This is a genomic window from Rubripirellula reticaptiva (assembly GCF_007860175.1).
GTDB lineage: Bacteria > Planctomycetota > Planctomycetia > Pirellulales > Pirellulaceae > Rubripirellula > Rubripirellula reticaptiva.
Genome location: NZ_SJPX01000001.1, coordinates 1,441,786 through 1,499,456 on the forward strand (window position 1 = coordinate 1,441,786; position 57,671 = coordinate 1,499,456).

Below are 57,671 nucleotides of genomic sequence, written 5' to 3' on the forward strand. Positions count from 1 at the left end.
TGACCGGCCACATTGCGATCGGCCAAATTGCCCATCCGTTTCATCACGATTTTTCCATCGCGGTCCTCGCAGTTGCGATACCAGGTCGCATTTTCCGAGTTGACCAGAATGTCTAAACGCGAATCGCCGTCCCAATCAACGACCGACAACTTCACTCGCCCGGATCGGCCACACGAACCTGCATTCAACCTCAACGGCAGGTTGTCTTCGTCGGTGAAGATTCGCTGTGCCTCGCCACCACCCCGCCGCAGTGTCAGGAAACCATCTTGATCCAGCATCACCAAATCAAGAAGGTTGTCGGCATCGAAATCGATCGCTACCGGCGTCGTTCGCCACTGAGTCAGCGCCGATGACGACTCTGTCTGCCACCAATACCAAACCGGCGGCGCCTCGTTCAAGCCAGTGTCAAATTCCTTTTCGACCAACGTGCCACCTTCGTTAATCAGCAAGCCAACACGCGACAAAATCGAGTTGTAAATGATGTCGCCATCGCCATCGTTGTCCCAATCGGCGACCGTCAGGGTTGTGTAGCCCCATTTAGCTTCGCATGGGCCTTGGATCGAACCGCTCGGGCCGGCCATCACACGAAACGGTTCCGTTTTTCCATCAGGCGATTTCACATTCAACAGTCGCGGCGCGTCCCATTTCGGTAACCCATTTTCGGAGTTGCCGAGATTCTCGAAAAAGCCGATCGATCCTGCCGTGTTGCCGCAAAGAATGTCTTCGTCGCCGTCGTTGTCCCAGTCATAGGCAAACGGCGTGGCCAGAGCGCCGAACTTGAGCGTGTCGGCTTGTTGGCGAAAGTACTTTGGCGAATCAAACACAGGTGCTTCGTCATGCATACGGCCGACGTTTTCGACCAACGCGACGCGGCCGTCTTCGTCACCGACGATCAAGTCAATGTCACCATCTTTGTCCCAGTCCACTGCGGTCGGCGTGATCATCTGCAAGTGCATGACCAGCGGGCTTCCGTCGGAACCTACGAGTTTTTGGCCAGCAGCATAGACTGGCTGCTGTCGTGATCCGATGTTCTGAAAGTAGGTAAAGCCGTCCATGAATTCGCCGCACAACAGGTCCAGGTCGCCGTCATTGTCGAAGTCCGCAAAGTTCGGACTCGGCCAACCGTAGACATCCACGTCACCGCCGCCGGCTTGCAATCGCTGGGGCGAATCAGAGTACTTTGGCGCCGCGTCAGTGCCCTCGTTCATTATCAAATAGACGTATCCGTGCAGGGGCCCGTTTCGCCATCGCCCGCTGCTGTCGTAGGCATGGTCCCAAGCAAGTTCGGTCCAGTCGCCGGACCCAACCGCAATGTCATGGTCGCCATCGCCGTCAAAGTCGACGTATCGCCACATGTTGCCGCGAGTCCGGCCGCCTGTTTGATGGTTTGGGTTGGCGATCGCATCGATTTTCGTCGGTTTGGCGAAATCGAATTTGCCGGTACTGGCGTTGAGGCGGTACTCTTTGGCCGGTTCCAAGATCACCGGTTCGTCATCGACCAGACTCATCATCATGTAATGCGACGCCTTGCCAAGTCGAACCGATGGTTTGAATACCGGCATTTTGTTCGATGGATCCTGTGATGTGTTTTCGAAGAAATACACTCCATTGGTTGGCTTGTCGGGACAAGCCACCAACAGGTCCATGTCGCCATCACCGTCATAGTCAAGCGGCGACGGATAGGCCCACAGCCCGACCCCCAAATCGACTTCGAGCCCGGGGTGGTTGTACGCCAGGGGTTGAAGTTTCCAATCGTTATCGGCGGCAATCAGTGACGAGATCATCAGGCCCGTGATCCCAATCGAAAGTAGACGGCTATTCAAAGGTGGCTCCGGTTCAATGGATTGATTTTTTTTGGATCTATCGCCAACGAGTCAACGACTCAGCGGGCTATCGACGCTGTGGATCGGATCGCTGGACTCTACAGCAACCCAATGCTGCGCAGAATCTCGGCGACCCGTTGTCGCTCGGGTTCGCGGAACGCGTGGAAGGGATCTGCCGGTAAGTCATTGCACAGCCCGATCAACGATGCGGCCGTCTTGGTGGCTTTGATGTGCCGCGATGCGTACTTGCCAATGTCGTAAATGTCTTGGAAGCGATTGATCTTTTGCATCACCGCGTCGAGCTTGGCCGCGTCGCCGTCTTGCAGTGCGCGATAGCAATCGACGAACAACTGGGGCGCGATATTCGCTCCGCCGCTGACGCCGCCATCGCCACCGAGCGCATGGGCTTGGGGAAGTAACGCTTCGGGGCCTAGCAAAATCGACCAATCCGGACGCACGCTCTTCATTTTGCAAAGGCGACCGAAGTATTCCATGTCGCCACTGCTGTCTTTGACGCCCACGATGCCGTCGATACTGGCAAGCTTAGCAAGCGTTTCAATCTCGAACCAAACCTTCGTTAGCTGAGGCATGTTGTAGAGCATCAGCGGCAACGGGATCAGCGGCTGGATGTTCTGCACATACGAAGTCAGTTCAGTTTGTCCCGCTGGAAAGTAATAGGGAGTGGTCAGCACGGCGGCACTCGCGCCGCTGTCGGCAGCATGTTTCGCCAGATTGACGGTTTCGGTGAAGGCGGTATCGGCGATTCCGACTAAGACCGGGACGCGGTCGCGAACCAATCGAGTCGTTTCGGTGATCATTTGTCGCCGCAATCGATAACTCAAGCTGGGCGCCTCGCCGGTGGTGCCCAAAATGAAGACGCCCGATACTCCGCCATCGATCACGTGGTCGAGTAATCGCTGCAGACCGTCGCAATCGAGTTCGTCGCGCGCAGCAAGGGGCGTGATCAGCGGCGGGACGATTCCACGCAGCGCAAAAGCAGATGGTGACATGGAGGGAGTCAAGGAAGGCGATGGTGGGGTGGGAAAGCTCATCGACTTTAGCCTTGCCGGATTTCGAATGCAACCTTCGCCTATGCAATCGCGCCCAGTCGTCTCGCGTCAGTTAGAATGTCGGGCGGTCCGCGTCAGTTAGAATGCGTCGCCCAGCACTTGCGTGCTCGCCCTCCCCCTTGCCCTGCTACTTGCCCACCTCAATTGAAAGGCTGACTTCGATGAAGCTGTCTCTTGTTTCGCGAATTCTTCAGGTTGCCGTTGTACTGATTTGCATCGGTGCTGCGGATGTTCAAGCCGACGTTCGCTTGCCCGGTTTCTTTGCCGATCACATGGTGATTCAACAGCAGAAACCCATTCGGATTTGGGGCTGGGACAACGCCGGCCAGCGCGTGACCGTTTCGATCGGCGAATCATCGGTCACCGCTACCGCAGGTGATTCTGGTAAATGGAGCGCCGAGTTGCCAGCGATGACGGCAAGCAACCAGCCACAAGCGCTGACCGTCCAAGGTTCGAGTACGGTTGAAATCAAGGATGCGTTGGTGGGCGAAGTTTGGCTGTGCAGCGGCCAGTCCAACATGGAATGGACCGTGGCAAGCAGCACCAATGCCAAGGAAGAAATCGCGGCAGCCAACTATCCCACTATTCGCCAGTTTCAAGTCAGCAAGCGACCGTCCAACGTGCCGCTCGATGACATCCAGTCGAGCTGGCAAATTTGTTCGCCCCAAACGGCAGGCGGGTTCACGGCCTGCGGATACTTCATGGCTCTCAACTTGCAAAAAGAGCTTGGTGTGCCCATCGGTCTTTTGAATTCCTCGTGGGGCGGGACTCGGATCGAACCGTGGACACCACCGGTCGGGTTCGAAAAGGTTGACGCACTTGGGGATATCTACGATTCGGTTCTCAGTCGTACACCGGGGACCGATCGCAATCGCGACTTGAATCAACAACATGTCACCAGCATCGAAACGTGGCTCGATTCGGCCAAGCAGGCGTTGGCCACTGGCGGCGTCGTTTCAGCCAGCCCAGCCTATCCGTCAACCTTGACGCCATTCGAATCGCACCAAGATCCGACCATGCTTTACAACGGCATGATCCATGCGATGGTCGGTTTCCCGATTCGCGGCGCGATTTGGTATCAAGGCGAATCTAATCATGGTGAAGGGATGCTGTACACCGAAAAAATGAAAGCTCTGATTGCCGGTTGGCGAGAGCTTTGGGATCAAGGCGAATTTCCGTTTTACTTTGTTCAGATCGCACCCTTTCAATATGGTACCGAAAATCCCGAAGTGTTGGCGACGTTCTGGGAAGCTCAGGCTGCCGCCACAAAAATTCCCAATACTGGCATGGTCGTGATCAACGACATCGCAACGCTTGATAATATCCACCCACCGAACAAGCAGGACGTTGGGCACCGTTTGGCACTGCTGGCACTGAAACATGACTACGAACGCGATGTCGTCGCCGAAAGCCCAACGATGGCTTCGATGGAGACGCTCGACGGGATTCTAAAGATAACGTTCGACAACACAGGCGGCGGACTGAAGACGCGAGACGGCGGGCCAGTCACGCATTTCGAAGTGATCGGTGTAGGGTCCAGCGGTTATCAACCCGCACAGGTCGCGATCGAAGGCGACACGATCGTTCTGTCATCGCCAAAGTGCCAGCATCCAGTTGCGTTCCGATTTGCATGGAACAAGTTGGCCGAGCCCAACTTGGTTGGCGGAACGGGCTTGCCCGTCGGTGCGTTTCGTGGCGGTGAAGTACCGAGTTTTGCGGATCAGTTGCCGATCGGAAAAGACTTTCGATTGGTCTATGACGTTGACTTAGCCAAGTTAGGAAAAACGATCTCGTACACCACCGACGAAAGTGAAACGGCCGGACCGTTTTCAAAGATCGGTTACCTGTTGGAATTGCAGTCTGGCGGCGATGTCGAGCAAGGAATCTTTGTGGTCGTCGACGCGTTCACGGACGATGCAAAAAAAATTGGCATTCCCACGGCCGCTTCCAAAGCAACGTTTCAACAGCCGTTGTCGTCAGTTGACATCTATTCCAATGTTGAGGGCATCGTGACGGGAACAAATATCGGAACGGCCAACATTGAATTTTGGCCCAACAACTACGGACAGGGAAACGACGCCAAGGTTCAGGGTGCATCCAGTACCAAGTACGACTTCGGTGACGTGGTCAGCCAACCTGTCGATGGTTATGGCAGCATGCAAATTCACAACTTCGGCGCGAAGCAAACTCTGTTCGCTATCAACCACTGGTCCAGCGGCCCATCAGCCGATATCGGAATCGGAAACAATTCCGGCGACAACGCCGACTGGACCTTCAGTGGAAACGCAGCAAGCTATTTACAAAAACGACTTCGAGTTTTTGTGAAGTAGACAGTCGAATCAGGGATTGCTCAGTTTCTGGGAACCGGGTGTTTCCAGGCGAACAACGCCGACGTCGTTTTCTTCGCCTGGCGTGATTTCCCACACGAGTTTTGAATCACTGGTCGATGCGTATCGCCCGACCAACCGGTCTCCGGTCATTTGCCGAGACATGGGATCAAAAGTGCCCCACGTGCATGTCACTTGATAGCTTCCCGGCACCACGCCGTCGCCATTGGTGTAGGTCGAGATCGAAAGATGGCCTTCTTTGTCGCTGACGCCTGTGGCGGGAACTCCGTCTTGCGTTAGTGGATGAAGTTGCAAGATCACGCCTTCGGCCGGCGCGGCGTCGACTTCGACCGTTCCACGCACGATTGCCACGCGAGGATCGGCAGTTTTGCCGCTGCATCCAAGCAACAGTATCGTCGACAATCCAAGTGTGGCTAATGCAAAAGACCTGCGGCTTTTTTTGCCGCATCGTTCAATACGCTTCATGGTCCACTACTTCGCCCGCACGACGAGTGATCATGGATGCGAATGCGTGGGCATCGACGCTTGCGGAAATGAACCGAACTGCTCCATCGGCAAAGATGAATTGGGATCCGCCGGTATGAAAACTGTGGAAGCCAAACCCGCGTGCATTGGTGCAGTTGATTGCACAAGGGCCGCCCAGCGGTGGCCACGATAGTCCGCCTTGCAGTGATCCTTGTAACCAGTGTTCTCCGCCGAGAAGGTCGCCCCAACCGCCGCCTTCCAGTCCGATCAAGTTCGCCGTCGCAACGGGATCTTCTCGGCCACCACTGAATACGACGGGGCCGCCGGTCCGCTCGCCAATCAGGATTGTGTTGGATAAACCATCAAGGATGCCTGCGAAGGTTCCGTCTTCTGAACCGCCGAAGATTGGACTGACGACCTGCAATGCTCCTTCGCGATTGCTTAACAAATTTGGACCAAAGGCGTGCTTGGCGTACAGGCCGCTGACACCAGTGGCGGGCGAGTAGTCGCAGGCCGCAATATTAGTGGCTGTAAACGGAAGTCCGGCCGGCGCCGCGTTGAAGGTGTACCGTCGCCCTTCTGGCGCACCGGGCGATGACGGGCATAGGTACGTCGTGATTGATTTTTGAATCACGCTGACGTTGCTAGGGCTTAGCTGGTCGACCGCCAAAGTGTTTTGGTCAATCTCGGAGAAGACAGCCTGTTCTTCGAGGAACGGAAGGACGTCGATTGTCCAAACACGGCCGTTGAAAGGTCGCGGTGTGGTCTCGAGCCACCAAGCACGCGGCAGTTGGCGGAACGCCGAATGGTAATTGTGGATTGCAAGTCCGGTTTGTTTCATTCGGTTGCTGCACTGCATCCGCCGGGCGGCTTCCCTCGCGGCCTGAACCGCCGGCAGTAGCAATCCAACGAGCATGCCGATGATCGCGATCACGACCAATAATTCAACAAGCGTGAAGCCACGACTTTTTCGAGCCAGCGAATTTGCCAGCACTCCGAGGCGTTCACTGCCGTGTACAGTGTTTGAATTCAATGTCATTTGCCTTGCCCTCCTTCAGTCGCCATTGTTAGCGGCAGATTGAACGAGGAATATTTCCCGGTATTGTTTGTTGACGAATCCAATCGCATGAATTGCAATTTACCATTGTTCGTGGGGCCGAGCACTGGGAATTCTCGCTGGTGAACGAATAGCAGGTCGCCGCCCTCCGCCGATTCATTACTTGAAACTCGAATTCGTTGGATTTCGCCCGCCGAGTCGCCCTGCCAGATCTCACCGAGGTAACGCAGCGATGCAGCATCCCAAATCGCAACGTCGCCAAGGTTACTGCCTGTCAGTACACTTAATCCGTCAGGCGATAGTGTAATCGCTGTGATTCGGCGGGTCGTTTGCGGTTGGGTGACAATTGGCGCCCAGCGAGAACTTGTTGACAAAACAACGCCCCCATCGCTGATTTTACGGATTCGTCCATCGCCGCAACCCGCGTAAATCCATCGTTTATCGATGTCGGAACACTGGCACCGAACATAGCCAATCCCAGCTTGCGAGGTCGGAATCGATGTCGCTTTTCCGTTCCAGATGCGGACGGTGTCTCCTAGCGTAATGATGGTCTGGTCATCGAGAACGGAAATCGAGTCGATTGACGTCGGCGCGTGAAACGAGGTCACCGGTTGCAGCGAAACGGTGCCATTCGGCGATGGGCTGTCCGTTATTTCTATTAACTCGAATCGTGACGCACCACGGCAGACGCAAACCTTGTTGGATGAGGGATTGAAATCAATGTGGTTGACGGACTGGATCACGTGGTCAGGCAGCGGTTCAGGTTGCCGCATGAGCCATGTTGGTGTCGAATCGAGCGAAGGGTCAATCTTTGCGATTGCCAACGAACCGTCTAACCAGCCTACTGCGATGTAGCGTCCGTCGGGTGAAATTTTCACGGCGCTGGCGAGATAGCGGGTTGGCATACGAAGTTGTTGGCGTCTGCCTGATGACAGTTCAACTCGCCAGACCGATCCGTCCAGGTACCCGGCGATCGCAATTTTTCCGTCGGGTGAAACGTCTGCATGGTTGGACTGGCTGTCCAGACTGATCACCTGTCGAACATCAGCGACACCTTGTGTTGCCCAAGCAGTCACGTGCCCGCGATTACTACCGCTGATGACGACTCCATCGCTGCTGATACCAATGGCCGTGACCCGATCACCGTGGATCGAACGGTGCATCGCGACGGGGATGGATGTTCGCTTGCCGTCGACGGGAAGTTCATTGTTTTGGCTTTCGTCGCTTTTCGAAAGGATGTTTTTCGATGGGATGTTTGATTGGTCGCCAAGATGCCATACCACAACACCGCCTCCAGTTGTTCCACCGGCGACGTAGTTTCCGTTTGGCGAGAAAGAAATCGTTGATAATTCGCCATGCGAATTTTCAAGAACCGTGGGTTCTTTGTCGTCACGATCCAGATCGTACAAGTAGCCTCGACTATCAAATCGCACTGTTGCCACAATTTGTTTGCCATCCGACGAACGGCTCATTCGATCAAAGCAACTGGGGCCTGGAATCTTCAGTGAACGAGCGCTGGATTTGTCACCGGGCTTCTGAATTCGTATCGCATTGGACTCTGCGATCCACGCGATTTTGTCATTCGGAGCGAACGCCAAATCTTCGTTGCGACGGACCGAAGCGACTGTGATCGGTTCGCTGTCTGAGCCGATTGTGAAAATCTGAATCGGTTCGTACCGTGTTCCGGCCGCCAAACGTTTCCCGTCACTGCTAAATGCGAGCGATTCCAATGTTGTGGCGAATTGCTGAATCGGTTTAGGAACCTTGCGACCGCCGAGCGAAAAGAACTGGATGCGATCGTTATTTAGTCCTAACCAGTTCAATGCGGATGGCGCGCCCGAGATTCCCAATGCCAAAAAATCTTCGTCGGGGGCGACGGCTAAGGCATGGAGGATCTCGCCTTCCGCCAGTTGAATCTCGCGAACGGGTTGGCGTTGATCGCTACGATAGAAACGTACCTGGTTTCCGCCCGCGATCGCATGCAAGTTTGCGTTCGGCATTGGTACGACCTCTTCCACCATCGTTTCAAGACCCGCCAGTTCGGTCCATCCATCCCGTGCGAGTGTCCCGAGTAATCGGAAGTCAAATCGGTCATGGTACTGGTCGCCCGAGTAACGCTTGATATCGTTGACAAACGACATCGCCGTTGCCGGGTCCTGCCGAGCGACGGCCAGATAGGCTTGGTTCATGTCGGACCGATAAGCAATCTCGATCGCGTCTTTGCGGCTCAGCGAAGCTTCCGTTACCGCTAGCCCCAGTTCAGCCTGCTTTTTCCGTAAAAGCCGATTGCTCCAAGCGAAAACCAGAATGCTAGTGATCGCCAAAGTTACCAGAGCGATGAACAATCCCAACAACACCGGCGCTCGACGCGCCGACAGCCAAGTACGTTCAAGACTTGATTGGCGTCGTGCTGTTACCTCTCGACCGTCCTGCCACCGAAGCAAGTCGTCGACCAGAGCCTGCGCCGATTCGTACCGTTGTGATGGTTGTTTGTGAATCGCTTTGTAGCAGATCGCCAGTAGATCTTGAGAGATCGGTTTTGTGTCGACCGCGATAGGCTTGATTGGTTCGGTGCAAATTTGAGTCAACAGTTCAAGCGGCTTGCTTGACCGAAAGGGAAGCTCGCCCGCGATCATTTGATATAGCAATAGTCCGAGTGAGTAGACGTCGCTGCTGCGTGCGTCCCAGCGTTCGTCGCCCATGATCTGTTCCGGCGACATGTACATCACGGTACCGGCGAAACCACTTTGGGTCTGGCCTGTCGAATCGCTGTCAATTTCAAGCACGAGCCCAAAGTCGGTCAACCGCGGCGTGAAGGGTAATATGTCGCCATCGGCTCGTTCCGGAGACAGCAGCACGTTGCCTGGCTTGATATCTCGGTGCACAAGTCCGCGTCCATGCGCGTGCGCGACCGCTTGTCCCAGTTTTAATGTCACTTCGGCCGCCCAGCGTGGGCTGACCCGACCAGGGTGCTCCTGCAGGTACTGGTATAATGTTGGGCCGTTACAAAACTCCGAGACCAAATAGACGCACTGCTCGTCTTCGACGACTTCGTAAAGTGGCACTAAGTATGGGTGATTCAGTCGGGCCGAGGCTCGTGCTTCACGCAATCGATACTCTTCGCTTGCCGAATGTATGCCCGCTCGTCTCGGCACAGCTTTAAGTGCAACGTCGCGCCTTAGCACTTCGTCAAAAGCTTTGTAGACGACGCCAAACCCACCTTCCCCCACACGCTGTCCGACCTTAAATCTTCCCACTTGCTTTGGAATTGAAAACGTTTCGTCCAAACCGCCTGACTGGCTCATCGATTGAGTGCTGTTTGGACTGAGCGTCGCATGAAGCAATCTCAGGACCGATGCAATGCGCGAATGCTGGGCTTCGCTCGGCCAGTCCGCGCCTTGCTGAGCTTGCAACTGGTTGCCAAACCGTTTTGCTGCTTCGGCCAAGCGGTCTCTCGAATCTGCGCTGTCCAACAAAGAATCGTTCATTTCAGTAATCCGCCTATGCGATCATCTAACGTTTCCGTGCCTTCAAGCCACCGACGTGGGTATGTTGTCGCAAAAACACTCGGCTCCCTGGCAACCTCGTCACTTGTCAAATCACAAAAATCGCAAGTACAAAATCGAGCAAATTTCTTTGGGCAAACCGCCGACCGCCTGAAACTGCACCTCAAGCCGGTTCCGTCAATCGGCCGCGAAACACAATTGCTGCGGCGCCCCGAAACTTAGCCTGATATTCTTTTCGTCGAAAAACACACGGTTTGAATTCTATCCGAAATCGTCCAATACGGGCGGGTCCACTACGGGAAACAAAACCTTACCAATACCGCCAAATACGATGGCCGTTTTTCCAAGTTTCATTGCCCCATGTTTTAAACTTGCGAATTAACTGTCCAACTGGTTTTGCAAAAGCACGCGTAGGGCACCCGCCCGGCAAAACCCCGAGATCGTCGTCACCGATTCAGGCTGACTTTCTACATCGCCGTCGTTGGCGCAAAGCAACTCAATAAGAAGTCGAGAACCTGCTGCGGATTGAAACGTGTCGACGGCATTCCGGGTTCGTAACACTGGCTCGATAACATTTTCCGGTCGATGGTGGAATCGTCTTTTAGAGCCATCCATTCCGATGGGAACAGCAACTCGGACGTTGACTCTTTGATCCGAAGCTCTAGCTCGCAGTGGCGATCGTCGGCCGCAATGCGTTTGTATCGTTCGTCGACGGCATAGGGAGCACCTTCGAGAACTTGGATGAAGAAACCATCAAGGAAAAGCAAGGCGCCGGTCAGCCCACTATCGCTATTGCGATTGTGCGAAACGCGGATTACGTCATAGACGTTCCGCAATGTGATGCCATCGGTGGCGCGACTTGTGTAAAGGATTCGTTGATACATCGACTATTTCCCTTCGCTCGTTTCTATAGCCGGGCTTTCTTTTTGGGATCGCAACAGTGCCTGAACATCGCTTGCGGTAAGGGGGCGACTCAGCAAGTAGCCTTGGATCTCACTGCAACCGGCTTCCCGAACGGATCGCATTTCGTCGTTCGTCTCGACTCCTTCTGCCGTTGTCTTGGCGCCCAGGCACGTTCCTAAAGCGGCAATCATTTTCACCAGTGCGCCCGAGTCGCCGGATGTGTCGCCGCCAGAAACGAATGAGCGGTCGATTTTAATTTTGTCAAACGGGAACTGACGCAGATAGCTGATCGATGAATAGCCCGTTCCAAAATCATCCATAGCAATTCGAACGCCAAGATCACGCAGTTGATGGAGCAGCCCCAACGTCAAATCGGCATTCGATATGAGTGAACGCTCGGTGATCTCTAGTTCAAGGCGATGGGCATTGAGCCCTGATTGGTTCAGCGCGTCCATCACGGTGCTGATGAACGCTCGATTACGCAATTGGATCGGCGCGACATTGACCGCGACGCCAATCTGAGCATCCCACGTAACAGCTTCCATGCAGGCTTGACGTAAAACCCACTCTCCCAATGAACAAATGAGCCCAGTTTCTTCTGCGATTGGAATAAAGGCGTCCGGCGGGATGCGGCCTCGAGTCGGATGGTTCCAGCGAACGAGAGCCTCAAGCGATACGATTTCGTTGGTGCTGAGGTCCAAGACCGGTTGGTAGTGCAGCTCGAATTCTTCGTTTTGGACCGCGCTGCGCAACTCGATCTCGAGCGTTCGACGCGCTTGCATCTTTGCATCCATCTCTGGCTCAAAGTACCGCAGGATATTTCGTCCATCTTGCTTGGCGCGATACAAGGCGAGGTCCGCGTTCTTCGTCAACTCCTCTGCGGTCTCACCATCATAGGGGCCAAGCGCGACCCCTATGCTGATGCCGATGTGAACAAACTGTTCATCAATGATGATCGGTTCTCGCAGTGAGTCGATGATGCGCTTCGATAATGCACGTGAACCATTTGGTTGAGACGTTCCCAACTGCAGAACAGTAAACTCATCGCCCCCCATTCGACCAACAAGGTCGATTTCGCTCACCGCATTTCGCAATCGATCGGCAACGATTTTTAGCACTTGGTCGCCCACCGGATGACCGAGCGTGTCGTTGACTGGCTTAAAGTGGTCAAGGTCCAAGTACAGAAGTGCGAGCTCATTCCCTTCGCCGTTCGCCGTCAAACGTCGAGCAAAATCGCTTGTGAACGCAGAGCGATTGAGCAGCCCTGTTAAGGGATCTTCGCGAATGATCTGGGAGAGTCGCGTCTGTTCGATCTGTAGTAAACCCATTGCGCTATCTAGCGAAGCTAACGAATGGTTTTGAGTGGATTCCTTTTGGCAAGAAATTTCCGGTGTCGCGGAAACACTTGAAAGTGAATGTCCGGAATCGATGATTGTCATTCAACAAGAGTTCCCAATACTGCTGCCCCAATACCGCATCGTTTGCACGATGGATAAACGTTCCTTATTCACTTAGGACACAGAAAAAGTCGATGTCCGGCGATTCCGGGGAAGCCATCAACACCATCCGAGAAACTGAACGTGAAAGCGGCTTTCTTTGCATAATCGGTACAACCGCAAACGAAGAAAGCGAGGGTAGCTTGCCCACCGAGCGTTTAACGCGACCGAAAAATTTCGCTGGTCAACACTTCGGTCACCATCGTTTGTAGTCCGTAGCCATCAGCTTTGACACGGGCGAGAATTTCATCGATCTCATATTGATCGGTCCGTTCCATGTGTCGTCCGGTCGTGTAGCTGAGCATCTTTTCGATCAGATTGCGTGCGAAAGGTTCACTGCGAGTTTCCAGAAGCACCTGTTTGAAGTTTGCGAAGTTGTCGTACGTTTCGCCGGAGGGCAACTTTCCAGACGGATCAATCTTTGCCGAAGTACCTTTGTCGCTGGGTTTGGGATACTTGTCTCGCCAGCGTCCGATGGGATCAAACGTTTCTAACGCAAAGCCAAGCGGATCAATGTTGCGGTGGCAGACGTAACACGTTTTGTCTTCGCGGTGCTTGGCCAATCTCTGGCGGATTGTGGTCGCTCCGCTGACGTCCGCGTCGATCGCTGGCACTTCGTCCGGCGGCGGTGGCGGTGTGATGCCAAGAATGTTTTCCAGCACCCACACACCGCGAGTCACTGGTGATGTGTCAACGCCATTGGCACTGACCGTCAACACGCCAGCCATGCCCAGTACGCCGCCTCGTTGAATGTTCTTCCCTAGGCTGACTCTCTGGAACCCATCCGCCAAGCGAAGCGTGTCCTGTTCGGGCAATCGATAGAGCTTGGCCAGTCGCTTGTCGGCGAACGTGTAATCGGCATTCAAGAAATCCATGACGGATCCGTTCTCGTCAAGCAAGCTGCGAAAGAACAGACGTGCTTCTTGTTTCATGGGTTCCGGAAGGTTTTCGGCATAGTATTCCGGCATCGTGTTGCGAGGTGGCGGCAGATTGCCAATGTCTCGTAGGTTCAGCCAACTGTCCAAAAATCCGTTGACGAATTCATCGCAGCGATTATCGGCAACCATTCTGGTGATCTGATTTTTTAGTTCATCCGATTCAGCAAGTTTTCCCGACTCGGCAACCTTGAAGAGTTGGTCATCCGGCGGTGCAGCCCAAATCGCATAGGAAAGCCGCGAAGCAAGGTCCATGGGCCGCAGCAGGGTTTCGGCCTCGGGCGTTATTTCGCTGAGGTACAAAAACGAGGGCGAGCAGAGGATCAGTTTTAACGCGTCGAGCGCCGACTGACGTGGTGTTGCCTCTTGGGACAATCGTTTTTTGTATATCGCCTTGATCCGATCGCGATCGGATTTGTCCAAGGGGCGACGGAACGCTTTTTGAGCAAATGCAAACAGTTGTGGAAGTGCTTCGTCTGGCTGAAAACCTTGCTCGCCAAAGACGGCTAGTTCTTCGTTGCCACCACCGGGTTCTTCGACGGGGCCATGAACTTTGATTTCGCCGATCTTGATGTGAGGCAGCGCGCCTTCGCGAAGCAGGGTTGATCGCGAGACACCTTCCTTGGGATTTTTAAATTCCTTCTTGTAACGTTTGTTGATCGCGATTACTGACGCACGTGATTCGTAAGGACCGTTGGGGAAAATGAATCGCGGCGTTTGGCCGGCTTCCAACCAGACACGAAACTTCAACCATTCGGGTTCTTCGTCTGGCACAATCGCCGACGCGAGTATCGGCTCGATCGCTTGCGGGTAATGAATGTGGCCTTTCGTTGCGTCGCCCGGGACGACGGCCAATTGGAAAGGCTCAGAAAAGTCGATGCGGAAAATTTTTGGATCGTAGTGCGTGTCGCGGTGCATTGCTTGGGCGTGGACCTCGATGTCGTAGAGTCCAGACACGGGAACGCCTTCGAGGAAGTCTTCGATGTGGCCGTAGCCGCCTTGTCGAGTGTCCGTGTTGGGCTGCTCGTAGAGGCATAGATATTCGAAGTTAAAGACGCTTTTGTGAGAGCCTGTCAGTTCTTCGTACTGTTGGAAGTTGTCGGTAAAGTGCCAAGACTTGGGCTCGATCGCAGGTTTGCCCAGACGCGTTTCAATCAACCGTGTTGCCGCTTGGAAATACTGATCCAGCAAGAATCCCGATGTCACCAGGGACTCGCCGATCGTGTCGATGTGGTGGCTGGTGTTGTCTTTGGGGAAATCAGCCGTCAAGCCAAGCGTGTCGACGCGGCGATTCATCAGCGTCGCCAAAGTCGTTTCGTACTCGCGATTGGAAAGCCGACGCATGACGGTGCGCCCACCCGAGCTTTTGAACTGGTCGCGCGCCTGTTGAATGCTGTCTCGCAATTCGCCAACAAGCTTCAAGCGTTCGTCATCGCTGGGTTGGTCCGCGTCTTCAGGCGGCATCAACTTTAATGTCACTTGATCGATGATTTCATCGGCCGTGATCAGATGTTGTTCCGACTGGATAGGCAGCGAAAACGATTCGAACTCGCGATCACCTTCGCTCAGATCGGCGTTATGGCAATCGGCGCAATACTTGGTCAAGAGAGCAGCAGAAACCGACACTTGATCGGTGTTTGCTTCCGCCGCAGTGCTGGTGTGCAAAGCCGTGGTCGAAACGGCGAACATCCAGGCGGCAAGCATGATCGCTTGCCCGCCACATTGACTCGATCGCATGGTTACCACGTTATGAGAACGTGCCTGTGCTGGTTCCGAACGAGTCCTGCAGCACGCCCATTTTTTGAGCGATGTCGACGTACAGGTTGCACAGCGGTATTTTCGCCACGCCTTTGTCGGCAACCTTCTTAAATTCGCCGCGGCCGTAACCACCCCCGGCCAGCACAATCGGAAGATCGTTGTTGGTGTGCGAGCTGCCGTTGCCCATTCCGCTGCCGAACAGCACCGTGGTCGAGTCGAGTAAGGTTTGTTGGCCATCTTGGATGTCGGCGAGGCGAGTTAAAAACTTGCCAAATTGTTCCAGTTGATAAGTTTCCAAAGTGATCAGATTGGCAACCGCTTCCTCATCGTTGCCGTGATGCGAAAGGCTATGGTACGACTTGTCGATACCCAGGTTCTGAGGCAAGAAGCTGCCGCCAATTTCCAGCGTCGCGATCCGGGTCGAATCGGTCTGCAGTGCTAAAGCGATCAGTTCGTACAACATCGGTAGGTCGTCGACTGTATTGGCATCGGCTGGTTTTTCGAAGGGAGCGTCAGGCTTGGGCTGGTCGGCCCAACGCCGGCGAATGTCCAAGCGTTTTTCGACATCACGGATCGAGCTGAAGTACTCGTCTAGCTTGGACTTGTCTTCTTGGTTGACTCGCTTGGAAAGCGAACTTGCCTCTTCTTGGATCGAATCCAGAACCGACGCTTGCAGCTTATTCGCCTTCACCTGCTGAGCCCGTCTTTCTTTTGATTCGGTCACGAACAGTCTTTCGAACAGTTCGGCAGGTCCGGTGATTGGCGGCACGCGCACACCCGATTTGGTCCACGACATTTGGCAACCGCCGTGAATGCCTCCTTCGGATCCCACCGTCAACGATGGGAAACGCGTTTCGTTGCCGACTTCGTCGGCGATGAACTGATCGATCGTGACGTTGCCATCGCGACGATTCTTTGACTCGTGATGCAGCACGCCGGAGAGGAACGTGTGAACGGCAAAGTGCCCGCCGCGAATTCCGTGGTCGAGTCCACGGTAGACCGTGATCTGTTCGCGGTTGGCGGCCAGCGGTTTCAGCAGCGTGGTTTCTTCGAATTCCTTGCCGGTTGTTTCCGGGAAGAAATGCTTCTGCTGAAAGCCAAGCAGGTTGCCCACGGCAACGAACCGCCGGGCCCCGACGCCCGCACCGCGGGTTTCGCGAATCGCCGAGTTAGCGCCAACAGAATCGGCCATCAGCGAGGGCAACCCAGGTAGTGCCATCGACCCGGCAAGAGACCGAAGCACAAAACGTCGACGATTAAGATTGGTTGGTTTTGACATGCCCCCATTGTACTGTCGAACGAATCCGGTGTCAGTCAGCGTAAATCCGGCAAACTTTGGCCACTACGCTTTGATTTCGACGTCGGTTTCTGGCCTTGCGACGCACATCACGACTTCGCCGTCTTCGAAGTCGCATTCGGGTTGTTCGTCGTAGCGAACGTTGCCCTTGATGAGTCGGTGTACGCAGGCGCCGCACTGGCCCGCGCGGCAGGATGCGTCGACGTTGACGCCTGCGTCGTCGGCGACATCCAGCAGTGATACGCTGGGATCGTTCCAGGTCGTGTGACAGCTGCTTTGGGTGAAAGTGATTTTCAGTTCGTCAGTTTCGCTGGCACCAGAATTCTTGACTGCGATCGCGCCTGGCCCCTTGGCTTTGCCGCCAAAAGACTCGTACTGGACTGACGCTTCGTCGATGCCGTGCTGGATCAGTTCGGTGGCCATCAATTCCATGAACACGCTGGGGCCACAGATGCGATAGTCCCCTTCACCGCTGCCGGTTCGTTCGATGATCTGCGCGGCGCTGATTCGACCCGTTGTGATGCGATCAAGTGCTGAATCGGTTAGGCTGTCGGCATCTTCGATCGGTCGGCTGAACCAAACGTGCAGCTGGAATTTGCCGGTTTGGGCAAGCGTGTTGCCCAAGTAACGAAGTGGCTTCAGGAACGGTGCATTGGTTTGGTCGCGAAGTTGGTAGTACAAATGAACTTCGCGATTCGGCGTTTCTTCTAAACTTTGCAACAGCATCGACAGCATCGGCGTGATGCCGATTCCAGCAGCGATCAAGTGCAAAGGTCGCTCGGGATAGTCGGGGTTGATGTGGAAGTGACCGCGGGGCGATTGGATTTGGATCACGTCGCCGGCTTGAATGGTGTCGTGCAGTTGCCGGCTCATTCGTCCATCGGGAACGCGTTTTACCGTGATTCGGTAACGCGGTTCGCCCGGGCCGCTGGACAAGCTATAGCAGCGAACGACGGGCTTGGGCGAGTCTGCTTCTTCGCTCGGCTTGCAGCGAACGCTGATTGATTGGCCACCTTTGAAGCGTGGCATCAATTCGCCGTCGGCGGGTCGCAGCGAGAACGATCGGCAATCGGGCGACTCGTCTTGAATTGCATCGACCACCATGTCTCGCCATCCCTTCCACGAAAGGTTGTTGGGGTTTGATGCGGTCGTTTGCGATGATTGTGTCGACTCACTCGACGACGGTGTACTCGACGACAGGGTCGGCAGGTCGCTGATGATGTCAGTTCGGTACCGTCGTTCTTCCCGACGCGATATAAACTCGGCAAAGACGAGATACGCGATGATTGGAATAATCAGGACAATCCCTAAGATTCCTGTCATGGGAACTCAAGCGTGATAATGGGTGGACGGGAAGGTTTTTGAAACCTAGCTTCCCGATCACGATGGGCGATCAAAACTCGCAGTTCTGGCCCGAGAAGTTGGCCAAAAATTGTGGTTGCCTGTTGATTTGGAGGCTTTTTCGACATCGAACCAGCCTCGAGTGTCTCGGCTAGTCACATCGGTCGTTGTCTCGTCTGTGTCAGTTTGATTGCTTGTGGCGGATTCTACGTCTGCCGAATACGCTTAGAGTTGAATTCTTCCTCCGCACATCGGCCCCCGAGAGTTTGTTGCCAACGCCATCTCCCTTTCGCTCGCTAAGGCTTCGAATTCTTGCTCCCTTGATTGCAACAGCGGTCTTGGCGGCGGGCTTGGTGTCGATCGCGTCGTACCGATTGGGGACTCATTGGGCGACCGTTGAATTGCAGGCTCGTTTCGCCGGGATCGAGCGTTCGCTATCCGTCGCCAACTTTCCGCTCAATTCGATGGTGTTGGGTTCGCTTGCCGAATTGACCCAGACCGAGCTGATCGGACTTGATGCTAACGGCAAGGTTCGCGCCAGCACGATCGAAGTCACAAGCACATCGATCACTGCGATGCGACCACTCGCTAGCGATCTGGAAAGCCTATCGCCGGTCTCGGTCACTTTGGCCGGTCGTCGTTACCGTGTGTTTTCGTTTTCGGTCAACGGTTCGCCTGATCGTCAAGATTGGGTTGCCGAAGTGGTGGTGTTGTTCGACGAGCAACGGTTTTCCGACAGCCGTCGTCGCACAGCGATGTTACCATTGTTGACCGGGCTTTCCACGATCGCCGCGTTAACGTCGATCACGTTGTGGTTATCGTCTCGTTTGGTGCGCCGCATCGGCAACTTGCAAGAGCGAGTCGAAGGAGTCGCGGCGGGTGATTTCGAATCGGTGGTATCCGATGATGTCGACGACGAAATCGGCCGACTCGGTGGCGCGGTCGATTCGATGGCGTCGCAATTGAGTCAGTTGTGGAAACAAGTTCATCGCCAGGAAAGTCAAAAGTTGTTGCACCAAGTTGCCAGCGGGATGGCGCATCAATTGCGAAACAGTTTGACAGGGGCACGTATGGCGATCGAGCTGCATGCGATGTCTTGTACCGATGATGATGACGAAGGCATTCAAGTCGCGATCCAACAATTGGAGCGATCCGAAGACTACGTTCGTCGTTTGTTGTTGGTCGCATCGGGGCGGCAAGACGAAGACCGGCCCACTGACGTGCGAGTCTGTTTTGAAGATGTACAGTCGAGTCTTGCGCCGATGGCAAAGCACTTGAACGTGACCGTGCAATGGCAGTCCAACGAATCGATAACGCTGGGGCAAGTGAAAGACGGTCCGGCGTGGGTTGCCGCGGCCACCAATCTTGTTCACAACGCGATCCAAGCTGGCGATGAGGTTGTCGTTCGCCTGGATCATGTCGATCCGAGCAACGTGCGGCTGACGGTCACGGACAACGGGCCGGGGGTCGAGCCGTCGATTGCTGACGAGCTGTTCGAGCCGTTCGTGACGTCCAAGCCCGAAGGCATGGGGTTGGGATTGCCACTGGTTCGCCGCGCCGCCGAGCATCTTGGTGGCGAAGTCAAATGGTGGCGCATCGACCAGCAAACCACTTTTCAATTTGAAGTACCCGTCACGCGTGCAGACGTGGGCTCCCACACGATCGGATCGGAATCATGAGCACGTCATCGTTGGTATTGGTTGTCGACGACGAGCCGTCGATTTGTTGGGCGCTGGAAAAAATGCTCGTTGGCGAAGGCCATCGCGTGATTACGGCTTCGTCGGCCGAAGAGGGGCTGCGTTTGGCGGCCGAGCATCAGCCGGCGATGGTTATTTTGGATGTAAGATTGCCAAAGGAAGATGGCATTTCGGCGCTGCCAAAGTTCTTGGCCGCGACCCCTCATTGCTCCGTTGTCATCATCACAGCCTTCGGTGATTTGGAAACCGCCGTGGCTGCGGTCAAAAACGGTGCGACCGATTACTTGACCAAGCCGTTCAAGTTAGAGGACGCGCTGCGAACGTGCCGATCAGCTCTGCGGAAATCGCTAACGCAAAACGCAGTCTCACTCACTGCGTCATCGACTCATGTGTCACCGCCGACAGGACCTATGGTGATCGATCAAAGTGTCTTGATCGGTGTCTCGCCAGCGATGCAGCAGGTGTTTCGTCAGATCGCGCTTGTCGCCGACAGTGACCTGTCTGTACTGGTTACCGGCGAAACGGGAACCGGCAAAGAATTGGTCGCCGCGGCAATCCATCGGCACAGTCGACGATCCGAACAAACTTACATCCCGATTGCGCCGGTGACGTTGAATCCCGAGTTGATCGAGAGCGAGTTGTTTGGACATGTCAAAGGTGCGTTTACAGGTGCCAACGAAGATCGCGCGGGGTTGTTCGAACGTGCCGAGGGCGGAACAATTTTGTTGGATGAAATCGGCGAGTTGCCACTCGGGACGCAAGTGAAGTTGCTGCGCGTTCTGGAGCAGGGCCAGTATTGCCGCGTGGGTGAAGTCGTGCCGCGCACAGCGGATGTTCGCATCATCGCCGCGACCAACTGTGACCTTCATGATTCGGTGGGATCGGGAGAGTTTCGCGAAGACTTGTTTCATCGGCTGACGGGTGTCCAGATCCATTTGCCCCCGCTTCGCGATCGGACCGAGGACATTGAACCGTTGTGTCGACATTTCCTCGCCGCGATGAACTATGGTTTTGACGGTGACCCGCTGGATAAATCGTTGTTGGCTGAACTGAGAGTTCGACCCTGGCATGGCAACATTCGCGAACTGAAAAACGCGGTCGGACACGCTGCAGTGGTCGCCCGCGGTCGCTCGCTGTTGGTCGAGGACTTTCCGTCGCCCAAGCCGGGCCGCGATCACGGGGGCGCATCGCCACCGACTCATTTGGACCGGGCGACTCGATCATGGACGCAGCAAACGATCGACAATTGCGACGGCGATCTTACGGATCTGCATGCCAAATTCTTGGCCGCCGCCGAGCCATCACTATTGGCTGTTGTGCTGCAAGTGACGGGTGGAAATCGCGCGAAAGCCGCCGAGATCCTGGGTATTCACCGCGGCACCTTGCGCGATCGACTTCGCGTTTACGGGATGGACGAAACGAACGCGTAGAACGTGATTCCATGTCCTGGCAGAAACGTATCTGCTGGAAATCTGAATAGGGTTCTGCTACGGTCCACGGCTCTCAATTCTCCCTCGATGAAGGTGACTCGAATGAAATCTATGTTTGTTGCTGTAGCGCCGCTGGCCGCGTCATTGTGTTTGGTTGCTTCGACTTTTGGACAAGGTGCCGCCCTGCAGGGGATCGCCAACACGGCTGATAAGTTAAAACAGAGCATTCAAGAACCGATCACTGCCGGCCCCAAGGACAAACTTGAGCGAGTCGCACCGGGCAAGATTGACGCGGACGCACCCCGTAAGTTCACCAAGACAGCATCCGGGCTTCAGTACCGAATCCTTCGTAAGAGCGACAAGAAAAAACCGGCCGCTTCGAATTCGGTCGTTGCGCACTACAAGGGCTGGTTTGACAACAAGGAGATCTTTGACAGCTCTTATCGCAAGGGACGCCCGATTCCGTTCCCGCTAAGTGGCGTGATCAAAGGTTGGACCGAAGGCATGCAGTTTATCGGCGAAGGTGGCATGATTGAATTGGATATTCCTTATCAGCTTGGTTACGGCGAGCGAGGCATGCCCGGAGCGGTTCCTCCGCGTGCTCGGTTGCACTTCGTCGTCGAACTTGTGGAAATCAAGTAGCGATGTTCCAACTCCGCTGCACGGTTCGCAATTGTCCTGCGGTCTTGAATCTTCAGGACGGTGGTTTGTCGTGCAGTGGCGGACACCATTTTGATCGCGCTCGCGAAGGCTACTTCAGCCTGTTGCAGCCCCAAGATCGCAAGTCCAAAAATCCGGGCGATGCAGAAACAGCGGTGTTGGCTCGGCATCGCTGGTTGGCTCGCGGTCATGCCGCTGGGTTGATCGAGACACTGCGGCCTTGGATTGTTGATTCGGCAAAGACGGGTCTTCCCCGCACGCTTGATCTGGGTTGTGGCGAAGGGTCCTTTGGGCCGGCGTTGTTCGCTGACGAACCAAGTGGCTATTGCGGAATCGATTTGTCGCGACGAGCGATCAAGTTGGCGGCGCGAGGATGGCCGGCTGGGACTTGGGTGCTTGGCAATGCCGATCGCTTTCTGCCCGCGGTCGATCGCAGTGTGGATCGCGTGATTTCATTGTTCGGACGTCGGCCGGTTGCGGAAATTGGCCGCGTGCTGGCTGATGGCGGCGTGTGCATCGTTGCCGTGCCGGGCGAAGAAGACTTGATCGAACTTCGCGAGCAGGTTCAACTGATTGGTCGTCGACGCAGTCGGTGGGAAATGGTCGTCGACGAGATGGCTGAGGTCGGTTTTCAGTGCGTCGAGCACGTGAACTGGAACCAACGCGTCGAACTCGATCCTGCTGCAATCGCCGACGCCTTGGCGATGACCTATCGAGCCGCGCGGCATTCGCAGCACGCCCGGATGGAGTCGCTGGAAACGATGCAAGTCACGCTGGCCGCCGACTTGATTCAGTTTCGCCGAGTGCGCTAGTAGTCTCGCGTGTTGGCTCGAAATCGCGGTCGAGCGCTGTGGTTCGAACTAGTCGTCCAGGCCCAAGGCGGACAGGATGTCTTCCATTTCGCCACGTTCTTCGTTCGACAATCCAGCCGCTCGGTCAATCGTCAGGCTGGCCTTTTGACCCGATCTTGGCAGCACCGCTTCGACGTGGATCAACCCATTTGTGTCGTACTGGAACGACACGTCGACGGGCGTGCCGGCGGCTAGATGCGGCGGCAACCCATGGATCACACAGCGGCCGATGGGCGTGGCGTGGCGGCCCGTGGCATCGCCCCCTTCGACGACTTCGACGACGACGTTGGGTTGATTAGCAGTGTTGGTTTCGAATCGGGATGTCTTGGACGCTGGCAACGGCGTGTTGCGGCGAATCATGATGTGATTGACTCGCCTGTTAGTTTTCTTGTCGGTGCCCATCACGCCAAGATGGTGAGAGTTGACGTCGGTGATTTGAAGCGATGACGAATCTGTTTTGGCGGTCTTGGCGGGTTGTTTTGATTTGGCTCGAACAGGCTCCGGTGCATCCGATTGATTGGCGGACGCGTACTGGCTGAGCGATGTCGCATAGATGGCCGCGCCATGGGCGACCACTTCGTCAGCCGAGATCGAGGCATCCGGTTCAACACCGGTTTCTTTGGCCAGCATCTCGCTGACTTGCGGCATCCGAGTCGAACCGCCGACCAGCAGGATCTTGTCGACTTCAATCCATGACACACCCGAGTCTTCGATCAGTTTGGCGATCGTGAACCGTGTCCGATCCAACAGGTGAGCAGTCAGTTCCTCGAAAAGTTCGCGAGTGATCTTGGTTTGCAGCGAGCGGCCTTCGAACACAATTCGGACGTCGGCCGACTTGCGAGTCGTTAGCGTGTGTTTGAGTTCTTCGGCTTCACGCCACAAGAACGTTTCTCCATCGGCAGACTTTGAAGGGTGAAAGCCGTGGTTGGCTGCGAACTCGTCGTCGATCCATCGAGCCAAACACTTGTCCCAGTCCACACCGCCCAACATTGCGTTGCCATCGGTCGCGATCACGTCGAACTTTTTGCCGTCGACACGGACTAGCGACGCATCGAACGTGCCGCCACCCAAGTCATAGACCAGCACCATTTGCGGTCCAAGCGATTCGCTTTGGCGATCGACGCCGTAGGCAATCGCGGCCGCGGTTGGCTCGTTGATGACGGCACAGACGTCGAGCCCCGCAAACGTGCCCGCGTCAATCGTTGATCGACGTTTGGGCTCGTTGAAGTACGCTGGGACCGTTATCACAGCTTTGGTGACTTTGGTCCGCAGACGCAATTCCGCATACTGTTTCAGCTTGCCAAGAATCAGCGACTGAATCATCTCGGGCGGATAGTTCTTACCGTTGATCGTCTTTGAGTATTCGCGATTGCCCATTTCGCGTTTTGCAAACGTAGCGACCTGATCGGGCAGAACCCGCAGCGCCTTCAGGGCTTCTTTACCAACCGTAACGCCATCGCTTTCGAACAATACGACCGAGGGCGTTGTCGGGTCACCTTCGGCGTTGGGGATGGTCATCGGTTTGCCGGACGCGTCGACCCATGCGATAACGCTGCGAGTGGTGCCTAAATCGATGCCGACGATAGGAGTTTTTTTTTCAGACAAGGAATTAGCGGGCGACGGAGGTGCGGGCGAGGTTGGTGTGCCGTGACGCAGGGTCACGATTGATGCAGGGTCACCATGATAACGTGGCGCGAAGTGTCCGATCAGAGCCCGCGTTTTCGATCAGCAGGGTGAACCAAACCTTGCCGTCCCAGTTCTTGGGGGCCCACCGGGTCAGATCGATTGAATACGAATCGCGGCGTCCCAGGTCGGTGATGATGTCCGGAACGGTGGCGGTTCCCCATATAGGCATCGTCGTGAATTGTCGGCCCGGTTCCATTCCCGTCCCGAGAAATACGCGACGTGTGTAGCCGCCGGGTGTGTGATAATCGACGACAAAGCCGCTTTTGGTGAAGGCATCGACGGTGATGATGTCGGCATGTGACAGCGAGCCCGTCACGGTCAACGACTTGACGGAATTGAGTTCGACGCCGGCTTCGGCTTGCCCGATTCCGTCGGGGTGAGGGCCAATGCCAACGTCCAGCGACTGTGACTTGACGTTTGCGAAATCCATTCGCGAGTCGTTGCTGGTCCGCGTCTTCGAATTTGAAATTTCTGGCGTTTGGGTGCCAACGTCACCGCTGATGGCGATCGCCTCGCCAGCATCTTGGTTGGGATACATCGCGAGCAATTCGTCGAGTCGCAGGTCGATCTTTTTTCGGATCAGTCCTGATGCCGCACCCTGCGCGGCCGTGTACCAATCCATCGAATGCAACAGTGCGGCGTCACGCATTTGTGCGTCGGGCATCTGCTTGCCAAGGTCATGCCACGCGTCGGCCAATTCGGTCGCCGCGGTCACGTCCTTGTCAGGTTTGATTTCGGATTGAGCGGTCGATGTGATTGGCGATTCGGGACCGTTTGCTAGGAACGGTAGCCCGTCGGTCCAATGGCGACGGATCAAGCATAAGTAAGTTCCTGCAATCTGGTTGGATCGCGGATCATCAGGTGTGGATTCCAGCTTTTGCTTGGCCGCTTGGTAAGCCTTCAACCGAGACCACCCCGCGACGAGTCGTTCCTGAATCGACGCCAGTTCTGTTCGTGCATTGCGAGGAATTCGGTCGCCAAACCTGTCTGCCATTGCTTCGGCAATTTGGATGGCAGTCTGATAATGCTGGTCGTTTTCCATTTCGGTGATCGTATCGATCGCGACTGAAACAAACGGCGCAATCTTGCTGCCCGATACATTCTCGGAACTTGAAATGATTGTGTCGGTGATCGAGTTGGCTCGGTCAAATCCATCGTACTGATCCGTGATGCGGTCAATGATTTCTAAGGCCGGCGCCGCCAGCCCTTCTTTGACATAGATGCCACGAGCGACTTTCCAAACCGCGAAACGTCCGACAGGATCATCGTCGGTTTCAAAGCCATCCGCCGTCATTTGGTCGGCGAGCGAGACTCGATCGGCGGTCGTTTTGGCGCTGCTGTACTTGTCTTTATACAGTTCTCGGACGAGCGACATAGCGGCAATGATTTCGTCATCTGATGGAACCGAATCAGTGAGCGTGTCAGGTTTTTGCACCGGAGCGGAGTTAGGGTGCGACATCGACGGCAGCGAGATCGAAGGTTGGGTTAAGTTGACGATCGGATCGCTGGAGATCGTTATTTCGGCGAAGGAGGGAGTGTGGGTGGGCGGTGAATGCTCGTTCACTCGGGCCGGATTCATCACGGTCATTGGTTGCACGCTTGATTGTTGCGGGCTGCCAGTGACACGGTTTCCGGAAACGTTCTTCGGGCCCGCGTTCTTCGAGTTGGCGTTTTTTGCTTCGGCCGAGGCTTGAGTGTCCGCGGGGGCTGCAGGTTCCACCGTGATTCCCAGCCATGCAGCGCGTTCAGGGTCGATCGCCACGAGACCTCGCTTGAGGGCAACTCCGATCGCGAGTAACCCGACCAGCGCCAGCAACGCTGAATAATGAATGAAGTTCAGTGATTGGCCGCGCGACCGAACGACACGTGGATTCCTCGTTCGTAGCTTGGGCTGAACCGGAATGGTTTCAACGGGCTCAGCCTGCACCGAGCTTTGCGCCGAGCTTTGCGCCGGGGCGGACGACGCGGCGGACGACGCGGCAACGGTTCCTAAAGCCGGCGGAATGACTGGTGCCAGGACAGGGGCAACGACAGACACGACTGTGGGTGACAGTTCGGACGAGTTTGCGGCTTCAAGCTGATGTCGGAGGCGTTCGTCGTACGCTTTTTTTCGCGCTGGCGACAACAGGCACAGCCGGGCCGCCGAAACTTGGTTGGAAAGGTCTTCGGCCTCCGCCGCATGTTCGCCGTTCGTTATCTGCTGCAAGTGCGAAAGTTGCTTGTCCGCAGCAATATTAATGACTTCATTATCCGATTCGAACGTCGTGATCGCCAACAGGCGATAGTGGTGGGGCGGCTGTTCGTCCGGCGGAATGCCTAGCCATTGATAGAGTGGATCAAGCATGCAGGAACACGGATATCGGGAGTTTCTTTGTCAGTTTTGGTTTGCCCTCGAAGGCAAGGGCAATATTTCTTTCCGGAAGCCGATTGTAGGGAATCCAGCCGCCTGCGAAAAACACAAAGTTTAACTACGATGGTCCATATCGTGACGCTCCGTTTGCCTGGCGGCGTCCAAAACCCCGCACTCCCATCACCCCTGCCTCTCCATGCCAAACTGCATGAATTCGCGACTCTTCGCGATCTTCCTGACCACATCGCTGGCTCTTTTGGCCAATTCGGGCGTCTGCCGGGGTGACGAAAGTGATCCTGACTTCAAGGTCCAAGGCGAATACGTCGGTGACCAAACGGGCATGCAGGTCGTCGCCATTGGCGATGGCGAGTTTGACGTGGTCATCTACGAAGGTGGCCTTCCCGGTGCCGGTGCCAAATCGACGCCACCCCGCCGAGTCGACGCCGATTCGGATGTCGTACGAGACTTGGTCATGTCCATGGGGCTGACCAAAACGGCTCGAACCAGCCCAACGATGGGCGCCAATGCACCGGCCGGCGCGATTGTTTTGTTTGATGGAACGCAAGCCTCGATTGACAAAAATTGGGCCGAAGGCAAATTGGCTGAAGATGGTTTGCTTGCCCAAGGTGCGATGACCCAGCGAGAGTTTCGCGACTACAAATTGCATGTCGAGTTTCGCACGCCGTGGATGCCAAAGGCGACGGGCCAAGCACGTGGCAACAGCGGCATTTATCACCAAGCTCGTTACGAGACCCAAATTCTCGATTCGTTTGGACTCGAAGGCAAAGACAACGAAACCGGCGGCGTCTACACCGTCAACGCTCCGTCGGTGAACGCTTGTTTTCCGCCGCTGACGTGGCAGACCTACGACGTTGAATTCACTGCCGCGCGTTACGACGGTGCCAACAAGAAAATTGCCGACGCCCGCATGACAGTGCGGCTAAATGGAATCACGGTCCAAAATGATGTCGCGGTACCCTATGCGACTCGCGCGTCAAAGTTGCCCGAAGGACCTTCGCCAGGCCCTCTCTATCTACAAGATCACGGAAACCCCGTTCGCTTTCGCAACATTTGGATTTTGCCACGCGACGCCGACAAAGAAGCTCGGCGACCCATCGTGCCGGGATTCGAACGATTCTTTGCGACAAGTCCAACACCATCGATCGACGGTGGTAACGTTTTGCTCAGCTCGTTGGCCTGTGGCGCTTGCCACCCAGGCGGTGATGTAGCCGGTCTGCCATCACAACGCGGCCCCGACTTGTCCAGCGTCGTTAGCCGTGTTCGAACTGACGCGTTGGTCGACATGATCGCCAACCCTCATGCCACCAAATCCGGCACCACGATGCCGGACCCTTGGCCGGTATTGGACGATGCCGCACGTTACCAGCGTGCAACGGCAATCGCCAGCTACTTGATTGATGCCGGTGGCGGAAAAATGATCGATCGTGCTGCAAGCCAAGCGATGGCTGACAGTGGATCAAATCTCTACCATTCGATCGGTTGTGCCGCGTGTCACCCAAGTTTTAATGACACGCCCGCCCCGTCGGCGACGTCAGTGCCTCTGGGTGATTTGGGACGCAAGTATTCGCTCGTCTCGTTGGCTCGGTTCTTGCAAAACCCGCACCAGGTCCGGCCTGGACTGCGAATGCCAGGCTTGGTCGGGTCGGCCGAAGACGCGTTCGCAATCGCCGCATATTTGACACGCGACGTGACCATTCAACCGGGGACCGCCAAGTTTGCGAGACGAGTCTATCGCGGGAAATGGGAACGGTTGCCCGATTTCGATTCCATGACTCCCGAGGTGACCGATTCGGTGACCGAGTTGAAAATCGACGACGTCGAACCCAAGAATAATTTTGGTGTTGTCTTCGAGGCCCAATTACCGATCTCGGCGGATGGTGAGTACACGTTCCAATTGAGCAGTGATGATGGCAGCGCGTTCTCGATCGGCGAACATCGCTTGGAGAACGATTTCATTCATCCCGACCAGGTCACCGAAGCCAAGTTTAAATTGACTGCCGGTGTGTATCCGATTCGTGTTGAGTATTTCGATGCGGGCGGACAGCGGGCGTTGTCTCTGAAGATGGTTGACCCGATGTTTGGGGCTAGCGATATCGCCACTCTGATCGCCGACCCTGACAATAGTGAGCCTGACTTTTTACCTAGCAAATTTGTTGCCGATTCATCGCTTGTCGCGCAAGGACGCCAGTGGTTCGCAAGTGCCGGATGTAAGAGCTGTCACGCGGTCGCGGGCAACGACGATGCGGTCGCCAGCGCGCCGTCGATCGACGAATTGCGAGTCGATCGGGGGTGCTTGGCAGAATCGATCACTGGACGCGCCGTTGATTACGCACTGAATCCGGCTCAGCGATCGGCGCTGGTCGCTGCGATTGAGTCACGCCAAGATGGCGGTTGGAAACCACTGGATGATGCGGGCCGAGTTCATTTAACGATGGCAACGTTGAACTGCTATGCCTGTCATGCTCGTGACAAAGTTGGCGGCCCCGAACTTTCCCGCGACGCGCTGTTCACTTCGACGATGCCCGAGATGGGCCTGGAAGGTCGCTTGCCGCCACCGCTTGACGGTGTCGGTGACAAACTCAATGACAAGTACTTTGAATCGGCTTTGCAAAATGGCGGCAATCTTCGTGACTACATGATGACGCGGATGCCCGTTTTCGGTTACGAGCCGCTGCGCGATCTGCATCAGTCGTTCGTCACAATCGATCGCAGCGATGAAATGAAAACCCCGAAAAACTCCGACGCACATAGCAAGATTTTGGCGGCGGGCCGAAAAGCGGTTGGCAACCGTGGATTGGCGTGCATCAAATGCCACAGCTTTGGCGGTGACAAAGGTGGTGGCCTGGGTGCGATCGACATGCTGGAGATGACGAATCGTTTACGTCCCGAGTGGTTCCAGCGTTACTTACAAGATCCCACCGGATATCGACCCGGTACGCGAATGCCGAACAGCTTTGTTGACGGTGTCTCGGCACTGACGGGACTGTACGGTGGCGATCCTGTTTTACAGATCGATGCGATGTGGCAGTATCTATTGCAAGGTAAGAGTGCGAAGAGTCCCGAAGGGTTGAAGCAAGGCGCGATCGTGCTGGCTGCGGACACAAAGCCGCGAATCTATCGCAACTTTTTTACCGGCCTCAGTGCTCGTGGAATCGCAGTCGGATATCCCGATGGATTGAATCTGATCTGGGACGCCGAGGCGATGACACTTGCTCGAGTTTGGCGAAACAGTTTCATCGATGCATCGTTGCACTGGGTTGGTCGCGGACAAGGACGACAAGATCCACTTGGTGACGCCGTCATCGACGTCGAACAGGCAACACCGATTGCCAAACTCGCGTCGATCGATGCCGCGTGGCCCGAGACGACGGGGCGCGAGCGTGGCTATCGATTTGGTGGCTACCGACTGGACGAGTCCGGCAATCCGATTTTCTTGTACTCGCTAGACGGTGTTAAAGTCCAAGACGCGCCGTTGCCACCAAGCGAAGAAAACCCGCAAATGGCCCGGGAAATCACCGTCGATGCGTCGGCGACCAAGACGGGCGAAGCCTTGGTTTGGCAATTCGCAAGCGGTTCGATCCGAGCGACTGATGACGGATTTCGTGTCAATCAAAAGTTCACGATCTCGGTCGAAGGTGTCGATTGCCAGATCGTCACAGTAGGGCAGTCCCAGGCATTGCGAGCGGTGATCTCCGTGGGCAAGTCTTCGACAATCACTGAAACGATCCGCTGGTAACGCGACCATCAACGACCTCTCAACTTTCAATCGACTCATGAAATACTCAAACTCCAATATCGTCTGTGTTGCCGCGTTCCTGTGCTTGGGATTCGCGTCGGCCTCACACGCTGCTTCGCCCACCGAAGCCGACTACTACCAGATCACCACCTTCGAAACTCCCAAAGATGAAGTGATCGAAGCCTGCGGATTTCAAGTGATGCCGGACGGCCGACTTGCGGTTTGTTCGCGTCGCGGTGACATCTTCATGGTGGCCGATCCGTTGGCGAAAAAAGTCGCGGCGGACAACTTTAGCGTCTACGCACGTGGATTGCATGAACCGCTGAGCCTGGCAGAGAAAGACGGTTGGTTGTACGCGACCCAGCGTCCCGAAGTCACTCGGATGCAAGACGTTGATGGCGACGGTACGGCGGACGTGTTTGAAACCTACGCCGACGGATGGGGCGTTTCAGGTGACTACCACGAATATGCGTTCGGATCAAAGTTTGACGCCGACGGCAACATGCTCGTCACCTTGTGCTTGACCGGATCGTTTTCAAGCGCCGTGCCCTATCGAGGTTGGGCAATGCAAATCACGCCGGATGGCGAAACGATCCCATTTGCCAGTGGTGTGCGTTCGCCCGGCGGTGTCGGCGCGAATTTGGCAGGCGACGTTTTCTATACCGACAACCAAGGGCCTTGGAACGGAACGTGCGGATTAAAGGTTCTGCAACGAGGCAAGTTCGCCGGGCATCCGGGCGGATGGAAATGGTACGAGTCAGCCGAATCGGTGATCGGGAAGCAGCCTGTTGAACCGGTCAGCGGCAGTCGGTTGTGGATCGAAGCTGACCGCATCGATGAATTGGTTCCGCCAGCAATTCTGTTTCCGTACGACAAAATGGGGAAGAGCGCGTCGGGGATCGCCTGCGACACCACGGGTGGAAAGTTCGGTCCGTTCGATGGTCAGTTGTTCGTCAGCGATCAAACGCAAAGCCGGGTGATGCGAGTTTTCCTTGAACAAGTTGATGGTGTTTATCAAGGCGCGTGCTTCCCATTTCGAAAGGGATTCGCTTCGGGCAACGTCGCGACCGAGATGTCGCCGTCGGGATCTCTATTTGTTGGTGGTACAAACCGTGGATGGGGATCAGTTGGCAATAAGCCGTTTGCAGTTGAGCGACTTGATTGGACCGGCAAGGTGCCATTTGAAATCAAGGAAATGAGCTTAACCGCCGACGGTTTCGAGTTGCGTTTCACCAAACCCGTCGACGCGAAAACCGCCAGCGATCTTGCGAGCTACACGATGACGACGTACGCGTACGAGTATCGGGAACAGTACGGTAGTCCCGAGGTGGATCACACTGAGCCGACGATTTCCTCGGCCACCGTTTCCGATGACGGCATGTCGGTTCGATTGGTGGTCGATGGATTGCAACGCGGTCACGTCCATGAATTGCATGCTGATGGGATTCGCGGTACCGACGAGTTGCCGCTGTTGCATTCGGAAGCCTATTACACGGTGAATCGGCTGCAGACCAAGTAGCCAATCGGTGCAGTTGGGAAGCCGGGTGGACCTTTGAACCACCTTTCTGGCTGCTGCGTACCAGAATTGCCAAACGAACGTTCAGGCGATGGGAACACCGTGTTCCCATCGCCTTCATTGTTTGGTTTCCAAGCACAATCACGGGATCTTGGGCGGATAGAACGATGACAGGCGATTTTTCTCAGACGCCGGTTTCCAAAGCCGACCAGGCGATTCCGAACGGGACTTCTGACGCGGTGGTTTCGCCAGGTGTGCGCGAGGTTGCGGCGGCGGCTATCTGGACTTTGCTTGCGGATCTGTTGATTTTTCGCAGTGATGGATACACGGGACTGGCGATCTTTTTGGTATCTGTTCCGATTCTGTTCTTTTGGTTGTTTCCGACGATGCTTCGTCAGTCGTCCGCCAAGTGGACGATCGGCATCTTGGCGGTTGTGGCTGCCCGATTGGTTTGGTCGGGATCTTCGCTAACCGTCTTCTCGGGCATGCTGTTGGTCGTTGCCGTTTCGATGGTCGCCGCGGGCAGCGTACCGATGGTTTTGGAAGGCATTGTGCTGGCTTCGCGAGCATTGTTCGACGGTGCCATTGGGTTGGGACATTTTCATCTTTCCAAGCATTTGGGGCGTGGCGGGAAATTGCCGGCCGGATCACTGTCAGTACTGTTGCCGATCGTCGCGGCCGGTGTGTTTGGTTCGATCTTTGTGTTCGCCAATCCTGATTTGCTTGATCGAGTTTCGGCTAGTTTGACGGACGTGGTCACCAGCATGGTGAACTGGATCACGGGGTTTTCGATCTGGGAGATTCCCTTTTGTGTTGTCGCATTGTTACTGGGGATTGGATTGATGCGGCCTAGGTTGCCGATGATCCGCGTTGGTTCGACCGAGTCGGCTGAGACCGTGTTGTTTGATCAGGCCGAATCCCAGTGGTATGCGGCTTTTCGCAATACTTTGATCACTGTGACTGCGTTGTTTGCGGTTTACTTGGGCTTTGAGTGGATGACGTTGTGGAAGCGAGAGTTTCCTGAAGGGTTTTACTATGCCGGCTATGCACACCAGGGCGCCGCCTGGTTGACGTTTGCGTTGGCATTGGCGACCGGCATGTTGTCGTTGATTTTTCGCGGCTCGATTTTGGCGGATCCTCGTCTGGACTCGCTTCGCAAGTTGGCGTGGATTTGGTCCGGCGCGAGTTTGTTGTTGGCCGTCGCCGTCTACAACCGGTTGTTGATCTATGTGGGTTACAACGGCATGACTCGTATGCGAACAGTCGGATTCTTTGGCATCACGTTGGTCGTGATCGGTTTTGGGTTGGTGCTTTATAAGATCGGGCGTCAACGAAACCTTTGGTGGTTGCTGCGCGGACAATTGATTGCGTTCGCATTGACGGTGATCGCTTACAGTGTCTTTCCAGTGGACTATGCGGCTCATCATTACAACGTCGCTCGCGTGTCGGACGGATACTTGCGACCTTCGGTGATGATTGCCGTCAAGCCAATCGAAGACGAGGGTGTCGTGTCACTGTTGGGTTTGGTGGATTGCCCTGACCCGATCATTCGCGAGGGCGTGCGAGCGAAGTTGGCACAGCGACAGGAAACGATTGGGGCCGAGTCGGCCGGCCACTGGACGGCCTATCAAGCCAGCACGAGTCGTCTTCGTCGCGTCTTGAAGGCAAACGAATCCAAGTGGTCGGACTACGACAATCGCAAAAAACAAGAACGCGCGATCAATGCGTTCCGAGAATACGCGATGCAGTGGTATTGAATTCAAACAACCGGAACGACGCGATTAAACCGAAGTGTTAAATGCCGGGTTGTTGAGCATCGAGTGCGCTGAGTGCTCGGACCAGGGCGATGGAGGCTTCGGCTTCTTCGCTGACCACGCAATTGGCGCCGAGGCTTTTCATTTTTTTAGCGCTCGATTGATATCGGCAGCGGACGATTAGGTTTCCGGCTCGGTTTAGTTTTTGAATTGACCGGACGATTCGAATCGCTATTTCGTCGTGTGGCACACAAACGACGATGGTGGTCGCATCGCCAATTGCGGCGGCTCTTAGAATCTGTAGATCCGTGGCGTCGCCAGCCACCGTGCGGAAACCTTCTTGCGCGAATAATTGTAAATTGATGGGGCTGAGGTCGACCAGGCAGACGTCGTTTCCGAATGTTTCAAGTTGGGATGCCATGCGACGGCCGATGGGGCCGGCGCCGATCACCGCGGCCCGTTTTCCGGCCGTGATTTGATAGGCACTTTGCGGTTCGGAAGGCTCGTTGTGTTCGCCGGTCTGTGTCCACCGCAGTCCGATCTTCATCAGCGGTGGAGTCAACACGAGCGAGCCGACTGCGATGGCAACGACGCGTTGATAGACGGATTCGTCGATCACGCCGGATTCGAGTCCCAGCAACACTAGCACGAAAGCAAACTCGCCGACATGCGCCAGTCCGATGCCCATGCCGAACGCGCATTTGAATGACAGCCCTGTTAGTTTCAATGCGATCGTGGCAGCGATCGCTTTGATGGCGATAACCGCCGCTAGCGATGCGATCATGAACAGCGGTTCGGTAAGGAACAGTACCGGGTTGAAAATCAAACCCAAACAGACGAAGAACACGGCGGCGAACGTTTCGCGAAACGGCAACACCAACGCATCGATTTGTTTGGTCCACCGATTGCCGTTGAAAATCAGTCCGGCGGCAAAGGATCCAACCGCCGGTGGCAGTCCGACGGAGTACGCCGCTAGAGTGACACCGCCGAGTGAAACCAAAGTGAACAAGATGACCAAGTCCGGGCTTCGGTACTTGGCAAACATCGGGATCAACCAGCGAGCCAGAATCCATCGCAGTGCGATCACGACGGTGACAAACACCAGCGACGTGGCGGCCAGGATCGCATACTGGACCGGGCTGACCTGATCGGCACCGCCTGTCAGTAACGGGACGAGCAACAAGAGCGGAACCAGTGCGGCGTCTTGAAACAGCAGGATTCCGATCGCCCGTTGTCCGTGCGGTTGTTCGAATTGGCCCCATTCTGAAAGCGCTTTGAACGTCAGCACGGTCGAACTGAAGGCGACCGCTGACGCAATCAGTACTGCCGATTGCCAGCTCAATTGCATCCACGTCAGGAGCATCGCAACAGGTGCTGCGACGAGCGTCATTTGCACCATGCCGCCCACGAACAATTTCGAACCTAGGCGTTTCAAGTCATCGATCGAGAATTCGAGACCGATTGAAAACAGCAGCAAGAACACACCGACTTCGGCAAATTGTTCTAGTTGGTGCTCTTGGTCGGAAACCAGATTCAGAACCTCGCGGCCGACGATCGCGCCGACGATCAAATAGCCGATCAATACCGATGCCCGTAGCCAACGACAAACCAATCCGGCGACCAGGCCTGCGGTCAAAATGATTAGTAAGTCGTGGACGAGCGACTGAGACATCAGCGACACGCTTTCTTTATGTGCGAAGGATCAAGTGGTAGGCTGGGGCAGTTATTGTTTACAGTGCGTTTTTTTGCAAAGCAGCCGCCAAATTGAAGAAACAAGAACGTGCCGATTGGGTTCGCCATCAGTTGGCCAGTCTCTATCCCGACCCGCCAATTCCCCTGGATCATCGCGACGACTTTACTTTGTTAGTGGCGGTGCTGTTAAGCGCGCAGTGTACCGATAAAAAGGTCAACGAAGTCACTCCAGAATTGTTTCGTTTGGGGCCAACGCCTGCTGCGATGCGAGATTTGGGCGAAGCAGCAATTTTAGAAATCATTCGTCCCCTTGGTTTGTCGAAACAGAAAGCCAAGCATGTCGCCAAGCTGTCCGAAATGATTGTTGACGATCACGATGGAATGGTCCCGCGAACGTTCGCAGGATTGGAGTCGTTGCCAGGTGTGGGGCACAAGACGGCCAGCGTCGTGATGTCGCAAGCGTTCGGCATACCCGCGTTTCCCGTTGATACCCACATCCACCGTTTGGCTCAGCGTTGGGGATTGTCTAGCGGCAAGAGCGTCGTGCAGACGGAACGCGACTTGAAAAAGCTGTTCCCCGAAACGTCATGGAATGAACTGCACTTGCAGATCATTTTTTACGGCCGCGAGCACTGCACCGCGAGGGCGTGCGACGGGACGAAGTGCGGGATCTGTACCGAGCTTTACCCACGCCGCGTCAAGCCAGTGGTCTGGAACAAGCCGTAGGGGAAAAGTTGCGGGGCGCACGCCAGTTTTAGGTCAGCACCATGTTGTTCCGGTGGACGACATTTTCGTAGGAACAGTACCCCAAGATGTCGTGGATTTGGTCACTGGGCTGCCCCATGATTTTGATGATGTGAGCCGAGCGATAGTTGCACAGGCCACGGGCAACTTCATTTTTGTCGGGATCCAGCAACGCAATGATGCTGCCAGCCGGGAATGTGCCGTTGACTGCCGTAACGCCAACCGCCAGCAAGCTCTTGCCATGTTTGATAAGTGCTTTGGTGGCACCGGCATCCAGTTGCAAGCTGCCCGCAATCGGCGCGGCCGCGCCGATCCATCGCCTGCGTCCACGAATCGTTTGTTTGGGCGGCAAGAAGAGTGTGCCGATGGATTCGCCGGCCATGATTTTGTCGAGCACGTCGTCATCTCGGCCAGGCGCAATGAACGTAGGATGACCGTGATGGGTCGCTAGCTTCGCGGCTCTGAGCTTGCTGGCCATACCGCCTTTGCTGCTGCTGCTAAGCTTGTCATGCGCGAAACCAAAGACTTCGTCGTCTATCATTTCGACAATATCGATACGCTTGCTGGTCGGAATGTCAGGGGGGCCGTCATACAGCCCTTCGATATCGGACAAGATGATCAGTACCGCGTCGACCAACAGACCGGCAACTTGAGAAGCCAATCGATCGTTGTCGCCGAAGGTGGTTTTCAGTTCAGCGACCGCGACGGTGTCATTTTCATTGATGATCGGGATGGACCCGAATCCGTGAATTTGAGTCAGGGCATTGCGAACGTGCAAATAGCCCGATCGTCGACGCAGGTCGGCGGCTGTTAACAGCACTTGGGCGGCATGGCGGCCATGTGCGGCCAACGACAATTCGTAGGCTTGGATCAGGTCGGCTTGACCGATTGCAGCGATCGCCTGCAGTTGCGCCAGCCCGCTTGGCCGGTGTTCAAGTCCAAGTTTGCCGAGTCCCGCGCCGACGGCGCCGCTGCTGACCAGCAGAACTTGTCGGCCCGTATCGGCAATTCGGCAAAGTCCGCGAGCGAGCACGTCAATGCGTCGCCGGTCAAGTTTGCCATCGTCTCCCGTCAGAACACGGGTGCCGACTTTTACGACCACACATTTGGCCTTCTTGATCGTTTTTTTGCGAGTTTGGTGGGACGACTTGGGGCTTGAATTCATGGCCACGACTTGGAAGATGCTCGCGAGAGTACGATTTGCGGTTTGTTTTTACGCGGATCTGCGTATTCTGGAAGACTTCAAATTGTCACGGGGAATCGACCTGCGGGGAACCCCGCTGTACAAACCCGGGACGAATGCGTCTCAGGACAGTGCCCGTCATCCAGGAAACTCCGTCGATATGAGCGAAATCCATCACGAATGTGGTGTTGCAGCCATTTATCATCTGTCCGGTCGTGGACGTAGCCCGATGTGTACCGAGGATGGCCCTCGGCAGATCAGTCGGTTATTGCCGCGAATGTTGCTGGATATCCAGAATCGTGGCCAATTGGCTGCTGGGATGACCACCTACGATCCCGATCAACCGCGACTTTTGCGAACTCGCAAGGATGTCGGAACGGTCACTGAGGTTTTTCGGCTCAATCACCGCGCCAAAGCCGAATCTTTGATGAAGTCATTGGCTGGCCGAGCCGCGATTGGCCACGTTCGTTATGCCACCTGTGGCCAAGATGATCGCAGTTACGCTCAGCCGTTCGAGCGAAAGCACATCCACAAACGGAAATGGTTCAGTTTTTGTTTCAACGGGCAGTTGTCCAACTATGGTTTGCTGAAGGAACGATTGCTTGCCGACGGTGACCATCACCTGACGCTGGATACCGATACTGAAATCATTCTTCACGAATTTGCTCGGCAAATGAGCCAGTCGCCGACGCGGATCAATTGGATTGACGTCCTGAAGCAAACCACGGCGGGTTTTGACGGCGCCTATTCGCTGGCCGTGTTGACTGCCGAAGGCGAAATGATTGTGGCTCGCGACCCGCTTGGCATCAAACCGATGTGTTACGTTCACGATGGGCCGCTGTTTGCTGCGGCCAGCGAGAGCGTGGCATTGCTAAATTTGGGATTTAGCAACGAACAAATCAAATCGTTGCCGCCGGGACACGCGATCATCATTGATCCGGAAACCGGTTTTCGAATGGAACGCTTTGCCGAAACCGAAGATCCCAAGCATTGCTTCTTTGAATGGATCTACTTTGCCAACGTCGCTAGCACGCTGGACGAGCAAAGCGTCTACCTGAGCCGAACTCGATTGGGTGAAGAACTGGCTCGGGCCGAACGCGAACTTGACCGTGTTGCCTTGGATTGCCCCGACACGATCATCGTGCCGGTTCCGGATACCAGCAAAGCCGCGGCTGACTCGATGGCGTATCAGTTGTCGATTCCTTGTCGCGAAGGCTTGATCCGTAACCGCTACGCCGGGCGGACTTTCATCGAAGGCGGGACCGCGCGGAAGGCAAAGGCCGCCACCAAATACACGCCGCTGCGTGAAGTCATGGAAGGCAAACGCATCATTTTGGTCGAAGATTCGATCGTCCGCAGCACCACCATGAACGTGTTGTTGGATCGGATTCGCGATGTGGGCGGCGCCAAAGAAATTCACGTTCGAGTGGCTTGCCCGCCAATCATCGCTCCATGTTTTTACGGCATCGACATGAGCACGATCGATCAATTGATCGCGCCGAAGTATTTTCCCAACGGAAAATTGACTGACGAAGCCCAACAGCGCTTAGCCGACGATCTTGGTGCTGATTCGCTCCGTTATTTGCCTGTCGAAGCAATCGCACGCGCGATCGGCAAGCCATCGGATCACCTATGCCAAGCATGCGTGACGGGAAAGTATCCGACTGTGTGTGGCCAGCACCTGTATCAGATTGCCCTGGACAATCGCGGTTGCAAATTGAACAACAAGCGCACGTACGAGCAACTGGCCGCTGCCCTGTCGCAGGGCTAGCGTTTCTCGCCTTCAAGACGCTCAAGGAAACGATTCTCGGGAACTGTTCAGAACTGTGCTTGGTCCACCGATTCGCAGTTTGCAATTCAATGGTGCATGTCGGGCAGTTTGTGCGACAGCAGGTGAGCGAGCGCGTTAAGTACCATTTGGTCGGCGATCGATTCGGCGGCTTGTCGTTTTAGTTTGCCTTGACAACCCGTGTGGTCATCAAGCATGGTGGACCATACCGTGGATTCTCGCGACGTTTGCATCGCAACACAGATTCGACAGACATCGGGCCTTGGCGGATTGGTCGGCAGCACCGCTAGTAACGCCAAACCGACGGCGTGACCGGGCGACTTGTTCCCTAGCGTTTCTGCTCGTTTGTACGCCGATGCAGCGGCCTGTCTTGCCGTGGCGGTCGACGCGCTGCTGTCGGCGGGTGTCGCACCGAGATAAGATTCCAACGAAGCACGCGAATACGGGATTGCCGCTTCGACGAAGTTCTTCGAGGCTCCTTGGCGACGAAAGCAATGGGATATCACGCCACTGCCGCCGCCCGTGACAACCAATGCGATTTGCCAGTCCGATTGGACAAGGCGGGCGAACAAGTCGGTTGCCCACTGGTCTGGTGACGAACTCAATGCAGATTTCCGTCTGAAATAATGAATTTTGAAATGATGATACGAAGGTTTCGACGACTGTTCCAACCAAACAACTGCAAACGGATTGCAAAATTGGTTGGCTTGGCAATTTTGATCGCTGTTATTCTGCCGCTGCAGGTCCACAGCCAGGATCAACTGGTGATGCCTGACGAGCAAGCAGTCGCGAAGGAAAAAGCCAAAACAGAAAGTCAGAAAAGCGATGTTGTGCCGGCTGATGTTAGCGTTGATCAGGTAACGGCGACAAAGATCAAAGAGTTTCAATCGCAGGTTGAAAACGCCAGCGACTTGGAACCCGAGGCACTGGCTGCGATCAAAACCATCATCAGTCAAGCGTCCGACGAACTTGCTCGTTCAAGCAAACTCGATTCGGCTGCCAAGCTGGACCGTGCCGCTGTCGAAGGTGTGCCGGCAAGGTTGGAAGCTTTGCAAAACGAAATCAATACGGCGGCTAAGGCTGGGCCAAGCCTGCCGCCTGAATCGGCGTCGCTGCAGGAACTGGAAAGCAGTTTGGCGTCGCTGTTGGTGCGGACACAGGAAGCCAAAAACCGTCTGACTAGTTTGCAAGCAGAACAATCTCGACGCGCCGATCGGCGTAAACAGATCGCGGTGCTGCAGGCTTCACACGGACAGCGAGTCGCCGAAGCCGAACAACAACTAGCGGCGGAATCACCCGCCGGTGAATCGACCTGGTCGGCCACCGCTCGAAAAATGCTGCAGGCCGCAAAGCTGCAGTCGTTAGAACTGGAACTGCCAGCCAACCAATGGGAACTTGCACGTTATGACGCTGAGCAAGCGGTCGATCTGTATGCGGTGAAAACCAAGCAAGCGATGGCTGATGTCGCTGCAGCCGAGGCTGCCGTCGCAGAACTGAGCCAGCGGATCGATCAGTCTCGCAAGAGTCAGGCCAGAAGTCAGGTCAAAGATTTGCGACGTCTGGCCGAATCGATCGATTCGCCCGAATTGGCTGCGATGGCGCTACGCAGTGCCGAATTGGCCGAAGAAAACGAAGCCGTCGTTAGCAGTATCGGGAAAGTCACGGCGCAATCCGAAGCTTCACAAATCCGATTGGATTCCCTACGCAAAACGAGCTCTCGTACTCGCGAGCGTCTCGAGCGAGTCGGTTTGAGTGGGGCGATCGGATTGGAACTACGAAAACAACTTTCGTTACTGCCGGACATTCGTGAGATTCGGCGTGATGTCTCGGCTAGACAAGAAACGATGCAGGACGTCGAACTGCGGCGACTTGACCGCGAAGACGAATTGACCGATGCGTCCCATGTGCAACTGAGTCCCGAAGCGAGTGGTCTGGAAAAACAGATTCAATCGGACCGCATCGCTGTGCTGCAATCGCTATCAAAGAATTACAACTTGTATTTTCAGCAGTTGTCGGACTTGGACTTTAACGAGCATCAACTGATCTTAGCGAGTGAATCGTATCGTTCGTTTTTGAACGAGCATGTGCTTTGGATTCGCAGCAATCCATTCTTTGGCTGGCAAGCGTTAAAAGACGCTGTTGGTGAAGCTCAGCAATTGCTGAAACCATCGTCGTGGAAAGATGTCGCAAAGTCGTTGTGGATCGATGCCTTCATGCAACCTTGGTTGTACGGTCTGGCATTGTTGGCAACGTTGCTGCTGATGCCGGCTCGGTACCGCGGGCGAACACAACTCGCCGAGTTTGGAAAGATTGCCGCGCGTCCTACTTGTACTGAGTTTTCAGTCACGATCCGGGCGGCTTTGATGACCGTTGTGATGGCCATTGCTTGGCCCGCGGTTGGGATCTTTGTCGGTTGGCGATTGGTGGATTCGCCTCACGCGGTGCCATTCTCGATCGCGTGGGGACACGCGCTCATCGCCGCTGGGGTGGTCTTGACACTTTTCAATGTGGTCAGGCACGCGTGTCGCGAAAACGGTCTCGCTGCGTCACACTTTGGATGGCCGACCCGAGTGACGCAGATGTTAAGTAGCAAGATGCGTCGATTGCGATTCTTGTTGATTCCACTGGTTCTATTGGTGGTCATGCTGCGCGAACTTGGCAGTATCGAGGGTAACGATGGCAGCAACAATTTAGAACGACTTTGCATGATTGTGTCGTTGCTGATTCTAAGCTGGACGCTGCGGCGAATTTTGAATCCCACCAATGGTGCGATGGCCGAATATCTGCGGCGCAACCCCAACGCTTGGTTCACGCGAACCAGTGGGCTGTGGTCCTGGGCCCTGATCGGATTTCCGCTCGTGATGGTGATCCTGATCATCATTGGATTCTTTTACACCGCCACCGAATTAACGTGGCGTTTTTGGCACATGATTTGGATCGCGGTCAGTCTGGTTACTGTCCGTGCGATGGTGATCCGCGCCTTGCAGGTCAATCATCGCAAGTTGGGTATTCGCAAGATGAAGGAACGGCGGGCAGCACAATTGCAAGCCGCGGCTCAGTTGCAAGCGACTGCCCAAGTCGCCGGGCAGACACTTGGCCAAGCACCGAAGCCAGTGCCGGTCGAACAGAACGTGACGGGCGAAGGGTTGTCGCTCGAGAATGAACACGATGCGCTGCGAGCCAACAGCGAGCAAGTGATCCGCATCATGCATTCAAGTCTATTGATGTCAGGATTGCTGTTGATGTGGTTCTTGTGGTCAGGGTTGTTCCCGGCCCTGGGGATTTTGAATCAAGTCGAACTTTGGAATACCGAACGCGAAGTTGTCGTGGAATCCCCAGCCGAGAACGGCGGAGTCACGCGGGTTACCGAAACCCAAGTCGAGCCAGTCACGTTGGTGAACCTGTTGGGTGCAGCCCTGATCGGGTTGATCACCTTCACGCTGGTGCGAAACGTTCCCGGCCTGATTGAAATCACAATCTTGCAACGATTGCCACTCGAGGCGTCGTTCAAATTCGCCATCGTGACGATGTGTCGATATGTGATTTTGGTGGTCGGGATGTTGTTCGCGTTTTCCGCGATCGGTGCCAATTGGTCGAAACTGCAATGGCTGGTCGCCGCGTTGACGGTCGGTCTAGGTTTTGGTCTTCAGGAGATCTTCGGCAACTTTGTTTCCGGAATCATCATCCTGTGGGAACGTCCGATTCGCATTGGAGACGTTGTTACGTTGGATGCGGTCAGCGGCACCGTCTCGCGGATCCAGATGCGTGCAACGACAATCATGGACTGGGACCGGAAAGAGTACATCGTCCCCAACAAAGACTTTGTGACTGGCCGATTGCTCAACTGGACTCGGTCGGACCAAGTCAGCCGGATCGTGATTCCGATTGGCGTGGCGTACGGATCGGATGTGCGGATGGCACTGCGGCTATTGCTGCAGGTTGCCGATGAAAATGCGAAAATACTAAAAGATCCCATCCCCGCAGCGACTTTTGATAACTTTGGCGATAGCACGCTGAATTTGACGCTTCGGTGTTTTGTGCCCAGCCTGGAAGGTCGGTTGGATACGATCAGCGATTTGAATTTGGCGATCGACGACCAGTTTGCCCAGGCTGGCATCGAAATTGCGTTTCCTCAACAAGACGTGCATATTCGCTCGGCACCGCAGTCGTTTACGTTGAAGGATCTAGCATCCGATCCATCAACCGAGCACGATTCGTAGGATGCAGCGACACATTGATACACAAATTGCTGGTGCTGTCAGATTGACGGAAAGATACACTGAGTGCCGATTGCGAGTGGCAATCGATCCGTTTTATCCTGGAAAAGTGGTCTCCCAGCATGTTGCGATTTGGCTATCAATCAGTGTTCGTGGTTGCATCAATCGTCTTGTTTCAGGTTCGGACGCTGGCACCGGTCGCAGTGGCAGCCTCACCAACTGACAGTGTCTCTGCGTCGGATCCAGGGCTTAGTGAGTTCGACCTCAGTGATCATCGCGGACGACGTTGGACGCTTGATGATTTCAACGATAAGTCATTGGTCGTGGTCGCGTTTCTTGGTGTCGAGTGTCCGCTTGCCAAACTGTATTCGATCCGCCTGAATGAGCTTGCCGATCGGTATGCCGACCGAGGCGTTGCCGTGATCGGTGTGATGAGCAATCGACAAGACTCGCTGGCCGAGATCGGGTCGTTTGCGTCCCGACAAGCTGTCGACTTTCCGTTACTCAAAGATGGTGGCAATCGTTTGGCTGATCAACTCGGAGCCGAGCGAACGCCCGAGATGTTCGTGTTTGATGCGAAGCGGCGACTGCGATATCGTGGCCGCGTTGATGATCAGTACGGTATCGGTTACGTCCGTGACGAGCCCGGGCGACGTGATTTGAAGATCGCCATCGATGAACTGTTGACCGGTCGCGATGTCTCGATCACGCGGACAGCTGCGATTGGATGCATCATCGGACGATCGAAACCGCTCGTCGAGAATCCGACGATCACCTATGGCAGCCATGTTGCCAAAATTTTGAACAAGCACTGTGTGGAGTGTCACCGTGAAGGTGAGATTTCGCCATTCTCGCTGACCGATCCCGACGAAGTCGTCGGCTGGGCTGATATGATCGCCGAGGTCGTGCGCGAAGAACGGATGCCGCCGTGGCACGCCACCGGTGAGCACGCAAGTTTTGCAAATGATCGCCGCATGTCCGATCAGGACAAACAAACTCTTTATGACTGGGCGGACTCTGGTGCTCCGCTTGGATCGTTAGAAAATTTGCCCGAGCTGCCAGCTAAAGTGGCCAAGTGGCAACTTCCACGCGAGCCCGATCATGTCTTCAACGTCAGTCCGGAACCAATCGACATCCCTGCCGAAGGTGTGATTCGTTATCAGTACTTTGCGGTCGATCCCGGATTTGAAAAGGATGTTTGGATCGAAGCCGCGGAACTGCGTCCCGGCAATCGCGAAGTGGTCCACCACATCTTGGCCTTTGCCGTCCCCAAAGGACAGCGACGAGGTTTGGATGCCGCGCGTGGATTCTTGGTGGGATACGTTCCCGGTGCGAGGCTTGAACTCGCACCCGATGGTCATGCCAAGAAAGTGCCCGCGGGAAGTGAGTTGGTGTTCCAAGTTCACTACACGCCGACCGGGTACCCGCAGACGGACCACAGCCAACTTGGCATCCTGCTAGCAGATCCAAATGAAATCACTCACGAAATCGTGACCACCAGCGCGATCAACGCATCGTTCCGTATTCCGCCTGGCGAATCGGACCACAGCGTCACGGCAGTCGGACCACCATTTCCTGAAAACGCAACCTTGCTGTCCTTTAGCCCGCACATGCACGTTCGCGGAAAGTCGTACCGATACGAATTACAAGATCTTGCTGGCAAACGCGAGCCGATCTTGGACATTCCCGCCTACGACTTCAATTGGCAAACTACCTACGTGCTCAGCGAGCCGCGTCCGTTGACGGAAAGCGGCCGGATGTATTGCGTGGCGACGTTCGACAACAGCGAAGACAATCTCAACAATCCTGATCCAACGTCCGAAGTCCGCTGGGGCGACCAGACATGGGACGAAATGATGATCGGGTACTACCACTACAGCGTTCCACTGGCGAAGGAAGCCGAACCGAAATCAAACGATTCGCTTGAAGACAAAATCCGGCGAGCGGTGGTGCTGAAAAAGTTTGACGAACTCGATACGGACGGTGACGGCAAGATCAGTCGTGATCAAACCCCAGCAAAGATTCACGAAGCTTTCGATAAACTCGACGCCAACCAAGACCGCGTACTCACTCGCCAGGAAGCTGGGCGTTAACGGCACATCGTTCATTTCAGTACCAGCGATTCGTCGCTGTACCTTTTGATCAAGTGATCAAGTCGGTCGGCAAGTACCTGGGCGGTTGGTGCTCGTCGCGCCACTGGCGGTTGCCCAAATAACTTTTGGCTTGATCGAATCGTCGGGTGAAATAGCATGCCGGCAGTTCTTGGTGACGTGGTTACGGCGGACCCCAAACATCGCGATCTTGACGTTGGCACGTTAGCTCGCAAGTCACCACGATGACGCCGTCCATGTTGGGCTCGAACGTCATCCATTGACGCATCACTGCGTCGGCTTCTTCGTTGGGCATATCCCAAAGTTTTGGAATGGTTTCGCAGAACAAAACTCCGTCCGTGATCTTCGCTTCCGCGACCCGCGTCCAAGATCTGACGCCGCCACCTTGAATCGGATTCCACGGCCAGGGGCTCCACGAAGTGCTTTGCCCTTCCGTCTGTCGATCAAGCGAAGCCTCCGCGTAATACGACTGCTGGATCAGTCGTCCAGGGTCAGACAGGTTAACCACATTGGTCGGGTGCTCGGGCCATGACAACCAAGTGATCGCAGCGTCTTTCCCACGATCAACGCCAACACGCACTCCGCCTCGGTCAATCAACAGTAAGTCATCCGCGGATGCAAAGCTCAAAAGAGCGACCGAGATCGCAAAGGGAAAAATGGGAGCGTTCATTTCGGACATCCTATCCAAAAAAATCGCCTGAGGCATGGACAAAGGAGCAGCTGAGCCAAGTGATTAACGCAGCACGTTCATTGAAAGGAACCAAATTGGAATGGTGTTCCAAGAGCCTTGTATTGGTCGGCAATTATCAGTTTTGCCTACGAGACAGGTTTGCGACGAAGAGATATTTGGGAGTTCAACATTTCCAGTGGTTTTGTTGATGGCAAAGCAGCCTTGATTCAAAGAAAGGACAGGAAAGAGCACGTTATTGAAATGGAAGCTGACACGGCGCATGCTCTTTCGGAGATTAGTTGTTTCTTAAAGGGTCGAGGCGAAAAGGATTGGGCGTATCCTCTGAAATGAGACATTAGCCAAACGCAGTTCTACTATTGGTTCGAAAAAATCAGGAAGAATTGTGGCGTCGATCCTGAAATCACAAATCGTGCTTTACAATACCTTCGAAGAACAGGAGCGACGGCAGTTGAGAAGGACGGAGGCAATGCCAAGCAGTTCTTGAATCACTCAACGTCTAGGGTGGATGTCGCAAGCTACGTGGATCCAAGACGCACTAGAAAGCCAGTGAAACCCAAACGATTAGAAATTGATCAGCAGGCTAGGCCGGGAGAGTCGTTCTAGCGCACGTAGATAAGGTGTTAGAAAAACCGCCGGTTTAACCCGTCGCTTACCCTGACCTCTTTTTAGTGAAGTGACAAAAAAATAGGCCCGCGATCCGAGGATCGCGGGCCTTCTCTACTTTAGGGAATTGAAGAACTTGCTTTACAGTTCTTCGCTGATGACTTCTCGGCTGGCGCGGGTTCCGAGTGCTCCCCAGAGTCCGTATGGGCTGGCTGATCCGGGGGCTGATACTCCGGTTCCACGTTGGGTAACCATGGCTGAGTTTTGGCTTCCGGCTTCGATCGATTCGGTGATGAACTTGACCGCTCCGTCAGCCATCAGCACATGGCATCCACCTTGGTGTCGGCTGCTAGGTGATGCAACGACTTCCTTCGCATGGTCTTGTCCGGACGGAACCAGGGTCAAGTCGCCTGGGATCCCTGACAATGACGACAACGTGCTGTGGTCGATTCCGCACAGCTCTGAGTTAGGTGGCAAAATCGTGAACACACCCGAGAAGATCGGTGAAAAGTCGGCCCAGCGGTAGCCACGGCCGAATCCCGTGCCACCAAGGGTCACGCCGGTCTCTTGCCAAAACTGTGGGCGAAGCGGGTTGACAAACTGTTCGCAAAGCGCTGGATTGTTGTAGACGGTGGGGCCGTCGTTGTTCGTTGCAATTCGAGTTGCAATGCTTCGATCGCCAATGTCCGACATCAATTCACCCGCCATGATCGTGTTGGCAAGGCCATCGAGGATGTCGCGGAATGCTCGCGTTTGCTTGGCGGTGAAAACTCCTCGTCCCGACGCGCGAATCTCTTGGGCGAAGTTGCCGTTGGGGATCACCCATGCGGTTTTGCCACCAAAGGTCGAACAGTTGATCGAGTCACCCAAGCATGCGCCATAGTTTGTTCGTCCTAAAGCTGGCAAGCCATCGCCGGGGTCACTTGGGCAGCGGAAACCTGGGATAGTAGTGGCCCAAGGTCCGTAGGTGCCGACGTTGGGGGTTGGTCCCATCGCAACCCAAGGTGTGGCTCGGATGGTTCCGTCGGCGTTGTAACCGTTTGGATTGACAATCTGTTCCCAAATCGCTTGTTGCTCGATGAATGGTGTCAAAGCAACCAGGAAACTTAACCGCTCGAGGTTCTTGTTGTTGTTGTTATTCCAAAACTGCGTTCCTGCACCAACGACGACGCGTTGTCCGGTACCGGTTCCATGCTGGGGAACCTGCTTGTAGGCCGAATGGTAGTTATGGATCGCTAGGCCGATCTGTTTAAAGTTGTTGCTGCAGCTCATACGACGCGCTGCCTCGCGAGCTGCTTGGACGGCCGGCAGCAACAAGCCAACCAATACGCCAATGATCGCGATCACAACAAGCAGCTCGACAAGGGTAAAGCCGTGTCGACTTCGTTCCGAAGATTTCATTATCTATTCCAGAGAGTAACGTTTCGAACGCGAATACATTCAAAACAAAAAAACTTACAGTTGACCAGCAACACTGCCGGCCTGAATTGTTCACTTAAAGCTCAAATTAGTTGACACATCCATTCATTCAACCTCAACAAATTCAACCTTGGTCGCAGGGTTACCTTCATCAACAAGTACGCGGATGTGATCGTTGCCGGTTGATGCGTGCAGGGTGAAATGCAACTCTCGTCCGTTCTCGCTGATGCGCAGGATGTCGGCTGGCACGCGTCCGCTATCAGTCGCGATGTGTTCCAGTCGGCGCAATCTAAATTGTGAGAAATCGATTCCTGGCAACCCGAAGATGCCATCCGTCTCTCGAAGCTGTTTGGGAGATGCGGCCAGCCCTAAGATTTCATGTTGGAAAGTAATGCTTCCTGTCAACGATACAGGTGTTTCATTGTCTGTTTCGTCGGGTTGGAAGATCAACAAGTAGCTGTTGACGACGCGTCCCTTACCAACCTTGTGGCGTTGCTTCTGGGTCACCGGCCAAGACTGGCCGGCGCCCAACAGATCAACCTTTAACTTTTGTTTGATGCGGTAGCTTAGTCGTTCGGCAACCAGAAACAGCTTGTGATCGTCAGCTAAAAACTGGAGTGATTGGTTTCGGCCTGGCGGTACAAATTCAATCAAACCAGAAACGTCATTGATTCCAGCTGTCAACGGCCAAATGTCTTGATAGGCTTCCGGGACATATGGGATTTGTTTCAGCTGATCGCCCTCTCCCTCGGACGTAAAAGCCGTCCCCATACCAAACGTTCTCACGCCAGCCTGGTCGGAATCGCCGTCAAGGCTGGCTGCTACTTTTCCATCAAAAACAGCGACATCGACGTGCCCGTCAGATGCCATCGTCAAACCAAACGCGGTTCCGAGGTCACGCACGTGCACATCGCCTGCGCGAATCGTGAGATCGCTGTGGTGGTTAGGCAATCGTGTGGTCAATCGACCCGAGGAAAAATCGATTGTTACTGGATCATCGATCGAAAATTCAGCCGGCCCGCCAATCGAAACAATCGCTCCACCGGCCATCCGAAAACGCGTGGCACCCGACAGCAATTGATATCGCTGCTTATATACCAGTCGGTCACGAACGTTAGGCGAACTACCATCGGACCACTTCGCTTGGCTTACATAAGTAATGATGGAGCCTGTTGAATCGTCCCGCTTCACGTTGCCTTGAAGCGATTCTGGTTGCGGCGATTCGAAGGCAGTAGTCGCGTCGAGTCGCAGAGTCTGGGCCATCTTGTTTCGATTTGCCAGAGTTGCAAACGTCAACATCGCGATAACTGCCGCTGCAATGGCTGCGATGGTGATCCAAACCCGTGAGGTTCGACGCCAAGCCAAAGGCTCGAGTTCACGATCTGTACCTACAGGTGCAGTCCGTTGCACGACGCTATGCCCGCGACTGTCGTTGTCGTCCGGTTTCTGCAGCACCTCATTGCGAAACAATTCGATCATGGCGCCCGTTTGACGCTGCACGCGGATGAACCATTCCAACTTTTCAGGGTCTTCACGCATCTCGGTTTCGAACTCGTTCAATTGCCCGTCGTCCAAACTACCATCTTGGTAGGCTGCAATTTTCCACTCGAAATCGGACGCTTCACGTTCGTTCATCGCGTTTCCGTTCCCAACTTTTGCGAGATGCAATCGCCCAATATCCGATGGATACGAGCAATCGCTTGGTAGGCCGATTCTACTTTTTGGCCCATCAACTCAGCCACTTCTCGGCCAGGACGATTTTCGAAGTAGCGAAGTTTGACGATGCGTTGACTACGCGGAGTCAGTGTCGCCAGGCAATCTCGGAGCGAATCCATCAGTTTTTCGCGATGAGGGTCGCCGGCCTGGTCCCAGTTCTTCTCGATCAACCCAAGCATGTCTTCGGACAATCCAACATATTGACCTTCGCGTGCGCGGATCACGTCGATCGCACGATTACGGGCGCTCACGCGAAACCACATCGACAGGTGATCGCGAGTCTCGAAATTGTGCTGTTGGCTAACGGCTTTGACGCACACTTCTTGGAAGACGTCTTCAGCCAAATGAAAGTTTCTCGTTACCGAATAGATATACGAAGTCAACGCCAGGCGATTCTGGAGCAAGTGTTCGGTGATCGTTCGTATTGTCAGCATGAAAATTCCTCGTAAAAGACATACGATGGCAAGACCGATCTCTCGACATGAAAAATGTTGAAAACCAGGCAGAAACTTCTGCTGGTTTTTAACGCGGGCTGGCGGGCCGTTGTCGGCGGTTTTTGGGCCGTCAAGGCTCCTTTCCAGAGCAGGGATGCTCAACCAGAAAGGCCGTCCGCCGATTGAAAAAACTGCCCGCAAACCGATTGCTTGTCGCGTTTATCGTTGCTCTCTGGTTCGGGCCGTCGCGGAACGGAACAGCCAACCGGGAGAGATCGCCGTGGTGACGGCATCCACCTGCGCCCTGCCTCGGATTCCGGAGGGACGTTTTTCTAAGTGTTTTGAATGAGCTTTTTCAGTTTTCGGACTCGTGATTCAAGATGATGCTATGAGCGATCGGAAGGCGAGCCCGCCCCGCATTTTGCAAATGCGGATTCTGGCCGGTTTCGCATTATGCTAAGTGGCGACGTCAGCAACGCGGACGCTCCGCCTAGTGAGTCGGCGATGACACCATTTTTTCACCCGGGTGTTCTGACCATGCCGCATTTTTCAACCGAGCAGATTCGCCAACGGTTACGATGGTAATAGACCCGATTCAAAAAACGATGCAGCGATTCTTCCAAAATGATGAACGAACGCACGTACGAACAGTCGCAGGACTCTAGCTATACAAAGCTTGTGCTCGATTCGTTGCTGCCGAATTCGGAAGTGGAGTCCGATGATGAGTTGCTCGACCCGACCCAATCAATATCGCTCTCGTCGGTCGCAGGTGAAGATGATCCGGGCCTTCAATTTTCGGATCGATATCAAGTTTCCAAGCTTCTGGGTGCGGGCGGTTATGGTCGCGTGTTCAAGGCGTTTGATCAACAACTTCAGCGCCATGTCGCGATTAAGGTTCCGCACCGACACCGAATTACTTCCACGGCTCAGTTGGATCGCTATTTGGAAGAGGCCCGGACGCTCGCCAAGTTAGACCATCCTGCCATCGTTTCGGTTTATGACGTCTTAAGCACAGCGGACTCATTGCCATGCATTGTGTCGGCTTATATCGACGGTACTAGCTTGGCCGAAAGGATGCGTTCGGAACGATTGACGATTCGGCATGCGCTAACGATATTGTCGACGATTGCGGGCGCACTCAGTTTTGTGCATTCAAAAGGCATCGTGCACCGTGACATCAAACCGGGCAACATTCTACTTTCGAAACTTGACCAGCCATTCTTGGCTGACTTCGGTTTGGCCCTCCGTGATGAGTCGGCCGTTTCTTCAAAAGTTCGCGTAGGAACGCCAGCGTACATGAGCCCGGAACAGGCTCGCGGCGAAAATCACTTGGTCGATGGTCGCAGCGATATCTTTTCGCTAGGCGTCGTTTTGTACCAGTTGCTGACCGGAAAAAGACCATTCACCGGAAGCGATCGCGAATCATTGATCGAAAACTTGCTTTACCGTGAACCTCGCCCGCCACGTCAATTATTCAGCTCGATTCCACGTGATCTGGAACGGATTTGTTTGAAGGCGCTCGCCAAGCGAGCCTCGGATCGGTACAGCACTTCCGCCGATCTTATGGAAGACGTCGAGCACTTTTTAGGTGCTTGTTCGGATCAGACGGTTGATGAAGATACACGAATCGACACGGGTTCAACTTTGCCGTCGAAATCCGAGGCCGGGATGGTGCCTCGCGGATTGCGGTCCTACGGACGTCACGATGCTGATTTTTTTCACCGGCTGATCCCTGGCCCGTGCGATCGTGAATGGGTGCCAGAGAGTCTGAGGTTCTGGGAACGTCGTGTCGCCGGCCGCGATGAAATCGAGCCACCTCGTATCGGCGTCCTGTACGGACCGTCGGGGTGTGGCAAGTCATCGTTTGTCAAAGCTGGTTTGTTGCCGCTGCTTGACCAGAACGTGGAAACCGTTTTCGTGGAAGCCACCCGTGACGAAACGGAGCTCAGGCTGCTGCGCGGGGTCCGTCGACTGCGTCCCAACCTGACTTTAGATGCGACTCTTACCGATGCACTTGCCGACACACGTCGTCGTCGCGAAGCATCGGCCGGTCCAAAACTGCTTTTGGTAATCGATCAATTTGAACAATGGTTGCACGGTCGTGCTGAGGAAGATGATCGTGACCTCGTCAATGCGCTGCGGCAATGCGACGGACATACGGTGCAGTGTTTGCTATTGGTGCGAGACGATTTTTGGTTGGCGCTTTCTCGTTTCATGGCAACGCTTGAAGTCCCGCTGCGGCAAAATCATAACGCGGCACTGGTTGATTTGTTTGGCACCTCGCACGCGAGAAATGTTTTAGCCGAGTTTGGTGTCGCCTACGGACGGTTGCCGGCTAGCCATGAAGATAGAACGGACGAGCAAAACCGCTTTCTGGATCGAGCGATCGACGGATTGTCACAAACTGGCAAGGTGTTTCCGGTTCGCCTTGCCTTGTTTGTCGAGATGGTCAAAACGCAGCCTTGGGAGATTCAGACCATCGAGCGGCTTGGCGGCGTTGAAGGAATCGGACTACAATTCTTAGAAGAATCGTTCAGCAGCGATCTGGCCCCTGCAGCACAACGCACTCATGAGCCCGCCGTGCGAAAAGTACTGCGGACGTTGTTGCCTGAACCGAATGTTGACATCAAAGGGAAGATGCAATCCGAGCAGACTTTGTTGGAAGCGTCTGGGTATCAAGGACAGCTCAGTCTGTTCGATGAAATGATCTGCATCCTGGACAAAGAACTGCGTTTGATCACGCCTACCGATCCGGCAGGCACCACCAGCGGCGATGAAAGCATCAGCCAGTCCAGCGACGGCATCGCTTACTATCAATTAACGCACGACTTTTTGGTTCCCGCCATTGAGCGCTGGATCACAAAAGGACAGCGAGAAACCCATCGTGGCCGCGCTGAACTTCGACTCGCCGAATACGTGGCGATGTGGAAGGTCAAGCCGATTTCTAAGTACCTGCCGTCCTGGTTCGACTGGGCAGCGATCCGAGTTTTGTCATCGCCGGATCGGTGGAATGGGATTGAGAAAAAAATGATGCGGTCCGCCACGAGGCTCCATCTGATTCGCAGCCTTTGGGTTGCTGGCACGATGATCAGCGTTGCGCTGCTTGGCTGGGGGATTCAGAATCGCTCGCACGCGATTGCCGCTGTCAATCAGCTGCAAACGGTTCGCACTGATCAAGTTTCCGAGGTTTTGAAAGTGATCCGCGATCAAGGCTCGTTTGCCACTGGTCCACTGCGCCACTCTCTCGAAAAGGTCGAAATCAACAGTCGCGATGAAATTGTCAATCGACTGGGACTGCTGCAAACCAGTGAGAATCAGCGTCGACCGCTATTGAAGCGAGTGGTCGACTTGGATTTGCCAATGGTCATGGTGGTTGGTGAGCAGTTGGGCCGTTTGTCGCGAAAAGAAGTGGAACCGCTTGTCGCTCTTTTGAAAGATAGTGACCAACTTCCATCGCGCCGTTTACGTGCGGCGATTATGCTGGGGTTTCCGACCGAAGAAGACGCTTCGTCCTTGGTTTCGATGTCTGCGAGTGACGCGGAAACGATCGTGAGTGAATTGTTGCATCACGCGATGGTCGTGCCCCAAGACAACAGCCATTTGATCTCGGGGCTCAAGCCGTTCCGTGATGAACTATTGCTTCCATTATCAGAGCGAATTGTTCAGCCCGACGACACGCCGGTCCGCTCGCTCGCAACTTCACTCGCAACCCAATTCTATGCCAACTCACCGGCCGACTTGCTGAGTTTGTTTCTGCCTGCATCGTTTGAGCAACAGGAAACAATGCTTTTGGCGTTGGAGAACCAGTGGGCTTTGGTGAACGATCAAATCCGCGAAATCGTCTTCACGGAAATCGATGTCAACTTGCCCGATCCGGCGTACGATCTGCTGGCGAGACGTCGTGGTGTCGCTGCGGCGCTGCTGCATCGCCTCGGTCAAGCCGAATCGACTTGGCCACTATTGCGTCATACTGATCGTCCTCACGTGCGTGCGTATTTGATCAATCGCATCGGTCCGCTCGGCGGAGACTTTGATGTTTTGTTGACCCGATTTTCGCGAGAACCGGATGCTTCAGTTCGTCGCGCGATTGTATTGGCGATGGGAGGTTTCGCGTGGTCTGAAATTTCTAAACCTTCTCAATCGCAAGCCTTGCTCGTTATCAAGGATGCGTTCAAAAATGACCCGGATCCTGGCACTCACTCTGCCACACAGTGGCTGTTGAAACGCTGGCAGCAGATGGACTGGCTCGACAAGGAAATCGATCGGCAGTCAAAGCTAGGTATGGACCCGCGGAAGAATTGGTTCGTCAATGGTGAAGGACAAACGATGGTAATCTTGGATGCACGTGACGATCCAGATATTGGTCGAGTCTTTGCGATCGGAACCGGCGAAGTTACGGTCGACCAGTTCCGGCGATTTCAGCCTGAACAATATTATTATCAACACCGATCGCCAACTGGTGATTGTCCGATGGGGATGGTTGATTGGTACGACTGTGCTCGATACACGCGGTGGTTAAGCGAGCAATTGGGCGACGACGGCGCTGATGGTTACGCTGCAGATTTGTCCGCCGCTTCGGACGACCAATCGTACGACGGCGTTCTTGAGGGAAATTCGTATCGGTTGCCGACTGCTGCTGAATGGCGTTTCGCCTGCGCCGCGTTAACGAAGTCTCGTCGGTACTTTGGTTATTCGGACGCGTTAGCGGATGATTACTATTGGTACTACGAGACATCCGTGAACGATGAAAAAGAGAATCGCTATTTTCCCGCCGCGACGAAGATGCCAAACGACTTTGGAATGTTCAGCATGTACGACGGAGTCCGGGAATGGTGTCACTCTCAAAAAGGCATTCGCCGACAAGTGCTCGGACTTTCCAGTACCGCCAATCGAGAGGATGCCGACACGATGCTAAATGATCCGCTTCATAAGTTGCCATCGGATCTGCCGCAAGCTTCCAACGGTTTGTACGGGCTTCGAGTTGCAAAGACGATCAGCAGATAGCAGTCTGTCCGCCCATTGGTTATCGGGCCCTCGTTGCCACCTGCTTGTAGCTCGAAATGACTCGTTGTGTGACTAGCCTAAGCGTATGATGGTGGCATCAACGTTTTCATATCAACTTCAGCAACTCACCAAGCCCGTTTCTGCTTTGGCCATGATGATTCCTGCAAATTCGCGTTCCTGCCTGCATTGCTTTTTCGTCGTCATTTCGGTTTTTTGGCCAAGCGATGCGAGTGCGATTGAGCCAAAGCATGATTTTACGCACCCAGGGATTGCTCACAGCCGAGCAGAAATCGAATTTGTCAAAGGAAAGCTCGCGTCGTCGGAACAGCCATGGGCTTCCGCGTGGCAGCGACTAACGGAATCCAGCTATGCGAGTCTTGATTGGAAACCCGAGCCGCGCGCCCATGTCGAACGCGGGCCAAGCAACAATCCCAACATCGGGTCATCCGAGTTTACTCAGGATGGTACCGCGGCCTACACGTTGGCGCTGCGTTGGGCACTTTCGGGTGACGAACGCTACGCGCAAAAGTCAGCCGAAGTCATCGGTGCTTGGTCAACAACGTTGAAGTCCATTTCCAATCATGACGCACGTTTGTTGATCGGCATGGACGGACAAAAGTACTGTAACGCCGCCGAACTTCTCAAACACACATGGGATGGTTGGCCCGAGGAACAACAGGCTCAGTTCCGATCGATGGCACGTGAAGTCTGGTATCCGGTGATCAAGGATTTCTATCCGTCAGCCAACGGCAATTGGGATGCATCGATGCTGCAGACGATGATCGCGATGGGAATCTTCTTAGATGATCGCGAAATGTTTGACCGCGCCGTTCGCTATTTTCTCAAAGGCGAAGGCAACGGCGCGATCACGAACTATTTCAATGAGTTCGGCGAGTGTCAGGAGTCCGGACGCGATCAGGCGCATACGCAGATGGGACTCGAGTTCCTGGCCAACACCTGCGAATTCGCATGGGCACAGGGTGTTGATCTTTACGCTGCGGATGACAACCGGTTGCTGTTGGGGTTCGAGTACACCGCCAAGTACAACTTGGGGTTCGACGTGCCGTACGAACCGTTCGTCAGTTTCGAGCGGCGATATCACTACAAGAGTATCTCGGATAACGGACGCGGTTCGCTGCGGTCAATGTACGAGAAGGTTTACAACCACTATCACAATCGCAAAGGGCTGGTTGCCGAATTCACTGAGCAAGCGGCGATGAAGAATCGCGAGCGAGTGTTCCAAGAACAGGGTCGCGGTCGCGAAAGTCGGGAGACCGACTCGCGAAATTCTGAACAGCGAAATTCTGAACAGCGAGATTCTGAACAGCAAGGACCCGAGCGGCGCAGGCGAAGTGGCGGCCGAAGTCGTGGTCAAGGATCCTTGTACTGGGACACCCTGATGTTCGCGAACCAGCCTGCGTCTTTCGCGGATGAACAATAACGCTGAGCCGAAGCACCGTTGGTTCCCAGTAATCTCGCGGTGCTAGCGACGCTGAACCAACCGCTGAACAATCGAATGCCAAGGTCAAAAAAAGCCTGGTGCCACGCCGGGCACCAGGCTTTTCGGATAAATACCCCCGGCGGGATTCGAACCTGCGACCTGCTCGTTAGGAATGAGCTGCTCTATCCAGCTGAGCTACGGGGGCGTTGGGGAAAGTTTGAAGGGTGATGGGTGAAGTTTGAAGGGGCGGTTCGGTTATTTTGCTCGGGCTGCCAGCGCGGTGCGAACGGTCTTGGCGACTTGCTCGGCCAGTTTTGCGGATCCTTCGGGGGTGTAGTGGACGTCGGCTTTCTTTTGCAAGTTCGCGTTGGCGACTGCGATTTCGTACATCGGGTCGATTTCGATGCCACCGACTTCCGCCATTACCTTGGCGGCGACTTCGTTGTAACGCTTGGAATCACCAGGGACGCGGCCTCGGGCACCCTCGGGCACGGGCGTGGTTTCTCGCCAAATCACGGTGGCGCCGGTCGCTTTTAAACGTTTGGCAATCTTTCGCAGGTTCTCGGCGTAATCGTCAATCGAGACTTGCGGGGCACTGGTTTTGGCGGCCGGATCGGCCAAGTTTTTGCCTTGGGGGCCCATGTATTTCAGGTCGTGCAGTCCGAAATTGAAGTGGATCACGTCCCATTTCGTGTCACCGATCCATGCGTCGAGTGATTTCAAGCCGGTTGTTGTTGGTCCACAATTGGTGGCGGGTCGCCAAACGTTGGCTTCTCCGGCAAGCTGTTTACGGGCGTCGAGCATGTAGCCGATGGAAATCGAGTCGCCGATCAGCAACACGTTGGGAAGGCTTTCGTTAACTTCGGGCGGCAAAAATTGAGGCTGTACCTTTTTGGCTGGCGCTTTTTTTGTCACCTGAGCCTCGGT

At 54.9% G+C, this 57,671-nt stretch carries 34 protein-coding genes and 1 tRNA gene (2 of these 35 only partly in view); 14 read left to right on the top strand and 21 right to left on the bottom strand.

The window, feature by feature from the left end; all coding sequences use genetic code 11:
• Positions 1 to 1,784, bottom strand: partial view of an exo-alpha-sialidase gene (locus Poly59_RS05155; RefSeq protein ID WP_146533268.1) — the 5' portion only. It extends 1,198 nt beyond the left edge of the window; 1,784 of the gene's 2,982 nt are visible here — the first part of the coding sequence; it begins with the start codon at positions 1,782 to 1,784; the stop codon falls past the left edge of the window.
• Positions 1,785 to 1,921: 137 nt separating this feature from the next.
• Positions 1,922 to 2,833: a dihydrodipicolinate synthase family protein gene (locus Poly59_RS05160; RefSeq protein WP_146532940.1), complete on the bottom strand. Its 912-nt coding sequence runs from the start codon at positions 2,831 to 2,833 to the stop codon at positions 1,922 to 1,924.
• A gap of 221 nt (positions 2,834 to 3,054) precedes the next feature.
• Between Poly59_RS05160 and Poly59_RS05165 the strand changes: the two genes are divergently transcribed.
• Positions 3,055 to 5,223: a sialate O-acetylesterase gene (locus Poly59_RS05165; protein ID WP_146532941.1), complete on the top strand. Its 2,169-nt coding sequence runs from the start codon at positions 3,055 to 3,057 to the stop codon at positions 5,221 to 5,223.
• A 9-nt stretch (positions 5,224 to 5,232) separates the two neighbouring features.
• Here the strand turns inward: Poly59_RS05165 and Poly59_RS05170 are convergent, their stop codons facing one another.
• The 8 genes from Poly59_RS05170 to Poly59_RS05205 form a co-directional block, all read right to left on the bottom strand.
• Complete coding sequence (locus Poly59_RS05170) at positions 5,233 to 5,706, bottom strand: hypothetical protein (protein WP_146532942.1); 474 nt, start codon at positions 5,704 to 5,706, stop codon at positions 5,233 to 5,235.
• The gene (locus Poly59_RS05175; RefSeq protein ID WP_146532943.1) at positions 5,693 to 6,745 is read right to left on the bottom strand and encodes a DUF1559 domain-containing protein; all 1,053 of its coding nucleotides are present in this window, start codon (positions 6,743 to 6,745) and stop codon (positions 5,693 to 5,695) included. The genes Poly59_RS05170 and Poly59_RS05175 overlap by 14 nt, the downstream gene beginning before the upstream one ends.
• Positions 6,742 to 10,251, bottom strand: a complete 3,510-nt coding sequence (locus Poly59_RS05180) for a WD40 repeat domain-containing serine/threonine protein kinase (protein ID WP_146532944.1) — start codon at positions 10,249 to 10,251, stop codon at positions 6,742 to 6,744. Before Poly59_RS05180 ends, Poly59_RS05175 begins: the two co-directional genes overlap by 4 nt.
• Positions 10,252 to 10,736: 485 nt before the next feature.
• Complete coding sequence (locus Poly59_RS05185; RefSeq protein ID WP_146532945.1) at positions 10,737 to 11,153, bottom strand: BLUF domain-containing protein; 417 nt, start codon at positions 11,151 to 11,153, stop codon at positions 10,737 to 10,739.
• Between the two features lie 3 nt (positions 11,154 to 11,156).
• Positions 11,157 to 12,611 carry a putative bifunctional diguanylate cyclase/phosphodiesterase gene (locus Poly59_RS05190; RefSeq protein WP_146532946.1) on the bottom strand — a complete coding sequence of 485 codons (1,455 nt, stop codon included), beginning with the start codon at positions 12,609 to 12,611 and terminating at the stop codon, positions 11,157 to 11,159.
• A 215-nt stretch (positions 12,612 to 12,826) separates the two neighbouring features.
• A complete protein-coding gene (locus Poly59_RS05195) occupies positions 12,827 to 15,340 on the bottom strand; it encodes a DUF1592 domain-containing protein (protein ID WP_246151392.1) in 2,514 nt (837 codons plus the stop codon).
• 10 nt (positions 15,341 to 15,350) lie between these two features.
• Positions 15,351 to 16,640 carry a DUF1552 domain-containing protein gene (locus Poly59_RS05200; RefSeq protein ID WP_146532947.1) on the bottom strand — a complete coding sequence of 430 codons (1,290 nt, stop codon included), beginning with the start codon at positions 16,638 to 16,640 and terminating at the stop codon, positions 15,351 to 15,353.
• 63 nt (positions 16,641 to 16,703) lie between these two features.
• Positions 16,704 to 17,981: a 2Fe-2S iron-sulfur cluster-binding protein gene (locus tag Poly59_RS05205; RefSeq protein ID WP_146532948.1), complete on the bottom strand. Its 1,278-nt coding sequence runs from the start codon at positions 17,979 to 17,981 to the stop codon at positions 16,704 to 16,706.
• Between the two features lie 287 nt (positions 17,982 to 18,268).
• On the opposite strand from Poly59_RS05205, the gene Poly59_RS05210 reads away from it, so the two are divergent.
• From Poly59_RS05210 to Poly59_RS05225, 4 genes are all read left to right on the top strand, one after another.
• Positions 18,269 to 19,678 carry a sensor histidine kinase gene (locus tag Poly59_RS05210; RefSeq protein WP_246151394.1) on the top strand — a complete coding sequence of 470 codons (1,410 nt, stop codon included), beginning with the start codon at positions 18,269 to 18,271 and terminating at the stop codon, positions 19,676 to 19,678.
• Positions 19,675 to 21,126: a sigma-54-dependent transcriptional regulator gene (locus tag Poly59_RS05215; protein ID WP_146532949.1), complete on the top strand. Its 1,452-nt coding sequence runs from the start codon at positions 19,675 to 19,677 to the stop codon at positions 21,124 to 21,126. Before Poly59_RS05210 ends, Poly59_RS05215 begins: the two co-directional genes overlap by 4 nt.
• A gap of 102 nt (positions 21,127 to 21,228) precedes the next feature.
• Complete coding sequence (locus Poly59_RS05220) at positions 21,229 to 21,768, top strand: FKBP-type peptidyl-prolyl cis-trans isomerase (RefSeq protein ID WP_146532950.1); 540 nt, start codon at positions 21,229 to 21,231, stop codon at positions 21,766 to 21,768.
• A 2-nt stretch (positions 21,769 to 21,770) separates the two neighbouring features.
• Complete coding sequence (locus tag Poly59_RS05225) at positions 21,771 to 22,598, top strand: putative RNA methyltransferase (protein ID WP_146532951.1); 828 nt, start codon at positions 21,771 to 21,773, stop codon at positions 22,596 to 22,598.
• Between the two features lie 48 nt (positions 22,599 to 22,646).
• Here the strand turns inward: Poly59_RS05225 and Poly59_RS05230 are convergent, their stop codons facing one another.
• Together Poly59_RS05230 and Poly59_RS05235 are read right to left on the bottom strand one after the other, a co-directional pair.
• Complete coding sequence (locus Poly59_RS05230; RefSeq protein WP_186776027.1) at positions 22,647 to 24,242, bottom strand: Hsp70 family protein; 1,596 nt, start codon at positions 24,240 to 24,242, stop codon at positions 22,647 to 22,649.
• A gap of 70 nt (positions 24,243 to 24,312) precedes the next feature.
• Positions 24,313 to 26,667, bottom strand: coding sequence for a hypothetical protein (locus Poly59_RS05235; protein WP_146532953.1), 2,355 nt, complete (start codon positions 26,665 to 26,667; stop codon positions 24,313 to 24,315).
• A 214-nt stretch (positions 26,668 to 26,881) separates the two neighbouring features.
• Between Poly59_RS05235 and Poly59_RS05240 the strand changes: the two genes are divergently transcribed.
• From Poly59_RS05240 to Poly59_RS05250, 3 genes are all read left to right on the top strand, one after another.
• The gene (locus tag Poly59_RS05240) at positions 26,882 to 30,430 is read left to right on the top strand and encodes a family 16 glycoside hydrolase (RefSeq protein WP_246151395.1); all 3,549 of its coding nucleotides are present in this window, start codon (positions 26,882 to 26,884) and stop codon (positions 30,428 to 30,430) included.
• 37 nt (positions 30,431 to 30,467) lie between these two features.
• Positions 30,468 to 31,949 (top strand): PQQ-dependent sugar dehydrogenase, encoded by a 1,482-nt coding sequence (locus Poly59_RS05245; protein WP_146532955.1) that lies wholly within the window; start codon positions 30,468 to 30,470, stop codon positions 31,947 to 31,949.
• A 164-nt stretch (positions 31,950 to 32,113) separates the two neighbouring features.
• Positions 32,114 to 33,703 carry a DUF4153 domain-containing protein gene (locus Poly59_RS05250; RefSeq protein ID WP_146532956.1) on the top strand — a complete coding sequence of 530 codons (1,590 nt, stop codon included), beginning with the start codon at positions 32,114 to 32,116 and terminating at the stop codon, positions 33,701 to 33,703.
• A 37-nt stretch (positions 33,704 to 33,740) separates the two neighbouring features.
• Here Poly59_RS05250 and Poly59_RS05255 read toward each other — a convergent pair whose 3' ends face one another.
• Positions 33,741 to 35,372 (bottom strand): cation:proton antiporter, encoded by a 1,632-nt coding sequence (locus Poly59_RS05255; protein WP_146532957.1) that lies wholly within the window; start codon positions 35,370 to 35,372, stop codon positions 33,741 to 33,743.
• Positions 35,373 to 35,464: 92 nt separating this feature from the next.
• Between Poly59_RS05255 and nth the strand changes: the two genes are divergently transcribed.
• Positions 35,465 to 36,118, top strand: a complete 654-nt coding sequence (gene nth, locus Poly59_RS05260) for an endonuclease III (protein ID WP_146532958.1) — start codon at positions 35,465 to 35,467, stop codon at positions 36,116 to 36,118.
• Positions 36,119 to 36,146: 28 nt separating this feature from the next.
• Here nth and proB read toward each other — a convergent pair whose 3' ends face one another.
• Positions 36,147 to 37,301: a glutamate 5-kinase gene (gene proB / locus Poly59_RS05265; protein ID WP_146532959.1), complete on the bottom strand. Its 1,155-nt coding sequence runs from the start codon at positions 37,299 to 37,301 to the stop codon at positions 36,147 to 36,149.
• Between the two features lie 178 nt (positions 37,302 to 37,479).
• Here proB and Poly59_RS05270 point away from each other — a divergent pair, with 178 nt between their 5' ends.
• Positions 37,480 to 39,090 carry an amidophosphoribosyltransferase gene (locus tag Poly59_RS05270; RefSeq protein ID WP_146533271.1) on the top strand — a complete coding sequence of 537 codons (1,611 nt, stop codon included), beginning with the start codon at positions 37,480 to 37,482 and terminating at the stop codon, positions 39,088 to 39,090.
• Positions 39,091 to 39,176: 86 nt separating this feature from the next.
• On the opposite strand, the gene Poly59_RS05275 is transcribed toward Poly59_RS05270, so the two are convergent.
• Positions 39,177 to 39,713 (bottom strand): hypothetical protein, encoded by a 537-nt coding sequence (locus Poly59_RS05275; protein WP_146532960.1) that lies wholly within the window; start codon positions 39,711 to 39,713, stop codon positions 39,177 to 39,179.
• Positions 39,714 to 39,746: 33 nt separating this feature from the next.
• Between Poly59_RS05275 and Poly59_RS05280 the strand changes: the two genes are divergently transcribed.
• Both Poly59_RS05280 and Poly59_RS05285 read left to right on the top strand, forming a co-directional pair.
• Entirely contained in the window at positions 39,747 to 43,328 is a 3,582-nt protein-coding gene (locus Poly59_RS05280) for a mechanosensitive ion channel domain-containing protein (protein WP_186776028.1), read from the top strand.
• 119 nt (positions 43,329 to 43,447) lie between these two features.
• A complete protein-coding gene (locus Poly59_RS05285; RefSeq protein ID WP_146532962.1) occupies positions 43,448 to 45,418 on the top strand; it encodes a redoxin family protein in 1,971 nt (656 codons plus the stop codon).
• 181 nt (positions 45,419 to 45,599) lie between these two features.
• Here Poly59_RS05285 and Poly59_RS05290 read toward each other — a convergent pair whose 3' ends face one another.
• From Poly59_RS05290 to Poly59_RS05305, 4 genes are all read right to left on the bottom strand, one after another.
• On the bottom strand, positions 45,600 to 46,106 hold the full coding sequence (locus Poly59_RS05290; RefSeq protein ID WP_146532963.1) for a hypothetical protein: 507 nt from the start codon (positions 46,104 to 46,106) through the stop codon (positions 45,600 to 45,602).
• 765 nt (positions 46,107 to 46,871) lie between these two features.
• A complete protein-coding gene (locus Poly59_RS05295; RefSeq protein ID WP_146532964.1) occupies positions 46,872 to 48,131 on the bottom strand; it encodes a DUF1559 domain-containing protein in 1,260 nt (419 codons plus the stop codon).
• Positions 48,132 to 48,254: 123 nt separating this feature from the next.
• Positions 48,255 to 49,784, bottom strand: a complete 1,530-nt coding sequence (locus tag Poly59_RS05300; RefSeq protein WP_146532965.1) for a FecR domain-containing protein — start codon at positions 49,782 to 49,784, stop codon at positions 48,255 to 48,257.
• On the bottom strand, positions 49,781 to 50,299 hold the full coding sequence (locus tag Poly59_RS05305; RefSeq protein ID WP_146532966.1) for an RNA polymerase sigma factor: 519 nt from the start codon (positions 50,297 to 50,299) through the stop codon (positions 49,781 to 49,783). Before Poly59_RS05305 ends, Poly59_RS05300 begins: the two co-directional genes overlap by 4 nt.
• A 624-nt stretch (positions 50,300 to 50,923) precedes the next feature.
• Here Poly59_RS05305 and Poly59_RS05310 point away from each other — a divergent pair.
• Positions 50,924 to 55,303: a bifunctional serine/threonine-protein kinase/formylglycine-generating enzyme family protein gene (locus tag Poly59_RS05310; protein ID WP_146532967.1), complete on the top strand. Its 4,380-nt coding sequence runs from the start codon at positions 50,924 to 50,926 to the stop codon at positions 55,301 to 55,303.
• Positions 55,304 to 55,454: 151 nt separating this feature from the next.
• Positions 55,455 to 56,744 (top strand): alginate lyase family protein, encoded by a 1,290-nt coding sequence (locus Poly59_RS05315; RefSeq protein WP_146532968.1) that lies wholly within the window; start codon positions 55,455 to 55,457, stop codon positions 56,742 to 56,744.
• Positions 56,745 to 56,875: 131 nt separating this feature from the next.
• On the opposite strand, the gene Poly59_RS05320 is transcribed toward Poly59_RS05315, so the two are convergent.
• A tRNA-Arg gene (locus Poly59_RS05320) sits at positions 56,876 to 56,949 on the bottom strand.
• Between the two features lie 50 nt (positions 56,950 to 56,999).
• On the bottom strand, positions 57,000 to 57,671 hold the 3' portion of the coding sequence (locus Poly59_RS05325; RefSeq protein ID WP_146532969.1) for an SGNH/GDSL hydrolase family protein. The gene runs 75 nt beyond the window's last position; 672 of the gene's 747 nt are visible here — the last part of the coding sequence; the start codon falls outside the window, past its right edge — the gene reads right to left on this strand; its stop codon occupies positions 57,000 to 57,002.

What these genes read in the sequence shown, in the direction of transcription:
- Poly59_RS05270 (WP_146533271.1), top strand. Translation starts at nt 37,480, where the DNA reads ATGAGCGAAATCCATCACGAATGTGGTGTTGCAGCCATTTATCATCTG.
- Poly59_RS05250 (WP_146532956.1), top strand. Translation starts at nt 32,114, where the DNA reads ATGACAGGCGATTTTTCTCAGACGCCGGTTTCCAAAGCCGACCAGGCG.
- Poly59_RS05175 (WP_146532943.1), bottom strand. Translation starts at nt 6,745, where the DNA reads ATGACATTGAATTCAAACACTGTACACGGCAGTGAACGCCTCGGAGTG.
- Poly59_RS05240 (WP_246151395.1), top strand. Translation starts at nt 26,882, where the DNA reads ATGAATTCGCGACTCTTCGCGATCTTCCTGACCACATCGCTGGCTCTT.
- Poly59_RS05295 (WP_146532964.1), bottom strand. Translation starts at nt 48,131, where the DNA reads ATGAAATCTTCGGAACGAAGTCGACACGGCTTTACCCTTGTCGAGCTG.
- Poly59_RS05190 (WP_146532946.1), bottom strand. Translation starts at nt 12,611, where the DNA reads ATGACAATCATCGATTCCGGACATTCACTTTCAAGTGTTTCCGCGACA.
- Poly59_RS05300 (WP_146532965.1), bottom strand. Translation starts at nt 49,784, where the DNA reads ATGAACGAACGTGAAGCGTCCGATTTCGAGTGGAAAATTGCAGCCTAC.
- Poly59_RS05305 (WP_146532966.1), bottom strand. Translation starts at nt 50,299, where the DNA reads ATGCTGACAATACGAACGATCACCGAACACTTGCTCCAGAATCGCCTG.
- Poly59_RS05285 (WP_146532962.1), top strand. Translation starts at nt 43,448, where the DNA reads ATGTTGCGATTTGGCTATCAATCAGTGTTCGTGGTTGCATCAATCGTC.
- proB (WP_146532959.1), bottom strand. Translation starts at nt 37,301, where the DNA reads ATGAATTCAAGCCCCAAGTCGTCCCACCAAACTCGCAAAAAAACGATC.
- Poly59_RS05310 (WP_146532967.1), top strand. Translation starts at nt 50,924, where the DNA reads ATGATGAACGAACGCACGTACGAACAGTCGCAGGACTCTAGCTATACA.
- Poly59_RS05165 (WP_146532941.1), top strand. Translation starts at nt 3,055, where the DNA reads ATGAAGCTGTCTCTTGTTTCGCGAATTCTTCAGGTTGCCGTTGTACTG.
- Poly59_RS05255 (WP_146532957.1), bottom strand. Translation starts at nt 35,372, where the DNA reads ATGTCTCAGTCGCTCGTCCACGACTTACTAATCATTTTGACCGCAGGC.
- Poly59_RS05235 (WP_146532953.1), bottom strand. Translation starts at nt 26,667, where the DNA reads ATGCTTGATCCACTCTATCAATGGCTAGGCATTCCGCCGGACGAACAG.
- Poly59_RS05290 (WP_146532963.1), bottom strand. Translation starts at nt 46,106, where the DNA reads ATGAACGCTCCCATTTTTCCCTTTGCGATCTCGGTCGCTCTTTTGAGC.
- Poly59_RS05225 (WP_146532951.1), top strand. Translation starts at nt 21,771, where the DNA reads ATGTTCCAACTCCGCTGCACGGTTCGCAATTGTCCTGCGGTCTTGAAT.
- Poly59_RS05195 (WP_246151392.1), bottom strand. Translation starts at nt 15,340, where the DNA reads ATGCGATCGAGTCAATGTGGCGGGCAAGCGATCATGCTTGCCGCCTGG.
- Poly59_RS05185 (WP_146532945.1), bottom strand. Translation starts at nt 11,153, where the DNA reads ATGTATCAACGAATCCTTTACACAAGTCGCGCCACCGATGGCATCACA.
- Poly59_RS05205 (WP_146532948.1), bottom strand. Translation starts at nt 17,981, where the DNA reads ATGACAGGAATCTTAGGGATTGTCCTGATTATTCCAATCATCGCGTAT.
- Poly59_RS05245 (WP_146532955.1), top strand. Translation starts at nt 30,468, where the DNA reads ATGAAATACTCAAACTCCAATATCGTCTGTGTTGCCGCGTTCCTGTGC.
- Poly59_RS05160 (WP_146532940.1), bottom strand. Translation starts at nt 2,833, where the DNA reads ATGTCACCATCTGCTTTTGCGCTGCGTGGAATCGTCCCGCCGCTGATC.
- Poly59_RS05220 (WP_146532950.1), top strand. Translation starts at nt 21,229, where the DNA reads ATGAAATCTATGTTTGTTGCTGTAGCGCCGCTGGCCGCGTCATTGTGT.
- Poly59_RS05200 (WP_146532947.1), bottom strand. Translation starts at nt 16,640, where the DNA reads ATGTCAAAACCAACCAATCTTAATCGTCGACGTTTTGTGCTTCGGTCT.
- Poly59_RS05280 (WP_186776028.1), top strand. Translation starts at nt 39,747, where the DNA reads ATGATGATACGAAGGTTTCGACGACTGTTCCAACCAAACAACTGCAAA.
- Poly59_RS05215 (WP_146532949.1), top strand. Translation starts at nt 19,675, where the DNA reads ATGAGCACGTCATCGTTGGTATTGGTTGTCGACGACGAGCCGTCGATT.
- Poly59_RS05180 (WP_146532944.1), bottom strand. Translation starts at nt 10,251, where the DNA reads ATGAACGATTCTTTGTTGGACAGCGCAGATTCGAGAGACCGCTTGGCC.
- Poly59_RS05315 (WP_146532968.1), top strand. Translation starts at nt 55,455, where the DNA reads ATGATGATTCCTGCAAATTCGCGTTCCTGCCTGCATTGCTTTTTCGTC.
- Poly59_RS05170 (WP_146532942.1), bottom strand. Translation starts at nt 5,706, where the DNA reads ATGAAGCGTATTGAACGATGCGGCAAAAAAAGCCGCAGGTCTTTTGCA.